Source organism: Candidatus Marithrix sp. Canyon 246, from assembly GCF_001723685.1.
Lineage (GTDB): Bacteria > Pseudomonadota > Gammaproteobacteria > Beggiatoales > Beggiatoaceae > Marithrix.
On the sequence record NZ_MCBX01000008.1, the window covers coordinates 56,679 to 99,855 of the forward strand.

Consider the following 43,177-nt stretch of genomic DNA (forward strand, 5'->3'; position numbering starts at 1 on the left):
CTTGATTCAGCAAATTTTGATTTATATCAGTGAACAAAATGGAACAATTTCTATATCTTTCAGCCAAGCTTAAACCAATAACACCAGTGCCACAGCCAACATCTAAAATATTTTTATAATTTTCATTAGCTATATTAATTTCTTTTAAAAATTTAGAAATGCTGGCATCAAATCCTAAATTTTTCATTATAAATGAATATGACTTATACAAATTTTCATTCCTATGTTTTTAAACCTGACAGGTTTTTAAAACCTGTCAGGTTTGTTGGAATTTATGATGAGCTAACATTCAAATTTAACCCAATAACTCCTATAACTATCAGTGCTATTGATATGATTTTAATCGTAGTTGCTGTTTCTTTAAACCATAAAAAGCCAATAATTGCAATTAAAGCAGTGCCTAAACCTGACCATACCGCGTATGCTATACTAATATCTATAGACTTAACCACATATGCCAATAAACTTAAACCAACAGCATAAAATCCTAACATCGCTATAATTGGTCCAATTTTAGTAAAACCATCTGATAATTTCATTGAAATCGTACCAAATACTTCTAAAATTATAGCTACAATTAGTAACATCCAAGTTATAGCAGTTACTTCACTATTCATAGTTTTTTATTCCTCAGTTTCTTCTTCATCTACTTCTAACTCTAAAATTTTACATAAACCTACCAATTGTTCTTTTTTACTTAAGGTAATCAAATTGACTCCTTGAGTATTACGACTTACTACTGAAATACCTTCAACTTTAGTACGGACTAAGGTTCCACGATCACTTATTAACATAATGTCATCATTATCTTCAACTTGCAAGGCTCCTACTACTTCACCATTACGTTCTGAAGTTTTTATCGCGATTACGCCTTTACCACCACGCCCTTTGGTTGGATAGTCATCCACAGGTGTGCGCTTACCAAAACCATTAACTGTAGAAGTTAAAACCGTGCCGCCAGTATGTGTTATAATTAACGACATTACTTGATCTTCATCCGCTAATCTAATACCACGCACACCACGTGCAGTTCGCCCAGTTGCACGTACAGCTTCTTCTTTAAAACGCACTGCCTTGCCGCGTTTACTAAATAACATTACATCTTGTTGCCCATCTGTTATATCTACCCCAATTAATCGATCATTATCATTTAAATTAATTGCGATAATGCCATTAGAACGAGGATTTGAAAATTTTATAAGAGCAGTTTTCTTAACTGTGCCTTTAGAAGTTGCCATCAAAACAAATTTATCTTCAGTAAATTCACGTATTGGCAAAATCGTATTTATACGTTCATTTGCTTCTAAAGCTAGTAAATTAATAATTGGTTTACCGCGTGAAGCGCGACTAGCCAATGGCAATTGATGAACTTTTAACCAATAAACCTTACCTATACTACTAAAACACAAAATGGTATCATGAGTATTAGCAATAAACAGCTTATCAATCACATCTTCTTGTTTAATTTTAGTCGCTGATTTACCTTTACCGCCGCGTTTTTGAGCAGTATAAGTATTAACAGCTTGAGTTTTAATATAACCTTCAATAGACAAGGTAACAACCACATCTTCTTCAGTAATTAAATCTTCTATACTTAAATTAATACTATCTATTAGTATTTCAGTTTGTCGCTTATCAGCATATTGATCATGCACCGCCATTAATTCTGCACGTATCACCTTCATCAAGCGTTCATTATTATCCAGAATATCTAATAAATCTGTAATCCGAATAGATAAATTTTTAATTTCTTCAACAATTTTGTCTTGTTCTAAGCCAGTTATACGATGTAAGCGTAAATCTAAAATAGCCTGTATTTGAACTTTTGATAAGCTATAGCTGCTGGATAATTTTTCTCGTGCGATTTGCGGGGTTTTAGCAGCTTTTATAATTTTAATTACAGCATCTATATTCTTTAAAGCTGTAGCTAAACCTTCTAATATATGCGCTCTTTCTCTAGCTTTCTTTAACTCAAACAAAGTGCGTCGTGTAACGATTTCGCGTCTATGGCGAATAAAATATTCTAGTAACTGCTTTAAAGGTAATAAACGCGGTTCTCCATCAACTAAAGCCACCATATTAATACCAAACACATTTTGCATTTGAGTATATTTAAATAAATTATTTAATACAACATCAGCAATTTCACCACGTCGTATTTCAACAACTATACGAATACCATCTTTATCAGACTCATCGCGTAAAGCACTAATACCTTCAATTTTTTTATCTTTAATTAACTCTGCTATTTTTTCCAGCAAACGCGCTTTATTAACTTGATAAGGTAACTCTGTTACTATAATTTTTTGATGACCATTATCATCTTCTTCAAAGTTACTGCGAGCGCGAAGATAAATTTTACCTCGCCCAGTATGATAGGCTTCAGTAATACCATTTGCACCATTAATCATAGCAGCAGTAGGGAAATCTGGACCGGGTATATATTCCATTAATGCTTCAATAGATAAATCAGCATCATCAATTAAAGCAATGCAAGCATTAATCACTTCGCCTAAATTATGCGGCGGAATATTAGTCGCCATACCCACGGCAATACCGCTAGTGCCATTGATTAATAAATTAGGAATTCTGGTAGGAAAAACTTTAGGCTCAAATTCAGATTCATCATAATTTGGATTGAAATCAACAGTATCCTTATCAATATCAGTTAGCAACTCATGAGCAATTTTAGACATTCTAACTTCGGTATAACGCATACTAGCGGCATTATCACCATCAATAGAACCAAAATTTCCTTGCCCATCTACAAGGCAATAACGTAAAGAAAACGGCTGTGCCATACGCACAATAGTGTCATATACAGAAGAATCACCATGAGGATGAAAACGCCCTAAAGTATCACCCACAATACGTGCAGATTTTTTATAAGGCTTATTCCAAACATTACCCAATTCATGCATTGCGTATAATGAGCGTCGATGCACAGGTTTTAAGCCATCACGAACATCAGGTAATGCCCTACCAACGATTACACTCATCGCATAATCAAGGTAGGATTGTTTCATTTCATCTTCAATATTTACGGGCTGGATTTCTTTGGCGAATTCAAGCATTGGTTTATATATCCTAACAGTTTATTTTACTGCTAATTATACCATATGTTAATATTTTGAATCATAGCAACTAATGACACCCACCTTAATATATTCCACTACTTGCATATAATTTTCTTCATTGTCTTCACTCTTTTCAGTGGGTGCTATATGTGATACCGAAATCATATCATCAATAAAATCTTTCATATTATCTGATAAATCATCTAACTTATTTTTAGTTAAACTAAAACCAAATAAAAAGCCTTCACACCACCCACCTAAAGCTTGAGTGCGTTCTAATAACGAAATTTCATCATCAGGTAATAAAGGCATGAATTCATAATTAGAGGATTCCAATTGATCTATGGTATAATTTTTTACCAGATGTAATTGTTGCTGACATTGAGAAGCCAAGCCATCTTGTACAGAAGCTTCTCCAAGAACATGTTTTATCCAAAGGTTTTCAGAAAAAGATTGAGATACACATAATAATCCGCATAAAATACCATGCGTTTCAGCGGCATCCATTAAAGAACCTACATGTTTTAATGATTGATTTAATGGTTCATAAATTTCCATCTTAATTTCTCCACTATGGGGGTTAAATTGCAGTATAATAAATCACAGTTATTGTTAATATATATATTAATAATACCTTTATCCGTAAAAGCGGCAGAAATGCCATCATCTGTACCATTAGATATAAAAAATGCTACTACTATAACATCTTGGAAAAGCAGTAATACATGGAGTAACTATAGTAATTTACGACACACAGTAAAAAAACCAGTGTCAGTTATCCAACCGATAACATCTAGCATTAAAGCTAATCCTGCTAATGGTAAAAAATTAGTAGCAAATAGAAAAAAAGGTAATTGTGTTGCCTGTCATATTTTACCTGATGTTTCTCAACCGGGTAATATAGGTATGAATTTATCATTTATTGGAGCATGGAATTTACCCGATCAATTATTATTTAATTATATTTATGATGCTAGGATTTATAATCCTAATACTGTAATGCCACCTTGGGGTGCGCATAATATCTTAACTACAGATGAAATTAAGGATATTGTATCTTACTTAAAAACACTTACAATTCCAGTACCACTTCCACAACGTCGAATACCAACAAATAATGTGGATAATTTAGATGAATTTGAAAATCCTGCAATGTTTGAACTGGAAACAGGCGCAGACTTATTTATTGAATCTTGTCAAAAATGCCATAAAAATCCTGAAGATAAATTTGCCAAATGGGCAGTTACAATGCCTAAATTTGAACCACGCTTAAACAAAATAATTGGCATAGAAGAATTTATTACTCGTCACGCTAAAGCGACAACTAATGTAAAATATTTACTACAAAGCGAAGAAAACCTAGCTTTAACGATCTATTTACGTAACCTAGCCAATGGACAAAAAATTGCTGTTGATACCAGTGACACTAACACCAACCTTGCCTTAAAACGAGGAAAAACCCTAACCCAACGTAAAATTGGACAACTGAATTTTGCTTGTACAGATTGCCATAAAAAGAATAGTGGTAAATGGATACGTGGGCAATACCTCAAAAAATTAACTAATATAATAGATCACTATCCAACTTATCGTTCAGGTAAAGACGCAATTTGGGATATAAATAAACGAATACAGTGGTGTAACCTAGCAGCTCGTGCCAATGACTTACCGCCAGACGCAGCAGAATATGCTGATATTGAATTATATTTAACTGTTGAAAGTAATGGTAGTGAATTAAGCGTACCCGGTTTTGGTCCATAAATTCATTCTGCTAAAGGATTATTATTATGATATGGTCAGATATACATAAAATATATAAAAAACAATGGCTTATAGTAGAAGCTTTAGAAGCACATACAACTTCAGACACTCAACGACATCTTGATAATATAGCCGTTATTGAAACTTGTGTCAGTGGAGGTGATGCAATGCAAAAATATCGTCATCTTCATAAAAAATATCCCAGTCGTGAGTTTTATTTTGTTAATGCAGCGCGTGAAAAACTAGATATTCGTGAACGGAAATGGTTAGGAATTAGGTTAAATGATGCAGTTAATACTGAAAAATAATCATATTTTTACCACAGTGACTGTAGCTTATAAAGGAATGGTCACTAATATTTCAAATATATTAGTTGATACAGGTTCAACTACAACTATTTTATCTGTTGATACAGTTGCTAGTATTCAAATTGAACCAGCATTAGAGGATGTTTTTCATACTATACGCGGTGTTGGTGGTACGGAAACCGTTTTTATGCGCACTGTTGATTATTTACAAGTAGGTAAATGTAGTTTACAAGATTTTCAGGTAGAAATTGGAGGTATGGATTATGGTTTCAATATTAATGGTATTTTAGGTATGGATTTTCTAATTCATGCTAAAGCTATTATTAATTTGCCTGAAATGAAAATTGATTTCACATAGAAAAAATAAATTAACATGAAAATCAACATACTAAAATGTCATGGTTCTGGAAATGATTTTATTCTAATTGATGAATATCATAAAATATTATTTTCTGAGGAGCAAAGAAAAACATTATCCAATCAGCTTTGCGATAGAAATGGTATCTTAGGAGCTGATGGCATACTTTTTTTTCAAAATAGTGATAAAGCTGATGGCACTATGAGGATGTTTAATCCTGATGGCTCCGAAGCTGAAATGTGTGGTAATGGTTTAAGATGTGTTGGTAGATTTGCTTGTGAATCTTTAGACAAACATAGTGTTTCAATTGAAACCTTAAAAGGCGTTTCTCAAGTCGAAAAAGATCAAAATATACATCCAGATGTCGCAACTTATAAAGCCGAATTAAGCACCATTTCATTAAATACAGACTGCATTAATCAAATATTACCTGCACTATCACCAGTATTCAAATTTACTGAAGTACATATGCCTAACCCTCATATTGTTGCAATTGTCGATAACATTTCAGATACCGAACTTGATACAATAGGAGCAAAAGCCAATCAACTTCCTGAACTATTTCCTAATGGAACCAATATTAACTTTTGTCAAATATTAGATGACGGCGCGATATTCGTTAGAACTTATGAAAGAGGAGTTGGTTTAACTAACTCATGTGGTAGTGGCATGTCAGCAAGTACACTAGTCTATTGTTTATTAAAACATTCACCTTTTGGTAACACCATAGATGTTTATAATCGAGGAGGTTTAGTGCGTTGTCAAGCTACTAATGAGGATGGCTATTCAGTGTATTTATCAGGCAATGCTACTTTTATGTTTAAAAGTAGCATCAGTTTATCAGAGGATATAACTCACTATTTTGGAGAAATCTTTGTTGATGAATTGCAAAATTATGGTAAATTACTTGAAATGTCTAAAATGAGTAAACCCTTATGAAAATGAATGATCCTGTTGCATTACAAGAAGTTGAATCAGCATTAGAAGAATTTTTATTTAATGCTCAAACACCAGATGATGGTATAACGGTTTTACTAAAAAACCCCAACTTAATTACTAGTTTTATCGAAGAGATATTTGATGATCTGATTGCAGATGCTGATAATGAAGGCGATAATATATTAAAAGATTTTTATAAAAGTCGTCTTGAACTATTACATATCCTTAAATCAAAGTTATCTAAACAGGATATTATCTTATTACATACAGCTAAGCAATTAACTAAACAAGTCTTAATTGAAAATGATTCCAAAGAAATATTTTCAAAGATTGTAAAATGGTTACGAACACCAACTTTAGAAAAACGTATTAAAATTTTACAAAAAAATCCAGAATTATTAACAGACAAGACGGAAAAATTTTTTACCAATTTAATTGAACGAGCTAATTCTTCTGGAGAATTGATGTCAGTTAAAATACTTCGTAGTATCAATGAAATATTCCGCATGTTAAGACTTGATTTAAATAACAAGACTGATAATATTGAAGATATTAAAGCAGCAATAGAATTGTCGCTAGACAAAACTGATTTTTCTATCTTCACAGAAGGTTATCAGTCTGTCTATTTTGTCGCTTAGTTTCGACGCTGCTTAAAAAAATTTGTCAGGCATCTACTGCAATCATCAGCTAAGATGCCGCTGACACATTCCAAATAATGATTATGACGACTATCTCTTAAAATATCAAAGCGGCTACCAGCAGCCCCAGCTTTATTATCATAAGCTCCAAATACTATACGTTTAATTCGCGCTTGTAAAATTGCACCAGCACACATAGTGCAAGGTTCAAGAGTAACATATAAAGTTGCATTGACTAAACGGTAATTTTGATTAAATTGTGCAGCCTTGCGTAAGGCTACAATTTCAGCATGAGCTGTAGGATCATTACACATGATCGCTTGATTCCAACCTTCTGCAATACAAATATTATCTTCTACTATCACAGCTCCTACCGGAATTTCACCTTCAGCGGCAGCAAAATCTGCCAATTGCAGAGCATGACGCATCCATTTATTATCATTATTTGATAAATTCATAATAACTTTCACTTATAACGCGACGATAACATGACATTATTGACATTTTAATGATACTTACTCTTTAGCTAGTCTGCCTTGTTTGCTTGTACATTCAGCAGATTTTAAATGGCATATATTATGCGAAAACTATTTCACCATGAAAAAAATAAGCTTAAACATTGATAGTAATCCTGAGACGCTGGATTTAGCCGATGAGTGTATTCGAGCTTTATGTGTTTTAACTCCTCTTTCTTCTGTCGAAGTTGATGGAGTGCGACAGGCTGTAAAAGAAGCACTCAATAATGTAATAATTCATAGTTATCAGGGGCAAATAAATTGTTTAATTGATTTGATCGTATCTTTTCAAGATAATGATTTAGTTATTAGTATTCAAGATACTGGTATTGGAATGGATCCTAAGTTATTAGAAATGGATAGAAGTGCTGTAGTTGATATAGATCCTTCTGATATAGAACAAATACCCAATGGTGGATGGGGACTTTATTTAATTAAAGAATTAATGGATGGTATCAGTTATAGCACTACAGCTGGGATACATACATTAGAAATGAAAAAAAAATTTTAAAGAGGATAAAAAAATGTTATTAAGTCATCGTACACAAGATAAAATTGATATTGTAGATTTATCAGGCAAATTAGTAATGGGAGACGCTGTTACTGAAGCTAGAAAAAAATTATTAGATGTCATTAAAGTTGGTCAAGGTAATTTAATTTTAAATCTTAGTAAAGTCAGCTTTATGGATTCTAGTGGATTATCTGTACTAATATCAGCTTTAAAAGCAGCGCGAGGTAAAAAAGGTGATGTAGTGTTATTAGGATTAACACCAGCAGTACGTACACTGATTGAACTAACGCGCTTGCAACAAATTTTTAATATTTTTCAAGAAGAAGCAGCCGCTTTAACTTATATGAATTCTTAAATATGTTAAAACAAATTCATCAAGATAAATTACGGGAAATTCTATTAAACCGTTATGACCATATTGGCGTTACCAGTCTAATATACAAATTGCGTTTTTATACTAAGCGTTTAACTTGGAATCTAGTTATACGTAGTGCATACTTATTAAAACGCTTATTAGATATAATTGCTTCTGGAATAATAATATTATTATTAAGTCCTTTATTTTTAACTATTGCCGCTTTGATTTATATAGAATCCCCCGGAGCCGTGTTATTTAAACAAACACGTGTTGGTCGTTGGGGTACTTTATTTACCATGTGGAAGTTTCGTTCTATGTATATGGATGCAGAAGAACGTAAAAAACAATTGATGAAAGACAATGAAATGAGTGGCGGAGTTCTGTTTAAAATGAAACATGATCCTCGTATTACTAAGATTGGACGTTTCATTCGCAAAGTTTCTATTGACGAACTACCACAATTATGGAATGTGTTTAAAGGTGATATGTCCTTAGTTGGACCACGTCCACCTGTACCTGCGGAAGTGGATCAATATTCATTAGCTGATCGTCGTCGTTTAGAGGTTATTCCCGGTATTACTTGTGTATGGCAAGTATCGGGGCGTTCTGACATTCCATTTCCTCAACAAGTTGAATTAGATGTCAAATATATTGAGTCTCAATCATTATGGACTGATATTAAAATATTATTTCAAACAATTCCAGCAGTTTTAATGGGTAAAGGAGCTTATTAAAATGAAAGCCTTGGTTTTAGCTGATCGACTTGGTAAGGAATTACTACCACTGACTAAAAAAGCTTGCGTGGCATTACTTCCAGTTGCCGGTAAACCGGTGTTGGAATATGCCATTGAAAGTTTAATTAATTCTGGCGTATCTGATATAACTTTTGTTATTTCAGCAGATGCTGAAAATGTGGAAAAGACTTTTGGTGCCGGTGCTCGTTGGGGAGTTCGTTTTAATTATATTCTTAGTAGGGGTGAAGAACATCCTTATGATATAATACAACGTATTAATAATACAGAAGAATATTTAATATTACGCGGTGATATTTTATCTAATGAAATTATTAGTAAAACTTGCAATAAAGACACTCCTAAGTCAGAATTAGATAATTTTTGTTGGATAAAAGAAAAATACATCAATAAGTTAGACTCTTTAAAAAGTTTTCATCAAACTAATTTAGACGTAATTGCAGGCAAATTTGATAAATTAATAGTACCCGGGCGCGAACTTGCATTAGGCTTAAAAATTGGGCGTAAATCGCAAATATCACCCCAAAGTTTGAAACAAGGTATTGCTTTTGTTGGTTCCAATTGTCGAGTACATCCGCAAGCAGAATTATTAGATCAAGTGGTAATTAGTGACAATGTTATTATTGATCGCGCCGCTACTATAGAATCGAGTGTTATTTTACCCAATACATATATTGGAGAATTCGTAGAAATAAAAAACGCGATAGTATGGTCAAATGACTTAATTCGTGTTGATATAGATACGACACTACATATAAGTGATACATTTTTATTAGCCGACTTAGACACTGAAACAATCAGCAAAAGCATTGCTCAGCCTGTAAATCGTTTATTAGGATTATTGTTAATAATTGCATCATTACCATTGTGGTTATTTGCATTACTTGTGTCTAATAAGAAAAATCTGTTAAAGAAAAAGAGATTAGAAGGTAATCGTTTACAATTTGATGATTTTGGCAATCGTAAACGTAGAGTATTTACAGCATGGACATGGAATACACGGATACCAATATTACGTTATTTACCATATTTATGGTCAATTTTGACAGGTGATTTACGACTTGTTGGAGTTGTGCCATTGACACCAAGACAATCTGAACAACGGGTAGAAGATTGGGCAAAAGTTCGAGACGAAGCACCAATAGGCTTAATTGGTCCAAGCCAATTAAATTTACCTACTAATGTACCAATAGAAGAAAAGTTAATGAGTGATGCTTTTTATGCTCGACAACGTAGCACTACTAAAGATATATCTTATTTATGGCAGGGAATTGGTGCGTTGTTTAGTCGAAAGGCATGGGTTCAATAATTACTTTTCTGTCTGCTCAATTGACGAAGAATTAATTTGCCAATGGTGAAATTGACTATTGTAATCGCCTGTAAAATTATCGAATAAATTTAAGAAGATATTTTTAATTTCAAGAGGAGATTCGTTGTTAAAATGATGAAATCAAATATTTGGAATTGCTTTTCTTATGAATCTAATGACCATATGGATATTTATATTGACTGATTTATAATAATTAATCTAGGGTGTATGACGCTGCACTTATACACCCTACAATTTCTATAATTTTATCAAATAGATAATTGCAGCATAAAGCTTTATTAATTTTCTCCAATAGAAGTTAAGACTTGTTTTATCAAATCCATATCAAGATATAAACCTGATATAACCAGTTTTTCAAAGGCTGGTTTAGCAAATTCCAGCAAACCTTCTTTTTTGGCTTTAACTACCAAACCTAAAGAACCTATTAAAGGTAAATTTAAAATTTTTGCACACTTACGTGCCGACAAATCATCTAATATCACACCATATTTAGAATTTTCTACTGCTAATGTGATAACTTCACTTTCGCCATCTCCAAGATTCCAATTAGCAACTAATGGTTCAATGGCTATGGTTTGACGTTCAACTCTTGAATTCTCAGACAATTTGTTTAACAAACTATCAACATCTGTCTTCTGTGATACTTCTTTGACAACGCTTTCTGGAATAATCCAAGTTTCAGCTAAAGGGCTGATGGTAGATAGAAGATCAGCCTTTCCTAACACAATGAGTGGAGACGCATCAAAAACCCATTTATGTCTCATAACCTGCCTCTTCGAGAATTTCCTTGGCATCATATTGAAACGGGGATATATTAAATTGGGTTAAAGCCATAATAAAATCTTCTCGACATAATCCAGCTATTTCAGCCGCTTTTTCTTGAGATACCATTCCTTGTTCATACCATTTTACAGCAGCGGCTATTCGCATACTCATAGCAAATTCTTCTGTGGTTTGTTTTAACACAGAAAATACGCCTATAGGTATCTCTATCTTCACAATTTTATTGGTTTGGAATTTCATTTTTAACTTTCCATTTTATAAGTATTAATATTATGTGAATGTTCATGACTTCAAAATACATTACAAACTGTAATTACCATAACATTTATTTAATTACTACACAACAACCCCTTCAATTCAGGAATACAGGATCCACAATTACCCCCAGCCTGCAATACTTCAGCAATTTGTTGGGTAGTAGTTAAATTCTGTTCCTTAATTTCTTAGTTCCCACATTAAAACAAGAACAAATTATATGGTCTTTTTGTTCTTCTGTTTGTCCAATTAGTAAACCTAAACGATCTGTTGTTGTTAGTTTGTTTCTGGCAAACATCGCTATTAAGTTACTACGTGTTTAATAAGAAAAATCTGTTAAAGAAACATAAATTAGAAGGTAATCGTTTACAATTTGATGAATGGCAGGGAATTGGTGCCTTGTTTAGTCGAAAGGCATGGGTTCAATAATCTCACTCCAGACAACACAAAAATTACGTAGGTTGGGCGCCCAACAACTTCACAATTCCTCCTTAGATCTTACAAACTCTATATAAACAATGGAACAAATAATGGTCTATTGTTTGCCCATCAAAGTTACTGTATAATTTTATATATTTTATTTTATGACTATCAAATCTCTTTTAAAGCAACGTATCCTTATCCTTGATGGTGCTATGGGCACTATGATTCAGAGGCATAAATTAGAAGAAGATGATTATCGAGGTGAACGCTTTAAAGATTGGGCTTGTGATTTAAAAGGTAATAATGATTTATTGGCTATCACTCAGCCGCAGATTATCAAGGAAATCTACACTCAATATTTAGAAGCTGGTGCTGATATCATTGAAACTAATACTTTTAATGGTACTCGCATTGCGATGGCTGATTATCAGATGGAGGATTTGGTTTATGAAATGAATTTTGTTGCAACCAAATTAGCACGTCAAGCAGCCGATGAAATGACAGCTAAAACGCCAGATTTTCCACGTTTTGTTGCCGGTGTGCTTGGCCCTACTAATCGTACATGTTCTATTTCTCCAGATGTCAATGACCCAAGCTTTCGTAATGTTACCTTTGATGATTTAGTAGCAACTTATTATGAAGCCACTCAAGCTTTAGTCGATGGTGGTGCTGATTTGTTGTTGATTGAAACTATTTTTGATACTTTAAATGCTAAGGCTGCTATTTTTGCCGTACAAAAATATTTTGATGATCATCAAATGTCTTTGCCGATTATGATTTCCGGTACCATTACTGATGCATCTGGTAGAACCTTATCCGGGCAAACTACTGAAGCTTTTTGGAACTCCTTACGTCATGCCCAGCCACTGTCAATCGGTCTAAATTGCGCTTTAGGGGCAAAAGAATTACGCCAGTATGTAGAAGAATTATCTCGAATTTCAGAAACTTATGTATCAGCACATCCTAATGCCGGCTTACCTAATGAATTTGGCGGCTATGATGAAACTCCTGAAGATATGGCAATCGACATTGGAGAATGGGCGCAAAGTGGTTTTTTAAATATTATTGGAGGTTGTTGTGGTACAACCCCAGATCATATTCGCGCTATCAAAGCAGCAGTCGAAAAATTTCCTCCCCGCCAATTGCCAGATATTCCAATTGCATGTCGCCTTTCCGGCTTAGAACCTTGTACCATTACAAAAGATTCTTTATTTCTCAATATTGGCGAACGCGCTAATGTCACCGGTTCAGCTCGTTTTAAACGATTGATTAAAGAAGAAAATTATGAAACCGCCCTAGACGTTGCACGTGAACAAGTCGAAACTGGTGCCCAAGTCATTGATGTCAATATGGATGAAGGCTTGCTGGATTCTAAAGCAGTGATGGTTAAATTTTTGAATCTGGTTGCAACCGAGCCTGATATTGCTAAAGTGCCGCTGATGGTTGACTCTTCCAAATGGGAAATTTTAGAAGCCGGCTTAAAATGCGTTCAAGGTAAATCAATTGTTAATTCAATCAGCCTCAAAGAAGGTGAAGAAAACTTTATAAAGCAAGCTACACTGGTAAGACGTTATGGTGCCGCTGTTATTATTATGGCGTTTGATGAAGATGGGCAAGCTGATACTAGAGCGCGTAAATTTGAAATTTGTAAGCGTTCTTATCAGATTTGGGTAGAAAAACTAGGCTTTCCGCCTGAAGATATTATTTTTGACCCTAATATATTTGCAGTTGCTACCGGAATTGATGAGCATAATAATTATGCAGTTGATTTTATTGAAGCCATTCGTGATATAAAACAACATTTACCCCACGCGCTTATTTCAGGTGGAGTTTCTAATGTTTCATTTTCATTTCGCGGTAATAATCAACTACGTGAAGCAATTCATTCAGTTTTTTTGTATTATGCCATTGATGCTGGCATGGATATGGGAATTGTCAACGCAGGGCAATTGGCGATTTATGAAGATTTACCAGCAGAACTGCGTGATCGGGTTGAAGATGTTATTTTAAATCGTCGTGATGATGCAACTGAATTACTTTTAGACATTGCAAATAAATATAAAGCTGGGGCTAGCACACAAGACGATAGTAAAGCTCTTGAATGGCGCGAGGCTCCAGTCAGCAAACGGCTTGAACATGCTTTAGTAAAAGGTATTACTCAATATATTGAAGAAGATACGGAAGAAGCTAGGCAACAGGCTGAACGCCCTTTACATGTCATTGAAGGTGCATTGATGAATGGCATGAATGTGGTTGGAGATTTATTTGGTGCAGGAAAAATGTTTTTGCCTCAAGTAGTTAAATCAGCCCGTGTTATGAAAAAGGCGGTAGCATACTTAATGCCCTATATTGAAGCTGAAAAGGGTGGAACAATTGAGAACAATGGCAAAATTTTGTTAGCAACCGTTAAGGGTGATGTTCATGACATTGGAAAAAATATCGTTGGAGTGGTTTTGCAATGCAATAATTTTGAGATTATTGATATTGGCGTGATGGTTCCGGCTGAAACTATTTTGAAAACTGCTAAAGAACAAAATTGTGATATTATTGGCTTATCAGGGCTAATCACCCCATCATTAGACGAAATGGTGCATGTTGCCACAGAAATGGAACGCCAAGGTTTTAAAGTGCCATTGCTTATAGGTGGTGCAACTACTTCCAAAGTACATACAGCAGTGAAAATTGCTCAGAATTATAGTAATCCGGTTGTTTATGTGCAAGATGCTTCTCGTGCGGTGGGTGTGGCACAAAGTTTACTTTCCACTGAATTAAAGACCAATTTTGCACAGAATGTAAGTAAAGAATATGCAACAATACGTGAAGAACGCGCGAAGAAGCTGCTAAATAAAAAGAAATTTTCACTGCAACAAGCAAGAGCGAATAAATTCACCTTCAACTGGGAAGATTATACACCAGCTAAACCAACTTTTTTAGGCATAAAAGTATTTGAAGATTATTCACTAGAAGAATTGCGTAACCGTATTGATTGGACACAATTCTTTAGAACTTGGGAATTAGCAGGGCGTTTTCCTCAAATTCTGGATGATGAAATAGTCGGAACAGAAGCGCGTAGTCTTTATGAAGATGCACTAACAATGTTAGATCAAATTATCAAACAAAAATGGTTAAAAGCTCGCGCAGTAATTGGTTTTTTTCCAGCCAAGATGGTGAATGATGATGATATTCAACTCTATACAGATGATAATCGTACTGAAGTCAAAACCGTGCTACATCATCTGCGTCAACAAATGCCTAAAACCAAACAAAATCCTAACTTATGTTTAGCTGATTTTATTAGTCCAAAAGAGGATTATATAGGAGCATTTGCGGTAACAGCCGGCATTGGTATAGACGAACACGTCTCCCGTTTTGAACAAGATTATGATGATTATAATAGCATACTAATCAAAGCATTAGCTGATCGTTTAGCCGAAGCCTTTGCTGAACGTATGCATGAACGGGTACGTAAAGAATTTTGGGCTTATTCCGTGGATGAAAATTTTAGTAACGAAGAATTAATCAAAGAAAACTATGATGGAATTCGTCCAGCCCCCGGCTATCCTGCTTGCCCAGAACATACAGAAAAAACCACACTGTGGCAACTACTTGAACCAGATAAAAATGCGGGTATTACAATGACAGATAGTTTTGCCATGTTACCAACAGCGGCAGTATCTGGTTGGTACATTGCACATCCAAAAGCGCGATATTTTGGTGTTGGTAAAGTGTATAAAGATCAAGTTGAAGATTATGCAAAACGTAAGGGAATGACAATTGAAGAGGCAGAACGGTGGTTGGCTCCTAATTTGGGGTATGATGTGAGTAGAGTGAAATAAATTGACCTGACAGGTTTTAAAAACCTGTCAGGTCTTTAGGTTAAAAATGAATTGCCAATCGACTACGTAACACAAAGGTACTACTATCATCTTTTGAAGCATAGCTAGACCCATTCATGCCATTAAATTGATTATAGTCTCCATCATCACCATTAAATCCATAATAGATACCTTCAAATCCAATAGAAATATTCTTTGTAATCTTTGTCTCTATACCAGCACCAACTGCAAAGCCAGTTAAATTTTCCTTATTAAAAACGCTAATAGAGCGGCCTCCAATACCTCCAGCTCCACCAAGACCATCACCACCATTATTGACGCTATTACTGCCATTTTCACCATCACCACCATCACCAGCAAAAATAACATTTGCTCCATCTAGGCGTGTAAACGCCACACCGCCAGTTAGGTAAAAGAGATTAGCACGATTGCTCCAGCCAAAACGAGCTCGTAAACTGCTCAAATAATCACGATCATGACTCCCAAAACTAGTATCCGCTTCAATTCCATAAATCAAGTTATCAATTTGCCAATTATAACCCGCTTGTATCCCACCTAAAAGTCCAATATCCTCTGATTCTAAAAATCCTGTCGTAACAGCTCCACCGCCACCATCGCCTCCATCACCAGCACCATTTAGAGGATCTATAGCAACACCATTGCTACCGTTTCCACCATTTTCGCCATTTGCCAATCGAACTGCATTAATTGTATCATCAGAGAGACTAAAGAGTACGCCAGCATGTCCACCAACATATGGACCAGACCAATTGCCACCATTGGATGCAAAGCGAATAGCTTGATCACCTAAATCAAAAGAAACACGAGCTCGCAGCAAAAAAAACTCATCATCAAAGTTTGAATTTACCAACTCATCATCAAACTTATAGTATAAACCTTCTAGCCCAAGGATTGTCTGTGAACTAAGCTGATATTCCGCACCAATTCCTGCAACAAAACCAAACTCAGATTCTCCTTCTCGATACAAGACACTATTACCTACACTAGCGCCACCGCTTCCACCATTACCAGCAATAAGGCCATTACCCCCATTACCCCCATTACCACCATTACCACCAATTAACACCGCACTCTTATCACCATCAACTGAGAGAAAAGCGGCACCAACAGTCCCATAAATAAGACTTCGATTCATTCCGAAACCAATGCGACCACGCACAGAACCTAGAACATTGTCAATTGACCCATAAGCATCAAGATCACCCTCAATACCTGTAATGACATTTTGAAACTGCCAATTATAACCAAGATGAAAACCAGCTACCAAATCGCTAATATCACTAGTTTCAATATTATTATCAGCTTCAGAAACCCCAATATTTCCGCCAAAATACAACTCAGCACTGGCTAACTGCATTAGCCCAAACAATAAAAAAGTTGTTATAACAAAATAATTTTTCATGACCCTATATCACTTTTATTCAACATATATTAATAATATAGCAATATTTAAGCCATGTAAATTATTATCTATTAATAAGCATTACCACCTTTTCCACCTTTTCCACCCGAACCTCCATAAATTCCAGCCCCGCCGTGTCCACCGCTTCCACCACCGGGACCGCTTCCTGCTATGCCTCCTTGACCTCCTATACCACCATAGTAGCTTGCACCATGCCTACCATGACTTTTTTTAGCTCTTTTCAGAAATATCCTAGGTGATTTTGAAAATCTTTTACAGTGTAAAGGGTGGTAGTAGTTTTGCATATTATCATCATAAGACATATAATCTCTCCATTTTCTTTTAGCTGAACCCCTTACTAATCCTAGGCAATACCAATATAAATGATTATCATATTCACGTTGCCTTGACATAGAATGATGATTATAATATCCACCACCATAACCGCCTTTACCACCCGGTAGTCCCGGAAGGCTACCACCATCACCTCCGCTGCCACCATACTGCCTTTTAGGTATCTCGTCCGCTCCTACACATCCCATTAAACCAATTGCCATAAAAATAAAAAATTTTTTCATAAGATTGATCTCTTTTAACAAAAAAAATTAGAATAGAAGTTGATTTTTTTATATATTTAATAATACGCACCACCTCCATTACCACCATCACCACCTTTTAAACCATGACTGCCACCGCCGCCGCCGCCACCGCCGCCACCGACACCTCCATATGGAGCATGACCACCATCTCCACCGTGGCCACCCCTACCGCCATAGATTCCATCACCACCACGACCGCCACGACCGCCACGACTACCATAGCCATAACCATCACCACCACGACCGCCACGACCACCCTGACCGCCATAAGCACCATCACCGCCAGCACCACCTTGTCCTCCTGTGCTACCGCCCCACCATGCAAAAGCAGAAGGAGTCAAAAAAACACCCATACTGACAATATATGCCATCATAATAGATTTTCTATTTATTTTCATCATAATTCTCCTAGATAAAAAAAAACCAATTCCACAATAAATAAATGGAATTGGTTTTGTTACCACATTTTTAATAATGTAAATTATTAATTTGCAGAACCACCCTGACCACCGTGTCCACCACGACCGCCAAAGGTTCCGGCACCACCATGTCCACCATGACCGCCATAGCTACCATAACCGCTGGCAGAACCGCCACCACCGCCACCGCCACCGGCACCGCCAAAGGATCCGGCACCACCGTGTCCACCATGACCGCCATAACTACCATAACCGCTGGCAGAACCGCCACCACCGCCACCGCCACCATGTCCACTGTATACTCCGTGGCCACCGTGGCCACCGTAGCCACCAGAACCACCCCAAGCACCAGCACCGCCTGCGCCACCTTGTCCTCCTGTGCTGTAAGCATACGACAAAACAGGGGCGGTTAAAAAAACACCTATACTGACAATAGATGCCATCATAATAGACTTTCTACTTATTTTCATCATTTTTCCTAACTAAAAAAAACCAAAAATCCACAATCAACCGACATAAAAGTAATTCATGCCTTATCGAAATATAAGCAATTTATATACCATGTTTTTATATTTGAATTGCTGTTAAAATATACTGCTGTAAAAAATAAATAATAATGGCTTTTAATGAATTATGATATGTTTGAACTTATTTTAGGCGGAGCGCGTTCTGGCAAAAGTCGTTTTGCTGAACAGCTAGCTCTGGAAAGCGGGTTAGAAGTCATTTATATCGCCACTGCAACAGTCGGTGATTCAGAAATGGCAACACGTATCGCACATCATCAACAAAATCGCCCTACACATTGGCAAACCATTGAAACTCCTGTTGATTTAGCCAAAACTTTACAAACTTATGCACATCCACAAACTTGCTTGTTGGTTGATTGTTTGACATTGTGGTTAAATAACTGTTTGTTTGATCAAACCGTTTGTTGGCAAACACAAAAGCAACTGTTATTGGAACAGATTGCTAAATTGCCCGGGCGACAAATTTTAGTTAGCAATGAAGTTGGGCAAGGTATTGTGCCATTGGGTGCCATCTCACGGCAATTTGTCGATGAAAGTGGTTATTTGCATCAAAATTTGGCAAGCTTGGCTGATCGCGTGTTTTTCGTTATTGCCGGTTTGCCACAGCTTTTAAAAGGAAATTTATGAAGGCTTTACAAGAAAAAATTGACAATAAAACCAAACCTTTGGGTGCATTAGGTGAATTAGAAACATTAGCCTTGCAAATTGGCAACATTCAAAATAGCCTCAATCCTAAATTATCCAATCCAACTATTTTAGTTTTTGCCGGTGATCATGGCGTTGAAGGTGTCAGTGCTTTTCCTTCGGAAGTAACCGCACAGATGGTACTTAATTTTTTACAAGGAGGGGCTGCGATTAATGTTTTTTGTCAAAAACATGATATTGCTATTAAAATTATTGACGCTGGTGTAAATTACGACTTTCAGTCTCAAGCTCAATTAATTGATGCTAAAATTGCTAAGGGAACTAAAAATTATTTGCACGATTCGGCAATGACTATGGCTGAATTAGATCTCTGTTTTGACAAATCATCAGAGATTATCGAAACCGTTTATCAAGGCGGTTGTAATATTATCGGTTTCGGAGAAATGGGTATTGCTAATACCTCATCTGCTAGCTTAATCATGAACCAATTATCTGGAATTCCTTTAGAAAAATGCGTAGGCAGAGGTACCGGATTGAATGATGAACAATTTAACCGTAAATTAAAAATACTCACACAAGCCCAAAATAACCATCCAAATTTGACTCAGCCCAAACAAATTTTAGCCACTTTTGGCGGATTTGAAATTGCACAAATCTGTGGAGCAATGTTAGCCGCTTATCAAAAAAATATGCTGTTGATGATTGATGGATTTATTGCATCAGCCGCTTTCTTAGTCGCACAACATATTGAACCAAAAATTCAGCAAAATGCTATTTTTTGTCATTTATCTGATGAATCAGGGCATAAATTACTCTTGGATTATTTAAACGCCAAACCCTTGTTACAACTAGGAATGCGTTTAGGTGAAGGCACCGGTTGCGCAGTCGCCTATCCGATAATTAACTCCGCAGTCACTTTTCTTAATCAGATGGCGAGCTTTGACAGTGCTGGTGTAAGCAACAAATGCTAAAAACTGAAATTCAGCATTTTGTTGCCGCTTTGATGTTTTATACCAGAATTCCTTGCCCTAATTCGATTGAGCCTAGTAATAAATCACTTAAATATTTTCCATTGATAGGTTGGATAATTGGCGGGATTGGCGTAGCAACTTTGTTGATATTTCATAGCATCTTACCTTTATCAGTCAGTATCTTATTATCTATGGCAGCGACTATTTATGCCACTGGTGCTTTTCATGAAGACGGATTTACTGATACTTGTGATGCTTTTGGTGGTGGTTGGACAAAACCACAAATTCTCAGCATTATGAAAGACAGCCGTATTGGTGCCTATGGCACGGTGGGGATTATTGTTTTATTGAGTTTGAAATGGATAACCTTGTATGAAATTGGTTTATATTCAGTGCCGATTTTATTAATTAGTTATCTCAATGCTCATATATCCAGCCGATTTATGGCATCCTTGATGGTTCAAAGTCACCAATATGTCCAAGATATTAATAAAAGTAAATCATCCAAAGCCGCCATTCAATTAAGTTTAGGCGAAATGTGGTACAGTAGCATTTTTGTGCTATTGGGTGGATTGTTTTTTTATTCATATCCTTTATTATTGCTTGCCTTTCCAATTGCTTATATGACTAAACTTTATTTAGGCTATTATTTTAATAAACGCATTGGCGGTTATACCGGCGATTGTTTAGGCGCAATCCAACAAGTAACTGAAATTATGTTTTATCTTGGAATATTGGCATTATGCAAGTTCATTTAATTCGTCATACTTTTGGCGGTTTTGAAATAACCAAGTTGCCTATCCGATAATTAACTCCGCTGTCAGCTTTATTAATCAGATGGCGAACTTTGACAGTGCAGGCGTGAGCAACAAATGCTAAAAACTTAAGGAATACAACAAATGTTACAGACATTTAAAGCAAATTTAAAAGGTAATCAATTAGAATGGTTGGATGATCAACCAATATCTATGTTTGATAAACCTAGATCAGTTTATGTAGTTTTGCTTGAAGAACAATCTGAACCAGCAAAAGATTCTCAATCTAATGAAACTACTCTGGCAGCATTGAAAGAAATTGAAACAGGTGGTGGAAAAGTGTTTGAAAATGTTGAAGAACTATTTAAGGATTTAGATGATTAATGAAACATATTCGACGTTCCACTCAATTTAAAAAAGACTATAAGCGTGCTAAAAAAGCAGGTAAAAATTTAGCTGAATTACAAAAAGTAATTTATCAATTAGCTGTTAGTAAACCGCTTGATCCATCTTATAGTGATCATGCCTTGCTTGGAAATTACCGTGGTTGTAGAGAATGTCATCTGGAACCTGATTGGTTGTTGATTTACAAAACTACAGAAACAGAATTAGCTTTAGTACGAACTGGCTCACACTCTGAATTATTTTAATTATAATGGAAGCACTTAAAGAACAATTAAATAATCAACCATTTATCTTTAACAAAGATTATAAATCTACAAATAGTATTGTTTCTATACAGTTTAAAGTAATCAAAAATGAAACATATAATGTTTCTAAAGCTTTAAAAAAAGAATTAAATAATTCTGCAAATATCTTCAGATCACAGTGGAATAACATAAAATCTTACAGTTGCAATTAAATGTAAATTTATTGTTGCTAATAAATTAAGCAAAATGCTATTTTTTGTCATTTATCTGATGAATCAGGGCATAAATTACTGTTGGATTATTTCTATAGTGAATTTTTATTGCGTAAACTAGCGTTTTGAGTTATGTTATTCCAGTTATACAATAAATGCCATTTAATAAACAGAGTAATAAGTTATGTCTAATTTAGCTACCATCCTCAAGAAAAAACAACAAGTCTTGCTAAAATATAGTCAAGAATCACGTTCTGAAGTAATTGATTGGAATAATAAAGTTATACAACTTTATAAACAAATTAAAACATGGCTAAAACCACTTGAAACTCAAAAGTTATTATCATTTGAAGAATCTTCTGAGGCAAAATATGAAATGCCATTGATGGGAACTAAGCCTATTTTAAAGATTAAATTATTTAATGGTCAAGTAATTAAGTTTGAACCAATTTTAAATATTGTGGGTGCTTATGGCAGAATTGATATGAAATTTGGCTTAGATAAAGTAATGATTGTTTTAAAAGAAAAGAAAAGTAATTGGTTATTTGCCGAAGGATATAATCGTGAATAACCAATCACTTATGATTTTAATCAACAAAATTTTGAACAACTTATGACTGATTTTGTTGAAAGCTTTTAATGAAAATTAAACTAGGTGATTCAATTAGAAAAGACTTTACTTGTGAGTCAATTGTTAATGATTTTTTATTGTTAGAGAAAATAGTTAAAGATTCAGATGATGAAAATTTCTGCACATTTTTTTTGACTCAGCAGGAAATTTTACAAGAAAAAGAAGCTGATATAAGAGATTGGTATGCACATGGTCGATATTTTAAACTATCATCACCGATATATATACCAGAGCCTAAAGAAATAAAAACCATCTATGATGAATTTGATGCCAATATTTTTTGCCGTAAAAAATAGATATTGTATTTAGGCTATTAAAGTAACTGAAATTATGTTTTATCTTGGAATATTGGCATTATGCAAGTTCATTTAATTCGTCATACCACCCCTGATATTGCAACAGGCATTTGCTATGGACAAACTGATATAGCACTTGCAAACTCATTTGAGACTGAAAAGAACTTAATAATTAAACAATTAGACTCAAAATATGATGCTGTATTCAGCAGTCCATTATCACGTTGCACCCTATTGGCTCAACAGATTCCTACTCAAGATTATCAAACAGACACAGGTTTATTAGAAATGGACTTTGGTGCTTGGGAATTACAAAATTGGAATGATATTGCCCCAGAACAATTAAATACATGGACAAATGACTTTGTTAATATTAAGGTAGAAGGAGGTGAAAGTTTTATTCAAATGTATCAACGGGTTGTTACATTTATTGAACAACTATTAACTCATTGTTATGAAAAAGTCGCGATTGTCACTCATGCTGGTGTTATTCGTATATTTTGGGCGTGGATATTAGAGATTCCGTTGCAGAATGTGTTTCGACTTGATGTGGCTTATGGAAATGTTTATAGGCTCAAATTAAATTTACAGAAAGACTATTGTTCTGTTGGTTTAAAACACCTCTTTTGAACATGATTTAATTTTAATCCTGTAATCATGTTCAAAACAGTTTAGCTCAGCTTTAGAATTAATCTTCTGATGCTAACTGTGTAATACTATCAACTTTGAAGATTTGAGAAATAGGCATAAACTTTAAAGTTGCACTTAATATATCAGTACCTATCATCACATTTTGATTGGCAATCAATACTACAACCGGTACATCTATAAAAGGAATCTTTAGAGTTTTATCAATTTCTCGGTAAACTGCATGACATTTTAAATCTGGCTTTACATTTTTTAATAATTTCAGATTATCAACGCTTAGTCTATCAGGCGAATCTTTAAATTTAAATAAAGCATAGAATGCAACAAACTTTCCAGTTGGCTCTTCAGTAACTAAGTCATAGAGCGGTGCATCAATAATCGGAACTGTTACTGTTTTTTCCTCGAAAGAATAAAACGCATGTTTCACATCTTCACATTCACTATTGGAATTTTCAGGAGTAGGTAAAGTGACTTTTTCTTCGCCCCATGTGCCTGTACCCCATGTCATTTAACCCCAATTTTCAGCGAAAACAGAGATGGAAAATAACAAACATATAATTGAAATGATGTATCTCATAAGATATTACTTAGTGCAAACAACGCAACTTAATTCCCTATCTTGTACATATGGTGGACATGGTAAAGCACCACATTGAGCTTCTGTGGGATACCATAAATTACCATTCTGACTAGAAGGACTTGAGTTTACCACCTTTTCAGCTTCAATATCCACACATACAGCTTCATGTGATGAAGCTTGGGTGTAATGTGTTCCCATTAAATAGCCTTCATATTCTTTATTCCAACTAGTAGGACAATTTCTAGTACCGGGAATCATTAATGAGATAGTAGCTGGTTTTAGACAAACAGCACAAGGAGCTTCAAAATTATGTAGAGCTTTGAGGCTGTTTATACCATAACTGCTGGTCTCGTATTCTGTACCATACAACAAAGCTCCATTTTGATTTCCATCACTCACATCTCCGTTAGCAAAAGTAGGTTTATCAGTTAAGCAAAGCTGGGATGAAATTCCACCTTTATGGTTATGAGCTCCTGAAGCAACATATCCTTTATAAATTAAGCTCGCATCAGTCGGACAAGAGGTTCTACCCCAACGAATATAAGACACATTTCCAGCTCCAGAATTTGCTGGTGGTTGTGCTGTTTTTAGCTGCTCAACTTCATCAGCTAATATTTTGAAGTTCTGATTAACATCATTGGCATTAGCAGGAGTATTGTTTTTAAAACAATTCATACCTTTATCTGCAAAGCCTTCACAATTTTCAGCTTGTGCAGAAACACTTAAAAAAGTGCTGGATAATAAAACGATTAGTGTTTTCTTCATTAAATTTACCTTAAAAAAAATATCATGAGTATAATACTATAATTTACAAATTATGTCAAATGGAAGAAATCTTGGTAATCCTTTAATCCTTTAATCACGTTCAAAACAAATATTATCAACATCAAGATGCTCATCAATAACATCAGCCAAGCGTTCCAAATCAGCTTCACGTTTGGCATGATAATCTGGTGTTGTTGGATCTTCCAACCCTGCCCAAGCTAATAAAACATCACACGCGCTGACTGATTCAAATAATCCATGTAAATAAGTTCCCCAAATTTGATTATCTGTAGAACGCGCCCCATCTGTATAATCATCAAATTGTATTAAAGGTTGATTCAATCCCTTTCCCTTAGTAACGCCGGCATGAATTTCATAGCCGCTAACAACTGTATTATCTAAATAACCAGATACATTACGTAAAGTTTTTTCTGGTGCTAAGCTGGTTTCTATCTCCAATAATCCTAAACCTGCAATGCCTTCCTGCCCTTCCAAACCCAAAGGATCATCAATCCTATGTCCTAGCATTTGAAAACCTCCACAAATACCTAATACTCGTCCGCCATAACGCAAATGTCGCAAAATAGCCGATTCCCAACCTGCTTGACGCAAGGCGGTCAAATCTGCACAAACCGACTTTGAGCCGGGGAGAATAATAAGATCAGCAGATGGAGGAATTTCTTCTAACCCAATAAATTGTAGATTGACTTGTGGATGTAGGCGTAATGGATCAAAATCAGTATGGTTGCTGATTCTAGGCAAAACTGGCACCACAACTTCTAAAGTATCTACTGTTTTATCAACTTGTTGAGTAGTAACTGCATCTTCAGCTTCTAAATGTAAACCATGTAAATAAGGCAATACTCCGAATACCGGTTTACCAGTTTCTTTTTCTAGCCAATCTAGCCCTGATTGTAATAAGGCAATATCACCACGAAAACGATTAATAACAAAACCAATAATGCGTTGTTGTTCACTGCTTGACAGTAATGCCATTGTGCCAATTATATGAGCAAATACGCCACCTCGATCAATATCAGCCACTAAAATAACCGGACAATCTACTGCTTCAGCAAATCCCATATTAGCAATATCATTTTCACGCAAATTAATTTCCGCTGGACTGCCAGCACCTTCAACCAAAATAGTCGTATAGCTTTGGCTTAAACGCGCATAAGATTCTAGCACTGCCTTTTTTGCCACTGATTTATAATCATGATAACTACAAGCATCCATAGTATCTATGGCATAACCTTGAATAATAACTTGTGAGCCGGTATCCGAATTAGGTTTAAGCAAGACAGGATTCATATCATGACTGGATGCAATACCAGCGGCTTGAGCTTGTACAGCCTGTGCGCGACCAATTTCACCACCATCAGCGGCGACAGCACTATTTAATGCCATATTTTGGGGTTTAAAAGGCGCAACTGGTATTCCACGCCGTGCAAAGGAGCGACATAAGCCGGCAACTAAAGTGCTTTTACCAGCGTCTGAGGTTGTGCCTTGAATCATTAATGTGTTGGTTTGCATGTATATGTTAGCCCCTACATAACTTATTCATATGCTCTGTGAGTATTGCAATTTGCCCATGCAATCTTCTTAGTTCGCCTAAATTGTCTAGTGATTTTTCAAATTCTGAACCATCGCTATATGTAACTTGATACAGATAACTCTCTATTGGTAAAATCATGTTAAAATTTGGTGACTTTAGAAACTTTGTTGCAGCAGCTACAGATTCAAATGCAATGGGCATTGAATCATGTCTTAAAATTAGCCTGATTTCTTGAGGTAATGCGCTAAGTGTTGCACGTACTCTATCAACATAGGATTCTATTGTTGCTTGACTTGCCAATTCAATAAGTGCCTTTTTAACCGCTTTCTTTTTTGAGACTGTAAAATGCTTATTGAATTTTTCTACAATCTTGGCTTTATCATCTTCTGAAAGTTTATCTGGATAGTCCATTATTAAACCGCAAGAAGAAAAGGCTTTTACTATCTTCTCCTTTGGCACATAGAATAAGTCAATTTCTCTACTTCTCACTAAATCTCTTGCAGGCTTTGTAAAATCTCCCGCTGAAACTATACCTAAAAACCTTGCAGTTGGGTATGTTTCTCGCATTGGCATTAGTTTGCCACTATCATCCCTAGCTTTATCTTTTGAGTGGCGTGCGCCTCGCCGCCAAAAACACTCAATAAACGCAACCGGGATTCCTAATTTATCATCAGATCCACCAATTTCTAATACATAATCATAATCAACAGAATTACCATCCAAATCATCCCATAATATTTTTCCTTCCCTTACATTTCTATTTATAAATCGTGAATCAACAAACAGATTGAGACTTTTTCCAACCCCTTGAAGTAGAGGTAGAACAAAATATTCTTCATACCAGTCACCAATCAACTGACCAAGTTTATGTCCTGAAGATGCGTTTTTATTTACCATACTTTATCCTTCTATCCACAATTTGCCTTCATGTAAAGGTACTCTGTGCTTTCTGTTTTTCCATTTTATATTTCGGTCTCGTATTTTTTCAAAGCTATATGATTTAAACCCTGCTGACAGTGCTAGTTCTCCAAGCCATTTATCTACTGCCAAATACACGCCATAAGGTGCAGAATCACCAATCACAAAACACATTGTTCCACCTTTCTTACATAGTGGGCGAAGCGCGTAAAAAACATTAGCTAAATCAGTGAAATATGCCGCAGCCATAGTGTGATAAGTTTTTTTTCCACCTTTAGTTAATCTAATTTTTTCTAATTCTTTGCACGATTCTGTGATTTCATCTTTTATAGGAAGTAAAACTTCATTCTGCAATAGGTCGTCTAATTGAAGTTTCTCTTTAGCTGAATGCTGTGAACATGATCTTAACAAATATTGACGAACTGCTGAATGAATATCTCCCCAAGTTTGTATTTCACCCCAAAAAGTCATTTCTAATCGCGTTGCATCAGCATAGTCATAGTTATTTGGGTAAGGTGGAGATGTTATAATTAAATCAAATAATTCTATTGCCTTATATTTTGGATCACGAGCATCAATATTTATAATTTCTGAATTTGACATCCAATTGTTATGCTTGGCATAAGTAATATCTTCGATCATATGTTCCATTTTTAATGGAAATGCTTCAAATGGGTCAAGAACCTTAGATTTTTTCTGATTAGGAAGGACATATTGCCATTGAGCTGTTCCAGCAGTGCTACATGCACGTATGATGCTTGTAATTCCTAGCCAAATAATTTCAGTTTCTGGATTGCCATTATCAAATTCTGATAGATAAATATTCTTTAATGAGTCTAGCTTGCTTAATGATTCACTAGTAAAACACTTTTTTAATAGGGGGACATCAAATCTTTTGGATTCAACTATTTCTTCGCTTGCTTTGTTTAAAACCTCCCTGTAAATATCCTTTAATTGCTTTATATCTACATTCCATCCAAGCTTAGCTTTAGCTACTCTGTAAATAAATGGATGCGGATCAAAACCAACAGCCTTTATTTTGACTGATTCAGCCGCCAACATTGTTGTACCTGATCCTGCAAAAGGATCTAAAACATTGATGGCTGTATTTTTACTTTTGTAAGCTAATATTTCTTGTTTAACCCATTCTGCGGAAAATCCAGCCGAGTAACGAAACCACCTATGTATAGGCAATTTCATATTGTCGGTAAATGTTCCAGAACGTGAATGTATTTTCTTAATAGAGGTATGGCTTTTATCTATTTCTGGAAAAAGCGATTGCTGCATCATAAATGAGCTAAACATTATATCCTCCAGCTCCTGCCATTTGTTGAGTTAGTCATGTGTATTTGTATTACTTAGGTTTCTGCTGCGGCAAAACCGACTCTTGCACCAGCTAATCCAAAAAAAAGTCCCAATGAACGTAGGATAATTATCCATTTTATCATAAACTGACAGTAATAGACAATATTTTTGTAAACTTTGCCAACTCATTAACTAAGTCACTCATGCTGGTGTTATTCGTATATTTTGGGCGTGGAAAATACTCGTCCGCCATAACTCTACTGCTTCAGCAAGACAGGATTCATATCATGACTGAATGGAATACCAGCGGCGGCGACAGCACTATTTAATGCCATATTTTGGGGTTTAAAAGGCGCGACATAAGCAGGTGTTTGTCACCATAAAACTGGGTTGCGTTTTATCACCACCTTAAATTGGTTAGCTTCACGATCATCAGTGAATTCTACTGCGTTGTAAGATTCAAGCACTCTGGGAATGCCAGTTCCCAATCCACGGTAGGGTAGAATATGAGTCGCGTGACTAGCCAACACTGGATTTCGCATATTGGATAATCCGCAACGAACTTGTTCTATCGTTAAATGGTTGGGTAAATGCCCGGGACTAATCAATTCAATACGATCACGAAAAATAAAAAGTCTGATCGGTGCTGATATAAAATAGTCTCGGTGAATCAAAGCATTAACCAATAATTCCTCAATCACTACCAGTGGTATTTCAGGTTTACCTAAAGAATTGACACCTTGGTCATTTTGGACATGGTGCAAATTACGTCGCACAAATGCAAAGCTATCTTTATAAACTTGCAACAAATTGCCCTCAATGTCTTCATTATCAATATATTGAGAAACATCTACATTATCACCGGGAAAAACAATCGCCTTAATGACAAATACTGGTTTGAATCGTTGTGGCATTTTCCCAAATAGTAATAACCCTGCTAAAGTCAGTTGCTCTGATTTGAGTAGCCCCAAATTTTGCAACAAGCGAGGGGTAATTTCTTCTACTACTTCGTGATAGCGGTTTTTGTAATAGTCTTGAAAAGACCAAAGTTCTAAATCAGTTTGGCTAGTTTCCTGTACTGGCACACTATCAGCATGAATTAAGCCAGCGGCTTGAAACAGGCGTTGCATCTCTTCTCGTGAGGTGACACGACGTTTGTCCGCACCGCTCTTGACCCACATCACGCCTGATTTATCCAGATAGGGTTTATTCAAACCATCAGGGACAAAAATAATGATAAGCAAGCCTTTATCTGTTTGAATATTTTCTGTCAAGGGGGATATTGGTGGTTTGATAAAATCAGAAGCAACATTGGAAATCAATTGATTTAAGCGTCGAATGTCTTTTGAACTTAAACCCGTTATTTCTCCATTATCATTGACCCCGATAATAATTTTCCCCCCTGCTGCATTAGCCATTGCAACCATTTCAGCGGCAAGAGAATCTGCATTGGTGATATTTTGTTTGAACTGATATTGACTATCCTCACCTCTGGCCAATATTTGTTGTAATTCAATTAATGTCATTTATGAATCTCCTGTTGTTTGTTTAGTTGACACAATGTTCTATCTAATCTATCCCATTGATGTTTTGGCAGACCAAAACGCAGGCTGTGTTTAAATAAACGAACTAAAATTCCTTGACGCGCTAAACTATCTTGTATGATTTCAGCCTCTGAAGTACGCACCCATTGAAATAAGGCAGTTCCACCATCAGGTTTCAATCCATGTTGAGACAATAAATTATATAAACGCAAACTAGCTTGTTTCAGTTGGATGCGAGTTTGTTGTTGCCATTTTTGATCTTGTAATGCTTGTTTAGCAATCTCGCGTGATGGACCAGTCAGTGTCCAAGGTCCTAAATATTCACCTAATAAATCTAATATTTTCATTTCTGCTGCGGCAAAACCGACTCTTGCGCCAGCTAATCCAAAGAATTTACCTAATGAACGTAAAATAATTAATCCGGGCAATGGACTATAAGGCATTAAACTGTTATTGGGTGTTACATCCATAAAAGCTTCATCCACAATTAACCATCCGCCTTTACGACTCAATTGTTGTTGCCACTTTAACAAAGTTTCTATTGAATAACATTGCCCAGTCGGATTATTAGGATTGATAACAATTAATACATCTAATTGTTTCACATCAAGATTAGTCTGAATTTCATGTCCAGCCTGCTGCCAAGCATGGGCATGTTCGGCATAGCCAATATCAGGTACACCAACTCTACATGGGCTACGTAAGCTTGGTAAAGCTTGAATAATGGCTTGGGAACCAGCAGCAGGTAATAAATGTGATGTTGCATAATAGGCTTGTGCTGCTTGTTCTAAACCATCATTTATTTCTGGTAATCTTGCCCAAGCGGTTGCTGAAAGCTCAGGTACTGACCATCCATTTGGATTAATGCCAGTTGATAAGTCTAGCCAATTCTCTAATGGAATTGCATAATGTGTTGCAGCGGCGTTTAGTTGTCCACCATGTTCAAGCAATTATCCATTCCCCTAACACAATAATAACCAACCACAACCCCAAAGCGCGATGGATTAATCTAACAGCGCGTCCAATATCATTTGCAATTGGTGGATTGCCGGTTCCCAAAATAGGGCGATTTTTTATTTGTCCATGATAATGGGCTGATTCTCCTAAAGTAACTTGCAATGCTCCGGCTCCGGCTGCCATCACTGGTCCAGCATTTGGACTGTACCAACTGGATGCTTGTTTATACCAACTTTGTATTGCAGTGGCAAAATTACCTACACAAGCATAACTCAATGCGGTTAATCGGGCGGGTATCAGGTTCAAAACATCGTCTAGTCGTGCTGCTGCCCAGCCAAACTGCTGAAAACGCTGATTGCGATAGCCCCATAAAGCATCTAAGGTATTAATTAGGCGATATAAGACTAATCCCGGTAATCCGGCTAATAAGTACCAGAAAATGGCAGCAAAAATTGCATCGCTGCCATTTTCTAATACAGATTCTATTGTTGCACGTGTTATGCCTTGGGCATCTAAATTCTTAGTATCACGGCTGACAATCTTACTAACTTGTTGTCGCGCTGCATCTAAATCATTTAGGTTGGATTGTACTGCCCACGCATGTTCAGATAAACTACGTGGGGCAATGGCAATATACAATAATACTACTGCGATAATCCAAATTTCAGACAATAACCATGCAAAGAATACAAACGGCGATACTGCCAATATTACTGCTAATATTCCTTGCCATCGCTTACCAGTATTTAAGCCTTGTTCTAGCCAAGAAGCCCAATTTCCAAAACCTACTAATGGATGAAAACGACGCGGTTCTCCCAGTACTGCATCTAGTATAACTGCCAAAATACAAATCAAAGTTCAATACCCTTTTGAGCTTTAATTCCAGCTTTAAAAGCATGTTTAATTACATTCATTTCAGTCACAGTATCGGCAACATCAATCAAGGCTTTGTGTGCAGCTCTCCCAGTAATAACTACATGTTGATGTGGTGGACGTTTGGCAAGAGTTTCCAATACTTTTTCCATTTTTAAATACTTGTATTTTAATACAATATTAAGTTCATCCAATAATACCAAAGTAATATCCGGATCGCTTAATAAAGCCTCTGCTTGTGTCCACGCAGCTTCTGCGGCAGCAATATCTTTATCTTTATCTTGGGTTTCCCAAGTAAAACCAGTTCCCATTACATGATATTCTACTTCTTCAGGAAAGCGACGAAAAAAAGCTTCTTCACCAGTACTAAAACTGCCTTTGATAAATTGCACCACACCAACTTTAAAATCATGCCCCAAAGAACGGGCAACCATCCCAAAGCCAGAACTTGATTTGCCTTTACCATTACCAGTAAGAACTAAAATAATACCACGATCTTCAGTGGCACGCGCAACGGCAGCATCAACCACCTCTTTATGCCGTTGCATACGCTTTTTATGGCGTTGTTTTTCTTCATTCATAAATATTTAATCATCAGTTTTAATATTTTGGAGTAAAATATAATATTAATTATATCTTACCATTGGTGCCACTTGCAAACCATGTGCTTGCTAAATTGCCTATGGTTTTAAAGTCGCCGTTAGGGATTTTTAAGTCATCTGCGATGTCTTCTAAACCTACTTTTGGTAATATTTATGGATCATCTTCTTGTTGTTGACGCGCTTGTAAAGCCGCTGCTTGTTCAATGACTTGGGATTTTTGTTCCTTAGTCATTTTGGCTTTTATGGCTGCTAATTTTGCTGTTTCGTCAGCAATTTCTTTAGCGGCTAACTCGGCATCTGGTGCCATTACTACCCGAGCTCTATGTGGATTATCTAATAATAATCCTTGTATTAAATCTGGAATAAAACGCGGATTTTGGCAATCTTCTCGTAATCTAGTTAGTGCAAAATCTAAATCTAAAAATTCTACTGGATCACCGCCATGTATCATCGGAGATAAGGCATTGACTATTAAGCGTAAACCATAAGGAAAACAATTTTTGGCAACATCTTGTAATACTTAATTTGCATTCATAACCTCATTAATGTCAGTGCTATCACCTAATAGCCATGCTACAACTATATGAGTTTGATTATTTTCTTGTTCATAACGCTGCTCTTTTGGAATTTGTAAATTTAAATCTAGTGCTTGAAATTCTTTTAAGGCGCATTCTTCAAACCAATATTGATGTTCAGCGGCAGCACGATCACCATAAGTCATAAATATAGCATTAGAAGGATGATAATGATTTGCATGAAATTGCTGCAATTGAGCATGAGTTAAATCAGGAATATCAGTAGGCTCACCACCACTATTAGCTTAGTGAGACATTTAATTTTCTATTTAATCAGATATTAATGTAATATAGTTACAAACTTTGTGAATTCCAAGCTAACATTAAAAACCCAACACAAAATTATTATGACTATTAAACTTCAAGAAGTAAAAATTGGCAAAATTACCTCAGACAAACCAATAGTAAACAACATAATCTATCATCATTTCTAACTCAGGTTGCTTTAGGTGCAACCCATCAGTCACAGCGTAATGGATTAGCCTTGTTAAGCGTACATACATCAAAAGGCTTAGAGTTTGAAGTGGTGTGTATTATGGGTATGTGTGAAAGAACTTTTCCCGATTATCACTCGTTCAAAACGTCTGGTATATTTAAGCTATCCCCGTCAAAAATATATGCCTTGGGGTGAAATAAAACCACAACAAGCTTCGCGTTATTTTCAAAAGATGGGGCTTGAGATTATTAGCATTGCTCAAAACGAGGATTACAATGCCTGACATCATTGACAACCAAACCCAAACACTCACCGATCAATTTAACGCCAAATCAAAGTAGTTGATTTATTATTATTTTTTTGTAGGGTGCAGTTCATCATGCTATAGACGCACTCCGAACGCGCAATAGCGTCATGCACTTTTTAGGATTGTGACAAATCTATGCTTGTTTGGTGTATGACACTATCGCTTATACACCCTACGAGCTGATCACCTTATATCCATTTTATACCAAAAGATGCTTGAATTAATTTTTTTAGACTTAGGATATTTACCTTATGTCCGGAATGTCTATTCTCTGTTTGTTTTTTTATTTTCCCTATAATAAAACCTAATCTTTCACCTTCATGCTGTAATAAATCTGTGATTTGTCCCATATAATTAGCATGATCACTAACTTGATCATTTATTTCCATTTCCTTGAAATCCCAACAAATAATTGTATGATTAATCATTAATAAATGATTAAATTCTTCCTCTTTATCAAAAGAATATCTATATTCTAAAGAAATTAAATTACTTGGTTCAAGGTCTTTTTCCTCCTTGTCAACTCCTATTGAATCTATACCTCTTCCACTAAAGGTTAAGGGTCTTTTCCAAAGATAATATAAGGGATTATCAGAAGGTATAACATGTGATAAAAGTGTATATAAAGCTCCAATAAAATGTTCTTCTCCTGCTATAGGTTCAACAAAATTTTTTTCAGATAGAACTTCAATATTTTTGATATAAAAACGAGGCATTTTACTTAGTTTTTCTTTTCTGGACTTATCATGTTTTATAGCTTGATTTTCATTATTTGATGACTTATCATTGTTTAATCGTTGTAATAGTTCTTTAAAAGTATGATTTTTTTTATTAAATACTGAATTTAGGAAAGATTTAATTTATGATAAAAAATCATTAGTTCCTAAGATTCCTAATGCGTTTGTTGTCAATGAGTTTCTATTTGTAATTAATTCAAAACTTCCGTCAATAATAAGCATATAATGATCAGTATTGTCTTTAAGAACTAAAAATTCTTCTAATAATTCAGAATCAAAAATTTTTTGATATTGACATACTTTTATTCCTTGAGATGATAACCAAACACCTTGTTGGGAAGAAAGACTTATTCCACATGTTTCTTTTTTAGCTTTTCCTTTTCTTCCAAGCTCTGGATAAAAATATAAAGCTGCGCGTCTTCCATCTATAGCAAAAATTATAGTATAATTTTCTCCTTCGTATTCAAATACTTTTGCAGCACGTTCATAAAATATTCCTGCACGTAATTGCCCAATTTTTAATGGAGAACTAGTTGTTTCTTTTTGTTTTCTTTCAATATATGGAAAACCTTGTGGTATTAGTTCAAATTTCCATAATTTTTTGTCTCCCATCCAAATTTATAACTGACATTTTTGTGTATCTAAATAAGATAGTACATGCTCAACATCTGTTTCTTCAAAATGATGCTTGCTATTAATTAGCCTTACATCTCCATGTATGGTATAGAATCTTATGTAATTATATAAATATGATTGCTTGATAGATTTGACAGAGAAAAATTCGTTATATTGCTTTTCACTAAATCCTTCAATTATAAGCATTGTACCTTCTATTAAGAATATCAAAATTTATGAAGTTTTGTCAGAAAAAAAAGTTACAGTGGATTCTCATTATAATTAGAATATCATTAAAAAAGTAATCATTTTTTTAATAAAAAATTACTTATGGTAATGCTTTCATCAGAATATTTTTGGCTAGCTGTTTTCTGAATTTCTCCATGATTGGGATAACAGTCAGCGTAACAAACATAGGGTATATAAGCGATAGCCTCATACACCCTTACAAGCTATGAGCGATTAAGTAGTCATATCTAGTAATCTTATCCCTTCAATTCTGGAGAAATGCTTTGTATTTAAAGTTGCAATACTTAAATTATGAAATTTCGCAGTGGCTGCAATAAATATATCTCTATATTCTATTATTTGATTTCTTTTCTTCAGATTCTGAAAAATTGAAGCCGCAATTTCAGCAATTTCATCATCTACAGGAATAGATTCTATCCATTTTCTTATTTTTGTTATATCTTCAATATGTTTATCAGTTTTGGCACCTGATAATAGTTCAAATGTAGTAATTGAAGATATAAAACAAACATGTTGTTCTTTGAGTTTCCATAAGTAAGATTTCTGCTTTTTATCTTTCCTTAGAAACTCTATAATAATAGATGTGTCTATTAAAATTCTTCTATTGTCCATGATTTTATTCTGAGTTCTTCTTCAGTAATATCCCACTGGGAAATTGATAAAAAATCTTTTTTCCATTCATTGTTATCATCTACTGATTGCATTTTCTTATAAGGAATAATTAAAATCTCAACTTGTTTGGCATAAAAGCTTTCAGGTAAGTCAATAGTTATTTGATTTCCTGTAACTTTTCTTAATTCTCTTACTAGCTGCATAGTAACACCATTATTAATTATCTTATTACAAAACCCTTTGCTCAAATCCCAACTCACTCAATCCATCCAATGTTTTACTATCTGTCAATACAGCAATATTCGCATTTTCAGTTTGTAAGTATTTTGTTGCTATTCTTTGTAAGTCTTGTATTGTTACTTGTAAGACTCGTTGGCGGAATTCGCGTCGTTGTTCTGGAGTTCTGCCGTGTAGTTGGTTGAAAAATGCTCCTATTGCTTCGCCTGCTGGGGAGCCGGGGCGATCTATTCTGGCTATTATACTTAATATCGCTTCTTCTAGTTGGCTTTCTTTATGTGGATTTTCTTGTAGCCAATTTAAGCTTTCGTCAAAGTCTGCTAGGGTTTCTGTTAGTCTTGGATCGCGGTATGAGTAGAATCTAAAGCTGCCGGTGCTGCCATCATAACTGGCTCCGCCTCCATATGCTCCGCCTTGTTCGCGTACTGTTCGGTGTAAGTAACCATTGCCTAAAAATTGTCCAAGTACTGTGAAAACAGCGGCATCAAAATCATTTGGTGCTACTGTTGGGTATGCTTTGGAGCAAAAATTTACTTGGGTATTAGTTGTCCAAGCTTGTTTTATTTGTTCATTTACAGCCGCTGGTTTGAATTTTTTGATTTCTGTATATTGTTGATCTTGCCAATTTAATGTTTGTTCTGCTTCACTTACAGTTAATAGTTGACGCGGTGCTTGTAATAATTGGTCGCGAATTCGAGCTAATTTTGCAGCAAATTTTTCAACTTCTAGGTTTTTATCTAGTTGTTTTAGTTTCTGTATTCCTTCTAAGCCATGCCATTGTTCGGATAATTTGCCAACTGGGCTGAAGCCGCTACTTGAGGCTGTCATTACTAGTTGATGCCCTCTTGAGGTGACGCTATTTTCTGTTTCTACTCTAAATTGAGAAATTAATTCGCGTAATCTTGGTAATTCGTCGAAGCGAGCTTGTTCTAATGTTTGGCGTAATAATTCGGATAGTTTGTCTTGATTGCGTACTAAGGCTTTGCCAGATATACTAAAAAAGCTTTGTACTTGTTGCACATCATTGATGTTGCCGCGAATTGATAAGCTGGCACCTATGCCTCCGGTTACTGCTGCTTGTAATGCCGCTGTTTGTCGATAATCTTGATCTCCTACACCTACTTCGGTAAGTATGTCACAAAATAGGGGTAATATTTCTAATAATTCTGGTTCAAATTCTGGTAAATCTATGACAATTTTTTGATAAATCATACCATTGGTGCCGCTGGCAAACCATGTGCTTGGTAAATTGCCTATGGTTTTAAAGTCGCCGCTGGGAATTTTTAAGTCATCTGCGATGTCTTCTAAACCTACTTTTGGTAAGATTTATGGATCATCTTCTTGTTGTTGACGCGCTTGTAAAGCCGCTGCTTGTTCAATGACTTGGGCTTTTTGTTCTTCAGTCATTTTGGCTTTTATGGCTGCTAATTTTGCTGTTTCTTCAGCAATTTCTTTAGCGGCTAACTCGGCATCTGGTGCCATTACTACGCTTCACACAGGTTTTTAATGTAATCACTGCTGGCACGGTATGATTCAAATAAATTTGACGACAAATTATTTTCTCCAAGCTTGTCATTATTACTAAACTAAAATTATTAGATCAACATATATAGTATAATATAGTTATCAACTTTGTGAATTCCAAGCTAATTATTAATTTAATAACCATGCCTGACATAATCGACAACCAAACCCAAACCCAAACCCTCACTGATCACGTTTGCCAAATTTTACCGCAAACCGAATCAGTAAAATTTGCCGTAGGCTATTTTTTTGTTAATGGCTTGCAAGAACTTAAACAACACTTTACTCATGTAGATAAAATCCAATTGTTGATAGGCAATCAAACTAATCAACAAACCATTGATGCCTTGATGCAACAAGAACTACAGCCGGAACGAGTAAAAAAAATCATTGCTAAACGTCAAACACCTAGAGAAAAACAACGTATTGCCACTGAAACTCAAGCTAAAATCCGAGCCGCTTTAGCGGTTCCGCCTTTGACTGATAGTAGCGAAAATCTGTTTGAACTTATTCAACAATGGCTCAATAGCGGTAAATTAGAAGTCCGTGTTTATACTAAGGAAAAATTTCACGCTAAGGCATATTTATTTAGCTATAAAAAAGAATTTTATGAAAAAGGCATTGGTATTGTTGGTTCTAGTAATCTTACCGTATCCGGCTTAAAAAACAATACTGAACTCAATGTATTAGTGCATGGTAATGATAATTTTACCCAATTAAATCAATGGTTTGATAATTTATGGAGGGATGCACTACCCTTTAGCAAAGCATTAATGCAGGAAATTCAAAGCAGTTGGGCTAGTAAAATTTATACTCCGTGGGATATTTATTTAAAAACCTTATATACATTGGTTGAAGAGCGTTTGGAATATGCTGAGAGTAATATTATTCATTGGGATAAAAAATTACCACAGCTAACTAAATTTCAACAAGTAGCTGTTGATCAAGGTTTAAAAATTTTACGCGATCATCAAGGTGTATTTATTTCTGATGTGGTAGGATTGGGTAAAACCTTTATTGGTATTGGCTTATTAAAACATTTGCAGCGCACTGGATTGAAACGCCAAGTGATTATTTGCCCCAATGCCTTAGAAAAAGATTGGAGTGATAATACCAGTGAATATGAAGTTTTTGCTGATGTTGTACCCTTATCAAAGTTATCAAGAAACAATTCACCCTTACAAGAACGCTGGATACAAGATGCTGATGTAGTTTTAATTGATGAATCACACCATTTTCGTAATGCTAATTCACAACGTTATGAGGTGGTTGAAGAATTTTTACGGGGTAAAAAAGTAATTTTATTGACAGCTACACCTCGTAATAACAGTGCTTGGGATTTATATAATCAAATTCGCTTATTTCAAGATGATGCCACGCCTTCCTTGAATTTAGATACTTATGATAATTTAAAAAAGTATTTTCAAGCGGTGGATAAATTGGAACAAAAAGCTAGAGATGTTGAAATAGCAGCAGATGAAAAAACTGTTTGCCTTAAGCAAGCACGGCATAAAATAGAACAGTTATTACAACAAGTGCTGATTCGTCGTCGCCGCAACCATATTAAAAAATATTATCCTGATGAAAAAATTAATGCTAAACCGATTGTATTTCCAACGCGCCAATTGCAGCGGCTAGATTATAATATTGATTACACCTATAATAATCTTTATGATGATATTCGTCATCATATTGCCAAGCTTCATTATGCTCGTTATAGCATTGGGCTTTATGTCAAAGAAGATTTAAGAGGTGAAAAAAAATGGTCTAATTTAGCGCGTGCTGGGCGTTCTTTGCGGGGCATTATGCGCGTATTATTACTCAAACGGTTTGAATCTTCGGTGGTGGCTTTTCGTAATACTGTTACCAAAATGTTGAAAATGCACCATTTATTTTTAAAAATGTTGCAACAAGGTTATATTGTTGCGGATGCCAAATTATTGGAAAAACTAGAAGATACTGATGGCAATTTAGATTTTGATTTGGTGCAAGATGGCAAATATTCTCAAGAGGATTTTTATCTTGAGGATTTAGAACGCGATTTACGGGCTGATATAACGCAATTGAGCGAAATTCTAAACATGGTAACTGAGATAATGCCAGAACAAGATGATAAATTACAAACCTTATTGCGCCAGCTACAACAAACACCATTAACTGCTGAAAAAGTAATTATTTTCACCCAATATAGTGATACCGCACGTTATTTGTATGAGCAAATTGAAGCTAATAATTCAGCCGTAATTGACAGCAAAACTAAAAATAAAATGCAATTATTACAGCTATTTTCACCTCGCTCGAATAACTATACACTGAAAAAGCATGAAACCGAACTCCGCCTGATCATTGCCACTGATGTTTTTTCTGAAGGTTTAAATTTGCAAGATGCCGCTGCTGTTATCAATTATGATTTGCATTGGAATCCGGTACGTCTAATTCAGCGCGTTGGGCGAATTGATCGAATCGGCTCTGAGCATGATATGATTTATATTTATAACTTTTTTCCCGAAACAGCCTTAGATGAAGGTTTAGGTTTACGCGAATTACTGCGGCGACGAATTCAAGAAATTCATGATACCATTGGCGAAGATGAACAAATTCTGGATGAAAAGGAACGTTTAAATCAAGCCGATATGTACAGCATTTACAACAATGAAGATACTAGCACCGAAGATAAGGAAATTGGTTTTGATATTAATGAAGCTGAAATGCTAATTCGCAATCTGCGAGACAATGATAAGGCAACTTTTGAACGCATTCGCCAATTACCTGATGGTATTCGTGCAGCAATGTCTTCGCATATCAATGGTACATTGGTTTTTTGCGGAGTGGAAAATTATTATAAACGACTATATTTATTGGATGAATTTGACCAAGTGATTAGCTCTGATCCCTCTGAAATACTGCCTTTGTTACAGTGTGAAATTAATACACCAACTCATCCACTACCCCGCAAACACAACCAGCATGTTGAACAAGCACGGAGTTTGTTTAAACAACATCTTGATAAAATCATTTTAAGCAAGAAAAATCCAGAGCTAAGTGCCGAGCAACGTTATATTATAACTCAATTTAACGAGTTACAAAGTGATTTATTAACTACTGAGAACCAAAAAAATCTAATCAACCACTTAATTAGTATTATTTCTCAACCATTACCATCTTACGTGTTAATTAAATTACGTGTTATAAAACGAAATCAAGTAGCTGGTGCAGAATTAGTCGAGAAAATCGACTATTTAGTTTACCATTTTGAGTTAGAACAGCGGTTTGCAAATAAGCCCAAACATTCAACTTTTCCGCCAACTAAGATCTATTGTTCAGAGTCATTATGCCATTAGAAGCTCATCTCAAAAATCTCAAAACCATTGAAGATTTACAAAATTTATTAATTGAAACCATAGGTTTTGAAGAAACTGATGAACGTGTTTTTTTTCCAGAAGAAAAACATGTATTAACCGAAGAATATTCACAACCATTGAAATTGGCTGAATTATTTGATTTTTCAGTTTTAGTCTTACCAGTAAAGCGTCAATTATTGAAAACTCGGCAACGCGCTGCGATTGAGACTTTACAAAAACGTTATCCATTTGCCCTATATATTTTTGTGGACTTATCCCAGCAATTATGGCATTGGGTATTTCCAAAACCGGATCAAATAGCTCATCAAAAAATCTTGCGTCGCATGGAAATTGGCGTTGACGAACGCTTGCATACGATTATTGAACGCTTGACGCAATTAAGTCAGGCTCTCTTAGAGTGTGAAAATACTGGTGAAGTTGTCGCTGCTGTTGATAAGGCATTTGATGTGGAGATGGTAAGTGAGCAATTTTTTCGAGCTTATCAACAACAGTATGAGAATTTTAAACAGCGTCTTCAAGTCGATAATAAAAATAAATCGTGGGTTTATGATGATAATAAATTATCCCGCTATGTGCAACTATTGTTAGGGCGCATCTTATTTTTACATTTTCTCGAAAAAAAGACTTGGCTTAATCAAAATAATAATTTTATTAGGGATTTACAACTACCTTATGCCAAAAAAGAGCAGCAAGGCTTTTATCGTGAAGTGTTAAGACCCTTATTTTTTGAGGCTCTTAATCAGCCCGGGGATAAAAAAGCAATCAATGGACAAGAATATTTTATTCCGTTTCTTAATGGCGGTTTATTTGAAGCACGGGAAGAATTTGACGAAGCTGACTTAATTAATTGCCCCCATTTTGCTGATGAATTGTTCACCGAGTTGTTAAACATGCTCGGGCAGTATAATTTTACCGTGGATGAATCGACACCACTGGATCAGATTGTGGGTATTGATCCAGAAATGTTAGGCAAAGTCTTAGAAAATTTGCTGGAAGCTGAGGTACGTCATGCCAGCGGCACTTATTATACACCCCGTTCGATTGTGGCTTATATGTGTCGAGAAACTTTATATCGGCATTTATCTATTTCCCGTAACCAATTCAATCAATTAGTTGACGCAGCCTCAACCGGTGACACCGCTCCATTGGAGCCAAAATTAGCTCAAGAGTTAAATAAACAACTTGATCAACTCAAGATACTTGATCCAGCGGTTGGTTCTGGAGCATTTTTGCTAGGCATGTTACAAGAAATTTTGCTATTAAAAGAATCGCTGGCGCGTGTTGAAGCTGAAACTATACCACGCGCCACCCTGAAGCGGCATATTATTCATAATAGTTTGTATGCAGTAGATATTTCTTTTCCAGCCATTGAAATTGCGCGATTACGTTTATGGCTGGCATTAGTGGTAGATGAGGCTAAACCAGAACCGTTACCCAATTTGGATTATCACATCATTCGTGGTAATACCTTGCAAACGCTGTTTGATGGTAAACCGGTATTACCGGTTAAGACTGAAAATCAGCAAAAAGAGTTATTAGCAACTTCTAATCAAGCCCATACAAAAAAATTATTGCAAAATTTAGATGACTTATACGTTGCTAACGGTGCAAAAAAATCTAAATTACGCCAACAAATCAAAGCACAATTAACCGCAATGGTTGAAGCGCATTGGGCAAGTCAACTACCCCTGAGCTAAAGACACAGGGGCTTGAATCGTGAGATTCGAGATAGGTCTTAGGACTAAATAGGTGATTAGGCTAAGTGTTAACTCACTACGTTGTTTAAGTTATGACACCCGTGGAT

49 protein-coding genes and 2 pseudogenes (1 of these 51 running past the window's edge) are annotated in these 43,177 nt (G+C 35.5%); 21 read left to right on the forward strand and 30 right to left on the reverse strand.

The window, feature by feature from the left end; genetic code table 11:
• The 4 genes from BHU68_RS06875 to BHU68_RS06890 form a co-directional block, all read right to left on the reverse strand.
• Positions 1–187, reverse strand: partial view of a class I SAM-dependent methyltransferase gene (locus BHU68_RS06875; RefSeq protein WP_069470934.1) — the beginning only. Its footprint begins 404 nt before the window's first position; 187 of the gene's 591 nt are visible here — the first part of the coding sequence; the start codon lies at positions 185–187; the stop codon falls past the left edge of the window.
• 85 nt (positions 188–272) lie between these two features.
• Complete coding sequence (locus BHU68_RS06880) at positions 273–617, reverse strand: DMT family transporter (protein ID WP_253180938.1); 345 nt, start codon at positions 615–617, stop codon at positions 273–275.
• A gap of 6 nt (positions 618–623) precedes the next feature.
• On the reverse strand, positions 624–3,074 hold the full coding sequence (gyrA, locus tag BHU68_RS06885; protein ID WP_069470935.1) for a DNA gyrase subunit A: 2,451 nt from the start codon (positions 3,072–3,074) through the stop codon (positions 624–626).
• 48 nt (positions 3,075–3,122) lie between these two features.
• Positions 3,123–3,635, reverse strand: coding sequence for a UPF0149 family protein (locus BHU68_RS06890; protein ID WP_069470936.1), 513 nt, complete (start codon positions 3,633–3,635; stop codon positions 3,123–3,125).
• Between the two features lie 27 nt (positions 3,636–3,662).
• Here BHU68_RS06890 and soxA point away from each other — a divergent pair, with 27 nt between their 5' ends.
• The 5 genes from soxA to BHU68_RS06915 are packed head-to-tail and all read left to right on the forward strand — an operon-like array spanning position 3,663 to position 7,081.
• Positions 3,663–4,838, forward strand: a complete 1,176-nt coding sequence (gene soxA, locus BHU68_RS06895) for a sulfur oxidation c-type cytochrome SoxA (protein ID WP_069470980.1) — start codon at positions 3,663–3,665, stop codon at positions 4,836–4,838.
• 26 nt (positions 4,839–4,864) lie between these two features.
• Positions 4,865–5,146, forward strand: a complete 282-nt coding sequence (locus tag BHU68_RS06900) for a hypothetical protein (RefSeq protein ID WP_069470937.1) — start codon at positions 4,865–4,867, stop codon at positions 5,144–5,146.
• A complete protein-coding gene (locus BHU68_RS06905; RefSeq protein ID WP_083234175.1) occupies positions 5,121–5,504 on the forward strand; it encodes a retropepsin-like aspartic protease in 384 nt (127 codons plus the stop codon). The genes BHU68_RS06900 and BHU68_RS06905 overlap by 26 nt, the downstream gene beginning before the upstream one ends.
• A gap of 15 nt (positions 5,505–5,519) precedes the next feature.
• The gene (gene dapF, locus BHU68_RS06910; RefSeq protein WP_069470938.1) at positions 5,520–6,443 is read left to right on the forward strand and encodes a diaminopimelate epimerase; all 924 of its coding nucleotides are present in this window, start codon (positions 5,520–5,522) and stop codon (positions 6,441–6,443) included.
• Complete coding sequence (locus BHU68_RS06915) at positions 6,440–7,081, forward strand: queuosine salvage family protein (protein ID WP_069470939.1); 642 nt, start codon at positions 6,440–6,442, stop codon at positions 7,079–7,081. Before dapF ends, BHU68_RS06915 begins: the two co-directional genes overlap by 4 nt.
• Here the strand turns inward: BHU68_RS06915 and tadA are convergent.
• Entirely contained in the window at positions 7,078–7,539 is a 462-nt protein-coding gene (gene tadA / locus BHU68_RS06920) for a tRNA adenosine(34) deaminase TadA (protein WP_069470940.1), read from the reverse strand. The genes BHU68_RS06915 and tadA overlap by 4 nt on opposite strands.
• A 139-nt stretch (positions 7,540–7,678) precedes the next feature.
• Between tadA and BHU68_RS06925 the strand changes: the two genes are divergently transcribed.
• The 4 genes from BHU68_RS06925 to BHU68_RS06940 are packed head-to-tail and all read left to right on the forward strand — an operon-like array spanning position 7,679 to position 10,526.
• Positions 7,679–8,107 (forward strand): ATP-binding protein, encoded by a 429-nt coding sequence (locus BHU68_RS06925; RefSeq protein WP_069470941.1) that lies wholly within the window; start codon positions 7,679–7,681, stop codon positions 8,105–8,107.
• 13 nt (positions 8,108–8,120) lie between these two features.
• Complete coding sequence (locus tag BHU68_RS06930; protein ID WP_069470942.1) at positions 8,121–8,462, forward strand: STAS domain-containing protein; 342 nt, start codon at positions 8,121–8,123, stop codon at positions 8,460–8,462.
• A 2-nt stretch (positions 8,463–8,464) separates the two neighbouring features.
• Positions 8,465–9,199 carry a sugar transferase gene (locus tag BHU68_RS06935; RefSeq protein WP_069470943.1) on the forward strand — a complete coding sequence of 245 codons (735 nt, stop codon included), beginning with the start codon at positions 8,465–8,467 and terminating at the stop codon, positions 9,197–9,199.
• A gap of 1 nt (position 9,200) precedes the next feature.
• Positions 9,201–10,526, forward strand: coding sequence for a sugar transferase (locus BHU68_RS06940; protein WP_069470944.1), 1,326 nt, complete (start codon positions 9,201–9,203; stop codon positions 10,524–10,526).
• A 299-nt stretch (positions 10,527–10,825) separates the two neighbouring features.
• Here BHU68_RS06940 and BHU68_RS06945 read toward each other — a convergent pair whose 3' ends face one another.
• The 4 genes from BHU68_RS06945 to BHU68_RS18020 form a co-directional block, all read right to left on the reverse strand.
• On the reverse strand, positions 10,826–11,311 hold the full coding sequence (locus BHU68_RS06945) for a DUF3368 domain-containing protein (RefSeq protein WP_069470945.1): 486 nt from the start codon (positions 11,309–11,311) through the stop codon (positions 10,826–10,828).
• Positions 11,301–11,570, reverse strand: coding sequence for a UPF0175 family protein (locus tag BHU68_RS06950; protein ID WP_069470946.1), 270 nt, complete (start codon positions 11,568–11,570; stop codon positions 11,301–11,303). Before BHU68_RS06950 ends, BHU68_RS06945 begins: the two co-directional genes overlap by 11 nt.
• An 89-nt stretch (positions 11,571–11,659) precedes the next feature.
• Positions 11,660–11,725 (reverse strand): hypothetical protein, encoded by a 66-nt coding sequence (locus BHU68_RS18155; protein WP_253181007.1) that lies wholly within the window; start codon positions 11,723–11,725, stop codon positions 11,660–11,662.
• 26 nt (positions 11,726–11,751) lie between these two features.
• On the reverse strand, positions 11,752–11,883 hold the full coding sequence (locus tag BHU68_RS18020; RefSeq protein WP_256366166.1) for a hypothetical protein: 132 nt from the start codon (positions 11,881–11,883) through the stop codon (positions 11,752–11,754).
• A gap of 286 nt (positions 11,884–12,169) precedes the next feature.
• Between BHU68_RS18020 and metH the strand changes: the two genes are divergently transcribed.
• A complete protein-coding gene (gene metH, locus BHU68_RS06955; protein WP_069470947.1) occupies positions 12,170–15,844 on the forward strand; it encodes a methionine synthase in 3,675 nt (1,224 codons plus the stop codon).
• A 40-nt stretch (positions 15,845–15,884) separates the two neighbouring features.
• Here the strand turns inward: metH and BHU68_RS06960 are convergent, their stop codons facing one another.
• The 4 genes from BHU68_RS06960 to BHU68_RS17225 all read right to left on the reverse strand — a co-directional run bounded on the left by BHU68_RS06960 (position 15,885) and on the right by BHU68_RS17225 (position 18,758).
• On the reverse strand, positions 15,885–17,267 hold the full coding sequence (locus BHU68_RS06960; RefSeq protein WP_069470948.1) for an outer membrane protein: 1,383 nt from the start codon (positions 17,265–17,267) through the stop codon (positions 15,885–15,887).
• A gap of 71 nt (positions 17,268–17,338) precedes the next feature.
• On the reverse strand, positions 17,339–17,845 hold the full coding sequence (locus tag BHU68_RS17590) for a hypothetical protein (protein WP_069470949.1): 507 nt from the start codon (positions 17,843–17,845) through the stop codon (positions 17,339–17,341).
• 56 nt (positions 17,846–17,901) lie between these two features.
• Complete coding sequence (locus BHU68_RS18025) at positions 17,902–18,264, reverse strand: hypothetical protein (RefSeq protein WP_069470950.1); 363 nt, start codon at positions 18,262–18,264, stop codon at positions 17,902–17,904.
• A gap of 86 nt (positions 18,265–18,350) precedes the next feature.
• Entirely contained in the window at positions 18,351–18,758 is a 408-nt protein-coding gene (locus tag BHU68_RS17225) for a PE family protein (protein ID WP_171900752.1), read from the reverse strand.
• 165 nt (positions 18,759–18,923) lie between these two features.
• Here BHU68_RS17225 and cobU point away from each other — a divergent pair, with 165 nt between their 5' ends.
• From cobU to cobC, 8 genes are all read left to right on the forward strand, one after another.
• Positions 18,924–19,439: a bifunctional adenosylcobinamide kinase/adenosylcobinamide-phosphate guanylyltransferase gene (cobU, locus tag BHU68_RS06980; RefSeq protein WP_069470982.1), complete on the forward strand. Its 516-nt coding sequence runs from the start codon at positions 18,924–18,926 to the stop codon at positions 19,437–19,439.
• The gene (cobT, locus tag BHU68_RS06985) at positions 19,436–20,428 is read left to right on the forward strand and encodes a nicotinate-nucleotide--dimethylbenzimidazole phosphoribosyltransferase (protein ID WP_069470952.1); all 993 of its coding nucleotides are present in this window, start codon (positions 19,436–19,438) and stop codon (positions 20,426–20,428) included. The genes cobU and cobT overlap by 4 nt, the downstream gene beginning before the upstream one ends.
• Positions 20,422–21,186, forward strand: coding sequence for an adenosylcobinamide-GDP ribazoletransferase (gene cobS / locus BHU68_RS06990; protein WP_069470953.1), 765 nt, complete (start codon positions 20,422–20,424; stop codon positions 21,184–21,186). The genes cobT and cobS overlap by 7 nt, the downstream gene beginning before the upstream one ends.
• A 141-nt stretch (positions 21,187–21,327) precedes the next feature.
• Entirely contained in the window at positions 21,328–21,567 is a 240-nt protein-coding gene (locus tag BHU68_RS06995; RefSeq protein WP_069470954.1) for a hypothetical protein, read from the forward strand.
• Positions 21,567–21,833, forward strand: coding sequence for a type II toxin-antitoxin system RelE/ParE family toxin (locus tag BHU68_RS07000; protein WP_069470955.1), 267 nt, complete (start codon positions 21,567–21,569; stop codon positions 21,831–21,833). Before BHU68_RS06995 ends, BHU68_RS07000 begins: the two co-directional genes overlap by 1 nt.
• Before the next feature lie 396 nt (positions 21,834–22,229).
• A complete protein-coding gene (locus BHU68_RS07010) occupies positions 22,230–22,616 on the forward strand; it encodes a hypothetical protein (protein WP_069470957.1) in 387 nt (128 codons plus the stop codon).
• Between the two features lie 68 nt (positions 22,617–22,684).
• Positions 22,685–22,972: a hypothetical protein gene (locus BHU68_RS07015; protein ID WP_069470958.1), complete on the forward strand. Its 288-nt coding sequence runs from the start codon at positions 22,685–22,687 to the stop codon at positions 22,970–22,972.
• Between the two features lie 60 nt (positions 22,973–23,032).
• A complete protein-coding gene (cobC, locus tag BHU68_RS07020) occupies positions 23,033–23,602 on the forward strand; it encodes an alpha-ribazole phosphatase (RefSeq protein ID WP_069470959.1) in 570 nt (189 codons plus the stop codon).
• Positions 23,603–23,660: 58 nt separating this feature from the next.
• Here the strand turns inward: cobC and BHU68_RS07025 are convergent, their stop codons facing one another.
• The 11 genes from BHU68_RS07025 to BHU68_RS07075 form a co-directional block, all read right to left on the reverse strand.
• A complete protein-coding gene (locus BHU68_RS07025; RefSeq protein ID WP_069470960.1) occupies positions 23,661–24,128 on the reverse strand; it encodes a hypothetical protein in 468 nt (155 codons plus the stop codon).
• A gap of 75 nt (positions 24,129–24,203) precedes the next feature.
• Entirely contained in the window at positions 24,204–24,965 is a 762-nt protein-coding gene (locus BHU68_RS07030; protein ID WP_069470961.1) for a hypothetical protein, read from the reverse strand.
• A gap of 90 nt (positions 24,966–25,055) precedes the next feature.
• Positions 25,056–26,498, reverse strand: coding sequence for a cobyric acid synthase (locus tag BHU68_RS07035; RefSeq protein WP_069470962.1), 1,443 nt, complete (start codon positions 26,496–26,498; stop codon positions 25,056–25,058).
• A gap of 7 nt (positions 26,499–26,505) precedes the next feature.
• Entirely contained in the window at positions 26,506–27,417 is a 912-nt protein-coding gene (locus BHU68_RS07040) for a hypothetical protein (protein WP_069470963.1), read from the reverse strand.
• A 3-nt stretch (positions 27,418–27,420) separates the two neighbouring features.
• On the reverse strand, positions 27,421–28,743 hold the full coding sequence (locus BHU68_RS07045) for a DNA methyltransferase (RefSeq protein WP_216092878.1): 1,323 nt from the start codon (positions 28,741–28,743) through the stop codon (positions 27,421–27,423).
• Between the two features lie 374 nt (positions 28,744–29,117).
• The gene (locus BHU68_RS07050; protein WP_069470964.1) at positions 29,118–30,269 is read right to left on the reverse strand and encodes an RNA-binding domain-containing protein; all 1,152 of its coding nucleotides are present in this window, start codon (positions 30,267–30,269) and stop codon (positions 29,118–29,120) included.
• Positions 30,266–31,237 carry a threonine-phosphate decarboxylase CobD gene (gene cobD, locus BHU68_RS07055; protein WP_069470965.1) on the reverse strand — a complete coding sequence of 324 codons (972 nt, stop codon included), beginning with the start codon at positions 31,235–31,237 and terminating at the stop codon, positions 30,266–30,268. Before cobD ends, BHU68_RS07050 begins: the two co-directional genes overlap by 4 nt.
• Positions 31,230–32,087, reverse strand: coding sequence for an adenosylcobinamide-phosphate synthase CbiB (cbiB, locus tag BHU68_RS07060; protein WP_253181145.1), 858 nt, complete (start codon positions 32,085–32,087; stop codon positions 31,230–31,232). The genes cobD and cbiB overlap by 8 nt, the downstream gene beginning before the upstream one ends.
• A gap of 8 nt (positions 32,088–32,095) precedes the next feature.
• A complete protein-coding gene (gene cobO, locus BHU68_RS07065) occupies positions 32,096–32,698 on the reverse strand; it encodes a cob(I)yrinic acid a,c-diamide adenosyltransferase (protein ID WP_069470967.1) in 603 nt (200 codons plus the stop codon).
• Between the two features lie 172 nt (positions 32,699–32,870).
• A complete protein-coding gene (locus BHU68_RS07070; RefSeq protein WP_069470968.1) occupies positions 32,871–33,170 on the reverse strand; it encodes a hypothetical protein in 300 nt (99 codons plus the stop codon).
• A gap of 69 nt (positions 33,171–33,239) precedes the next feature.
• Positions 33,240–33,512, reverse strand: a complete 273-nt coding sequence (locus BHU68_RS07075; RefSeq protein ID WP_141699482.1) for an insulinase family protein — start codon at positions 33,510–33,512, stop codon at positions 33,240–33,242.
• Positions 33,513–33,745: 233 nt separating this feature from the next.
• On the opposite strand from BHU68_RS07075, the pseudogene BHU68_RS18315 reads away from it, so the two are divergent.
• Positions 33,746–33,925 (forward strand): annotated as a pseudogene (locus BHU68_RS18315) (3'-5' exonuclease); the annotation flags it as partial.
• A 300-nt stretch (positions 33,926–34,225) separates the two neighbouring features.
• On the opposite strand, the gene BHU68_RS07080 reads toward BHU68_RS18315, so the two are convergent.
• The 6 genes and pseudogenes from BHU68_RS07080 to BHU68_RS17880 all read right to left on the reverse strand — a co-directional run.
• A complete protein-coding gene (locus BHU68_RS07080) occupies positions 34,226–34,753 on the reverse strand; it encodes a hypothetical protein (protein WP_069470970.1) in 528 nt (175 codons plus the stop codon).
• Between the two features lie 144 nt (positions 34,754–34,897).
• On the reverse strand, positions 34,898–35,386 hold the full coding sequence (locus BHU68_RS07085) for a hypothetical protein (RefSeq protein WP_069470971.1): 489 nt from the start codon (positions 35,384–35,386) through the stop codon (positions 34,898–34,900).
• A gap of 465 nt (positions 35,387–35,851) precedes the next feature.
• Complete coding sequence (locus BHU68_RS07090) at positions 35,852–36,250, reverse strand: type II toxin-antitoxin system VapC family toxin (protein WP_069470972.1); 399 nt, start codon at positions 36,248–36,250, stop codon at positions 35,852–35,854.
• Positions 36,229–36,453, reverse strand: coding sequence for a hypothetical protein (locus BHU68_RS07095; protein WP_069470973.1), 225 nt, complete (start codon positions 36,451–36,453; stop codon positions 36,229–36,231). The genes BHU68_RS07090 and BHU68_RS07095 overlap by 22 nt, the downstream gene beginning before the upstream one ends.
• A gap of 25 nt (positions 36,454–36,478) precedes the next feature.
• The gene (locus BHU68_RS17875; protein WP_253181147.1) at positions 36,479–37,246 is read right to left on the reverse strand and encodes an insulinase family protein; all 768 of its coding nucleotides are present in this window, start codon (positions 37,244–37,246) and stop codon (positions 36,479–36,481) included.
• A pseudogene (locus tag BHU68_RS17880) lies at positions 37,238–37,969 on the reverse strand (insulinase family protein); the annotation flags it as partial. The pseudogene BHU68_RS17880 and the gene BHU68_RS17875, both read right to left, overlap by 9 nt.
• 185 nt (positions 37,970–38,154) lie before the next feature.
• On the opposite strand from BHU68_RS17880, the gene BHU68_RS07105 reads away from it, so the two are divergent.
• Both BHU68_RS07105 and BHU68_RS07110 read left to right on the forward strand, forming a co-directional pair.
• Positions 38,155–41,352, forward strand: a complete 3,198-nt coding sequence (locus BHU68_RS07105; protein ID WP_069470975.1) for a helicase-related protein — start codon at positions 38,155–38,157, stop codon at positions 41,350–41,352.
• Positions 41,343–43,070: a DNA methyltransferase gene (locus BHU68_RS07110; RefSeq protein WP_069470976.1), complete on the forward strand. Its 1,728-nt coding sequence runs from the start codon at positions 41,343–41,345 to the stop codon at positions 43,068–43,070. Before BHU68_RS07105 ends, BHU68_RS07110 begins: the two co-directional genes overlap by 10 nt.
• The last annotated feature ends 107 nt before the right edge of the window (positions 43,071–43,177 follow it).

Excerpts from the sequence above, each read along its gene's own strand:
- BHU68_RS06880 (WP_253180938.1), bottom strand. The coding sequence starts at position 617 with ATGAATAGTGAAGTAACTGCTATAACTTGGATGTTACTAATTGTAGCT.
- gyrA (WP_069470935.1), bottom strand. The coding sequence starts at position 3,074 with ATGCTTGAATTCGCCAAAGAAATCCAGCCCGTAAATATTGAAGATGAA.
- BHU68_RS06890 (WP_069470936.1), bottom strand. The coding sequence starts at position 3,635 with ATGGAAATTTATGAACCATTAAATCAATCATTAAAACATGTAGGTTCT.
- BHU68_RS06900 (WP_069470937.1), top strand. The coding sequence starts at position 4,865 with ATGATATGGTCAGATATACATAAAATATATAAAAAACAATGGCTTATA.
- BHU68_RS06905 (WP_083234175.1), top strand. The coding sequence starts at position 5,121 with ATGATGCAGTTAATACTGAAAAATAATCATATTTTTACCACAGTGACT.
- dapF (WP_069470938.1), top strand. The coding sequence starts at position 5,520 with ATGAAAATCAACATACTAAAATGTCATGGTTCTGGAAATGATTTTATT.
- BHU68_RS06915 (WP_069470939.1), top strand. The coding sequence starts at position 6,440 with ATGAAAATGAATGATCCTGTTGCATTACAAGAAGTTGAATCAGCATTA.
- tadA (WP_069470940.1), bottom strand. The coding sequence starts at position 7,539 with ATGAATTTATCAAATAATGATAATAAATGGATGCGTCATGCTCTGCAA.
- BHU68_RS06925 (WP_069470941.1), top strand. The coding sequence starts at position 7,679 with ATGAAAAAAATAAGCTTAAACATTGATAGTAATCCTGAGACGCTGGAT.
- BHU68_RS06930 (WP_069470942.1), top strand. The coding sequence starts at position 8,121 with ATGTTATTAAGTCATCGTACACAAGATAAAATTGATATTGTAGATTTA.
- BHU68_RS06935 (WP_069470943.1), top strand. The coding sequence starts at position 8,465 with ATGTTAAAACAAATTCATCAAGATAAATTACGGGAAATTCTATTAAAC.
- BHU68_RS06940 (WP_069470944.1), top strand. The coding sequence starts at position 9,201 with ATGAAAGCCTTGGTTTTAGCTGATCGACTTGGTAAGGAATTACTACCA.
- BHU68_RS06945 (WP_069470945.1), bottom strand. The coding sequence starts at position 11,311 with ATGAGACATAAATGGGTTTTTGATGCGTCTCCACTCATTGTGTTAGGA.
- BHU68_RS06950 (WP_069470946.1), bottom strand. The coding sequence starts at position 11,570 with ATGAAATTCCAAACCAATAAAATTGTGAAGATAGAGATACCTATAGGC.
- BHU68_RS18020 (WP_256366166.1), bottom strand. The coding sequence starts at position 11,883 with ATGTTTGCCAGAAACAAACTAACAACAACAGATCGTTTAGGTTTACTA.
- metH (WP_069470947.1), top strand. The coding sequence starts at position 12,170 with ATGACTATCAAATCTCTTTTAAAGCAACGTATCCTTATCCTTGATGGT.
- BHU68_RS06960 (WP_069470948.1), bottom strand. The coding sequence starts at position 17,267 with ATGAAAAATTATTTTGTTATAACAACTTTTTTATTGTTTGGGCTAATG.
- BHU68_RS17590 (WP_069470949.1), bottom strand. The coding sequence starts at position 17,845 with ATGAAAAAATTTTTTATTTTTATGGCAATTGGTTTAATGGGATGTGTA.
- BHU68_RS18025 (WP_069470950.1), bottom strand. The coding sequence starts at position 18,264 with ATGAAAATAAATAGAAAATCTATTATGATGGCATATATTGTCAGTATG.
- BHU68_RS17225 (WP_171900752.1), bottom strand. The coding sequence starts at position 18,758 with ATGATGAAAATAAGTAGAAAGTCTATTATGATGGCATCTATTGTCAGT.
- cobU (WP_069470982.1), top strand. The coding sequence starts at position 18,924 with ATGTTTGAACTTATTTTAGGCGGAGCGCGTTCTGGCAAAAGTCGTTTT.
- cobT (WP_069470952.1), top strand. The coding sequence starts at position 19,436 with ATGAAGGCTTTACAAGAAAAAATTGACAATAAAACCAAACCTTTGGGT.
- cobS (WP_069470953.1), top strand. The coding sequence starts at position 20,422 with ATGCTAAAAACTGAAATTCAGCATTTTGTTGCCGCTTTGATGTTTTAT.
- BHU68_RS06995 (WP_069470954.1), top strand. The coding sequence starts at position 21,328 with ATGTTACAGACATTTAAAGCAAATTTAAAAGGTAATCAATTAGAATGG.
- BHU68_RS07000 (WP_069470955.1), top strand. The coding sequence starts at position 21,567 with ATGAAACATATTCGACGTTCCACTCAATTTAAAAAAGACTATAAGCGT.
- BHU68_RS07010 (WP_069470957.1), top strand. The coding sequence starts at position 22,230 with ATGTCTAATTTAGCTACCATCCTCAAGAAAAAACAACAAGTCTTGCTA.
- BHU68_RS07015 (WP_069470958.1), top strand. The coding sequence starts at position 22,685 with ATGAAAATTAAACTAGGTGATTCAATTAGAAAAGACTTTACTTGTGAG.
- cobC (WP_069470959.1), top strand. The coding sequence starts at position 23,033 with ATGCAAGTTCATTTAATTCGTCATACCACCCCTGATATTGCAACAGGC.
- BHU68_RS07025 (WP_069470960.1), bottom strand. The coding sequence starts at position 24,128 with ATGACATGGGGTACAGGCACATGGGGCGAAGAAAAAGTCACTTTACCT.
- BHU68_RS07030 (WP_069470961.1), bottom strand. The coding sequence starts at position 24,965 with ATGAAGAAAACACTAATCGTTTTATTATCCAGCACTTTTTTAAGTGTT.
- BHU68_RS07035 (WP_069470962.1), bottom strand. The coding sequence starts at position 26,498 with ATGCAAACCAACACATTAATGATTCAAGGCACAACCTCAGACGCTGGT.
- BHU68_RS07040 (WP_069470963.1), bottom strand. The coding sequence starts at position 27,417 with ATGGTAAATAAAAACGCATCTTCAGGACATAAACTTGGTCAGTTGATT.
- BHU68_RS07045 (WP_216092878.1), bottom strand. The coding sequence starts at position 28,743 with ATGTTTAGCTCATTTATGATGCAGCAATCGCTTTTTCCAGAAATAGAT.
- BHU68_RS07050 (WP_069470964.1), bottom strand. The coding sequence starts at position 30,269 with ATGACATTAATTGAATTACAACAAATATTGGCCAGAGGTGAGGATAGT.
- cobO (WP_069470967.1), bottom strand. The coding sequence starts at position 32,698 with ATGAATGAAGAAAAACAACGCCATAAAAAGCGTATGCAACGGCATAAA.
- BHU68_RS07070 (WP_069470968.1), bottom strand. The coding sequence starts at position 33,170 with ATGATACATGGCGGTGATCCAGTAGAATTTTTAGATTTAGATTTTGCA.
- BHU68_RS07080 (WP_069470970.1), bottom strand. The coding sequence starts at position 34,753 with ATGCCTCGTTTTTATATCAAAAATATTGAAGTTCTATCTGAAAAAAAT.
- BHU68_RS07085 (WP_069470971.1), bottom strand. The coding sequence starts at position 35,386 with ATGGGAGACAAAAAATTATGGAAATTTGAACTAATACCACAAGGTTTT.
- BHU68_RS07090 (WP_069470972.1), bottom strand. The coding sequence starts at position 36,250 with ATGGACAATAGAAGAATTTTAATAGACACATCTATTATTATAGAGTTT.
- BHU68_RS07095 (WP_069470973.1), bottom strand. The coding sequence starts at position 36,453 with ATGCAGCTAGTAAGAGAATTAAGAAAAGTTACAGGAAATCAAATAACT.
- BHU68_RS07105 (WP_069470975.1), top strand. The coding sequence starts at position 38,155 with ATGCCTGACATAATCGACAACCAAACCCAAACCCAAACCCTCACTGAT.
- BHU68_RS07110 (WP_069470976.1), top strand. The coding sequence starts at position 41,343 with ATGCCATTAGAAGCTCATCTCAAAAATCTCAAAACCATTGAAGATTTA.